The organism is Azospirillum sp. NS33 (assembly GCF_059703765.1).
Genome location: NZ_BAAKJB010000039.1, coordinates 1 through 56,450, shown reverse-complemented (window position 1 = coordinate 56,450; position 56,450 = coordinate 1). Strand labels below are relative to the sequence as shown.

Genomic DNA, 56,450 nt, shown 5'->3' with positions numbered 1-56,450 from the left:
CCACGGTGCCGGAGGCGTCGCGGCTCGGCGTGACGTGGGCGAGCACCCAGTAGTGGTCGCCGTTGCTGGCCATGTTCAGCACATAGGCGAAGATCTCGTCGCCGCCCTGGATCGTGTCCCACAGCAGCTTGAAGATGCAGCGCGGCATGTCGGGGTGGCGGATCGCGCTGTGCGGCGCCCCGATGATCTCGCCGTAGGCAAAGCGCGACACCCGCAGGAAGACATCGTTGGCGTAGGTGATGCGTCCTTTCAGATCGGTCTTGCTGACGATGATCTCGTCGTCGTCGAAGGGACTGGCGGTCCCCGTCGGACGCACCGCGGTTCGAAGCATGCTGCACCCCTGTCCGATCGGCGGCGGCCCCGGCGCCACCCTGATAGCGAGAATAGCTGCACTCTTACGAGTCCAATAATGAAAAAATCTCTAAAACTGCCTCAACAACCCGAGTAAAGGCGAAATATCGGTACGTTCACAACACGACGATCGATCTCGCTCGCGCCACCGTAAGAAAATAAAATGAGGATGGAAACATCGAGCGCGCCGGACGCCCGATTATTTCACGATGCGGACAATGGGGGTGGCCGTTCGTGGGCGTCCGACGAGGGGAGGGCGGACGGCGGGCGGCGGGCGGACGGCGGGCGGACGGCGGGGGGCGCGACGGCGCCGGACTACTCCGCCGCGCGGGGTTCGGTCTGCAGCCCCCACAACCGGGAATAGAGGCCGGCCTTGCCGATGAGGGCCTCGTGGGGGCCGTCCTCGACGATCCGGCCGGCGTCCATGACGACGATCCGCTCGAAGCGGGCCAGGGTCGACAGGCGGTGGGCGATGGCGATGACGGTGCGGCCGCGGAACAGGCGGTCCAGGCTGTCCTGGACCAGCCGCTCGGTCTCGGAATCGAGCGCGCTGGTCGCCTCGTCGAGGATGACGATGGGGGCGTCGCGCAGCACGGCGCGGGCGATGGCGACGCGCTGGCGCTGTCCCCCCGACAGCACCACGCCGCGCTCGCCGGCGATGGTGGCGTAGCCCTCGGGGTAGGCGGTGATGAAGTCGTGGGCGTGGGCGGCCCGGGCGGCGTCCATCACGTCGGCGTCGCTCGCCTCGGGGCGGGCCAGGCGGATGTTGTCCATCAGGGTCATGTTGAAAATGGCCGGTTCCTGGGGGATCACCGCGAAGGCCCGGCGGTAGGCGCGGACGTCGAGGCCGGCGACGTCGTGGCCGTCGACCCGCACGGCGCCGGCGTCGGGCGGGTAGAGGGCCAACAGCAGCTTCAGCAGGGTGGACTTGCCGGCGCCGGAGGGGCCGACCAGGCCCACCGTCTGCCCGGCCGGAATGGCCAGGGTCACCCCGGACACCACGGGATCGCCGCCCGCCTTGTAGGCGAAGCCGACACCGTCGAGCGCGATGGCGCCGTGGCACGGCGTCACCGCGGCGCCGCCCCGCTCGGCGTCGGCGGCGTCGCGGGCCTGGGACAGCAGGTCGGTGAGGCGGCGGAAGCCGGCGTAGGCCTCGACGATGGTGTTGAGCTCGTAGGCCAGCCACTCGAAGCGCATCCAGGCGTTCACCGTGAACATCAGCACCACGGTGAAGGCCTCCAGCGGCATGGCGTCCGTGGTGGCCCGCTCCAGCGCCACCAGGAAGATGACGATCATCCAGAGGCCGGCCGTCAGATTCAGCGCCGTCCAGCGCAGGGCCTGGAGGCGGAACAGCCGCCGCCCCGCGGCGTGGCCGTCCAGCTCGACCCGGCGGGCGCGCTGCAGGATCGGCCCCTCCAGGGTGAAGATCTTGATGGTCGTCACCGAGGACAGGAAGTCGTAGACGTTGGCGAACAGCACCTCCACCGCCGCGTAGAGGCCGTCGTAGCGGCGCCGCAGGCCGGGCAGGGTCGACACCGCCACCGCCACGTAGCTGGCGCCGAACGCCAGGTAGAGGACGTAGAAGATCGCCGGCACGTCGAGCGCCACCACCGCCGCGCCCAGCGAGACGAACAGGCCGACCTGGGCCAGCAACGCCCAGAAGAAGGTGTCGAGGAGAGCCTTCAGGGCGTCGCGCCCCTTGCTGATCTTCTGCGCCTTGGCGCCGCTGGCGACATCCTCGTGCCACGCCGTGTCCATGGCCAGCGTGCGGTCGAGGGCGTAGAGGCCGAGGCTGCGCACCGCCAGATCGACCGCGGCGAACTGCGGGAACATGACGGCGATGGCGGCGAGGTACAGCGCGAACACCGCCAGGTAGGGGGCGGCCGCGGCGAGCGCGTCGGAGAACCCCAGCCCGCCAGCCGCCACCGCGGCGATGAAATAGGAGAAGAAGAGGGGGATCGACGAGGAGACGGTGTGGCGCACGGTCATCACCGCCGCCGTCGCCGAGACCACGCCCAGATAGGGACGCACGGCGAACCACAGCCAGCCCGCCATGCCGGGGCCGCGCGGGGCGCGCGCCGGGTCGAGGCGGCGCAGGCGGCGGTCGTGCGCCGCCGCGGCGTCCGTCCGGGTGGCCGTCCGGGTGGCCGGCGGGGTGGCCGGCGTCGTGGTCTCCATGGCGGTGTCCCTTGCCCCGGGCCCGGCCGCTTGCGCGCCGGGCCGTCACGCTGTATGGCCCCTTTATGGCGATGCCGCGGCGTCCGGAAAAGCCCCGCGGGCGCCGCACCCCCAAGCCCCGCCCCTACCCCACCGCCCGGAGGCCCGCGCCATGGACCGCGCCGACGACACCCGCCTGGTCGAGCTGGAGAGCCGGCTCGCCCACCACGAGCGCATGGCCGAGGAGATGTCGGCGGTGCTGTTCGAGCAGGGCCGCACCATCGACCGTCTGAGCGCCCAGGTGCGGCGCCTCGCCGAGCGCCTGCTGGCCCTGGAGGCCGGCACCGACCGCAGCCCCGGCGCCGAGCCGCCGCCGCCCCATTACTGAGCCTGGCGGCCGGGTTGCGGCAAAAGCGGGCGGCGACACCCACGTCACGCTGGACAGCCGGCGCGGATGCGACTATCACGCTCCGCAGTCCGCCCGGCGCGTGCGCGAGCGCGGATGCGGAAAACTGTTGTTTGACTTTTTTCGCGACCCCTTGTATGGCGCGCAGCCAAGGAGCATCTAGGCCCCGCCGCCACACGTCCATCGAGCACGCCGTTCCGGTCCGCACCACGGAGTTCTTTTAATGCCGCGCACCACGCCCCTGAGCGACATTCGCAATATCGGCATCATCGCCCACGTCGATGCCGGCAAGACGACGACCACCGAGCGCGTCCTGTACTACACGGGCCGCAAGCACACCATCGTCGACATCCACGACACCAAGGACCTGAAGTCGTCGACGACGACCGACTACCTGGAGCAGGAGCAGAAGCGCGGCATCACCATCCAGTCGGCGGCGGTGTCGTGCTTCTGGAAGGACAAGAAGATCAACCTGATCGACACCCCGGGCCACGTCGACTTCACCATCGAGGTGAACCGCTCGCTGCGGGTGCTCGACGGCGCGGTGGTGGTGTTCGACGGCGTGGCCGGCGTGGAGCCGCAGACCGAGACGAACTGGCGCCTCGCGGACAACTACAAGGTCCCGCGCATCTGCTACGTCAACAAGATGGACCGCTCCGGCGCCAACTTCCGCCGCTGCGTGCAGATGATGAAGGACCGCCTGGGCACCAACCCGGTGGTGATCCAGGTGCCGATCGGCTCGGAAGACGACTTCCGCGGCATGGTCGACCTGGTCGAGATGAAGGCGTATCTGTGGTTCTCCGACGAGCGCGACGCGCCGATGGAGACCTGGGACGTCACCGACGACCTCGCCGACAAGCTGAAGTTCACCAACCAGAACGACCGCGACATGCTGGCCGAGGTGGCGGACCTGCGTGCGGCGCTGATCGACTCCGCTCTGGTGGAGGACGACGCGGCCATGGAGGCGTATCTGGAGAGCGGTGAGGACCCGTCGCCGGACGTCCTGCGCAAGTGCCTGCACAAGGGCACGGTCGGCGCCACCCTGGTGCCGGTGCTGTGCGGCTCGTCCTACAAGAACAAGGGCGTGCAGCAGCTCCTCGACGCCGTGGTGTGGTACCTGCCGTCGCCGGAAGAGGTCGAGGCGATCAAGACCGTCGACCCCGACGGCAACCCCAACGGCGAGCGCAAGACCTCCGACGCCGAGCCCTTCTCGGGCCTCGCCTTCAAGGTCATCAACGACCGCTTCGGCTCGCTGACCTTCGTGCGCGTCTACTCCGGCGTGGCGCAGAAGGGCCAGTCGCTGATGAACACCACCCGCGGCAAGCGCGAGCGCGTCGGCCGCATGGTGGAGATGTTCGCCAAGGACACCAACGACCTGGACGAGGTGCGCGCCGGCGACATCGTCGCCTTCGTGTCGCTCCAGGAGACCGACACCGGCGACACGCTGTGCGATCCCGCGGCGCCGGTGGTGCTGGAGCGCATGCGCTTCCCCGACCCTGTCATCAGCGTGTCGGTGGAGCCGAAGAACCGCGTCGACCAGGACAAGTTCTCGGTGTCGCTGGGCAAGATGGTCCGCGCCGATCCGTCGCTGGTGCTGGAGACCGACAAGGACACCGGGCAGACCATCCTGCGCGGCATGGGCGAGCTCCACCTCGAGGTCACCATGGACCGCCTGCGCACCGAGTTCGGTGTGGAGGGCGTGATGGGCCGCCCGCAGGTGGCCTACCGCGAGGCGATCACCCGCACGGTCGAGCACACCTACACCCACAAGAAGCAGACCGGCGGTTCGGGCCAGTTCGCCGAGGTGAAGATCCGCTTCGAGCCGCTCGAGCGCGGCGAGGGCTACAAGTTCGTCGACCAGATCGTCGGTGGCACGGTGCCCCGCGAGTACATCCCGTCGGTGGACAAGGGCATGCAGAACCAGAAGGAAGACGGCGTGATGGCCGGCTACCCGACGGTCGACTTCAAGGCCACCCTGCTGGACGGCAAGTACCACGACGTCGACTCCAACGCGCTGACCTTCGAGATCGCCGCCAAGGCGTGCTTCCGCGAAGGCATGCGGATGGCCGGCCCGGTGCTGCTGGAGCCGGTCATGAAGGTCGAGGTGGTGGTCCCCGAGGACTACCTCGGTGACGTCATCGGCGACATCAACCGCCGCCGCGGCACCATCCTCGGCCAGCTCGAGCGTGGCACCAACATCGCCGTCGAGGCCCATGTGCCGATGTCGGAGATGTTCGGCTACATCGGCGAGCTGCGCGGCATGACCTCGGGCCGCGGCTCCTACAGCATGGAGTTCTCGCACTACGACCCGGTGCCGAAGAACGTCGCCGACGAGATCGTGGCCAAGAGCGGCAAGGCCGCCTGATCCACGGTCCCCGCCGGACCCGCCTGGCAGAGCGCCGGCCCCTTCCCGGGGGCCGGCGCTTTTGCATGGGCGGTCCCCGCCGGAGTGGTTAAGCCGGCTGCCCCGGGAATGCCGGCGCGCCGCCGGCCGTTTGCCTGTCTGACGCGGCAATGAACCGACGGGGGGCGGCATGGACAGGCCGGGCGACCAGTTCCTCATCGATCCCCACGACCTGCCGGGCATCGTCAACGAGTCCGTGCGCAACGTCGCCACCCTGGTCGACCGCCCCGAGGGGGTGCTGCCCCAGGTGCCCGACGGCTTCCAGGTCGGCATCTTCGCCGAGGGGCTGGAGCGCGCCCGGCAGATCGCCGTGGCGCCCAACGGCGACGTGCTGGTCACCCGCGGCGGCCGCGACGACATCGTCGTGCTGCGCGACCGCGACGGCGACGGCACGGCCGACGTGCGGCGCACCCTGGCCGACGGCTTCGACCGGCCGCACGCCATGGAGGTGCGCCCCGACGGCCTCTACGTGGTCGACGTCGACCACGTCTGGCGCGTGCCCTACCAGGCCGGCGACCTGGACGCCCGCGGTCCCGCGGTGCCGCTGACCCCGGCCGGCGCCCTCGGCCCCGAGTCCGGCCACGTCATGCGTTCCCTGGCCGTGAGCGCCGACGGCCAAAGCCTGTTCGTGGGCGTCGGCTCGGAGTCGAACCTGGCCGAGGAGCCGGCGCCGCGCGCCACCATCCTGCGCTTCGACGCCGACGGTGGGGGCGGCGCGGTCTATGCCAGCGGCGTGCGCAACCCCGCGGGGCTGGCCGTGGATCCGGCGACCGGCACGCTGGTCGCCGCGGTGGTCGAGCGCGACGCCATGGGCGACGAACTGGTGCCCGACTTCGTCACCCGCGTCGCCGAGGGCGGATTCTACGGCTGGCCCTACGCCTACATCGGCGCCAACGACCAGCCGGGCTTCCCCGACAACCCGCCGCTGACCGCCGCGACCCTGGTGCCGGACGTGCTGATCCAGGCCCATTCGACGCCCATCGGCCTGACCTTCTACAGCGGCGACCAGTTCCCCGCGGCCTATCAGGGCGACCTGTTCGTGGCGCTGCGCGGCTCCTGGAACGCCGCGGATCCCAGGGGCTTCATGGTCGCCCACGTCGACGTCGCCAACGGCGTGCCGCAGAACGGCTACGAGGCGTTCGCCACCGGATTCTGGTTGGAGGGGGAGACCAACCCCGCGGTCTACGGCCGGCCGACCGCGGTGGCCACCGCCGCCGACGGCTCCCTGCTGATCGGCGACGACACCGGCGGCACCATCTACGCCGTGCGCTGGGCACCCCAGGGCGACGCCGGCCCCAACGCCCTGGCCGGCGGATCCGGCGTCGACACCCTGATGGCCGGCGACGGCGCCGACACGGTGCAGGGCGGGGCCGGGGCCGACCGCCTGTTCGGCAACCGCGGCGCCGACCTGATCCTGGGCGAGGAGGGGGCGGACGTTGTGTTCGGCGGCCAGGGCGGCGACACCCTGTTCGGCGGTCAGGGGGCCGACATCCTGGACGGCAACCGGGGCGACGACTGGCTGTTCGGCAACCGCGGCGGCGACTGGCTGATCGGCGGCCCCGGCGCCGACACCTTCGCGGCGCGCCCCGCCATGGGCCACGACACGGTGGACGACTTCACCGTCGCGGAGGGCGACCGGGTCGAGATCCTCGCCGGCCAGTCCTGGAGCGTCGCCGGCGACGCCGACGGCCACGCGCTGATCACCTTCGGCGGCGGCGACGCGCTGACCTTGCGGGGCGTCGCGCCGGCCGACGTGACCGAGGGCTGGTTCGCGGTGGTGTAGGACGGCGGGCGTGCGGACGCCGGTGTGCAGGGCCCTGCCGCCGCTCGGGGTGACCAGCGGCACCGGCAATGACGCGCTCTATGGCAACCGCGGCGCCGACGCCCTCTCCGGCAACCGGCGCCGCCGTCGCCGTCGCCACCCTGAACGTCCGCACCCTCTCCGCCTCCGACATCCTCGTCAGCGGTCCTGGCGGCTGATCGGCCGGAGGATTGTTGCGACACGCCGGCTCGAAAACAACACTGGCGGGACACGAATCGCGCGCCCGCCGCGGGCATGTATTGCGAATTGCGTATTTCCGCAAGGAGGCTGTTGAAAACCGTCAGAACCGCGCCTTTACTGTAGAGGCCGAGGCTGTGCACAGGACGGCGCGGGTCTCCGGTGGACGGCTGCGGGATCATCCCTTGCGGCGTGCTGTCCGGGAGCGGTGGGGGGTGGAGAATGCTGTTTCAACGGACAATCGCCACGCCCCGCGGACCGGCGGCGGCGATCGTTCGACTGGCCGGGGTGGTGGCGCTGGGCGTCCTGGTCGGCCTGCTGGGGCCGGGCGTGCCGGCGGCGCCCGCGGCCCATGCCGCCGCACCCGCGGATGACAACCCGCGTGCGCTGCTGATCCACTCCTACCATCCCGGCTACCACTGGACCGACGACCAGGACCGGGGAATCCGCGAGGCCCTTGTGGCGGCGCGGCCGGATCTGGAGCCCGACGCCATCTATCTCGACTGGAAGCGCCATCCCGACGGCGCCAACCTCGACGCCGTGGAAACGCTGGTTCAGGCCCGCTTCGCCGGCGACCGGCCCGCCGTGATCGTCACCACCGACGACGCCGCGCTGTCCTTCGGCCTGCGCCTGCGCGCGCGCCTCTTCGGTCCGGTCCCGCTGGTCCATGGCGGCGTTCTGGAGCCGGCGGCGCGGGCGCTGGCCGAGGGCGAGCCGGCGGTCACCGGCCTGTTCGAGCCCAAGGACATCGCCGGCACCATCGCCATGGCGCTGCGCGCCGATCCCGCCTTCCGCCGCATCCATTTCATCGGTGACCGCACCGAGTCGGCCGCGGGGCTGCGGCAGGAGCTGGAGGCGACCCTTGCCGCCATGGGATCCCCCCTCGACCTCCAGGTCCTGCCCGACCTGCCGATCGACGCGCTGGCCGCCCGCCTGGCGGCGCTGCCGCGCGACGGCTTCGCGCTGTTCGGCAGCTATTCCGTGGACGGCGCCGGCCGCTCGCTGGAGCCCGAACGCTTCCTGGAGCGCATGAGCGCGCGCAGCGCCGTGCCGATCTTCGGCTTGCAGGACATGCTGCTGGGTCATGGGGTGGTCGGCGGCAGCCTGCTCGGCGCCACCGAGCACGGCCACGAGGTCGGCACCCTGGCCGCGGCGGTGCTGGCCGGGACGCCGGTCCGGACCATGCCGCCCAGGACGGGCACGTCGATCGTCCGGGCGATGGACCAGGCGGTGGCGGAACGCCACGGGCTGGACGTCGCCCGCGTCCCTGACCTCGACCGCGTCGTGGGGCGGCCCTTCTCCTTCCTGGAGACCTACCGCACCCTGGTGCTGTCGGTCGCCGCGGTGGTCGCGGTGCTGGTGCTGCTGGCGGGCGGGCTGGCCGTGGTGGTGCGCCTGCAGCGGCGCACCCGGACGGCGCTGCAGGCGGCCAACGGCGCGCTGCTGGCGTCGCGCCAGGACCTGCAGGACACCGTCGCCGCCCTCACCCTCAGCCAGGAGCGGCTGGACCGGCTGGCCCACTACGACGCGCTGACCGGCCTGCCCAACCGCGTGAAGCTGGCGGAGCACGTCGACGCGCTGCTGGAGGAGGGGAAGGCGGTAGGGCGCAGCCATTCGCTGGCCCTGCTGTTCCTCGACATGGACAACTTCAAGACCATCAACGACAGCTTCGGCCACAAGGCCGGCGACGGGTTGCTGGTGGCGTTCGGCCGGCGCCTCGCCGCGGTCGCCGGCAATGGCTTCGTGGCCCGCCTGGGCGGTGACGAGTTCGTGGTCGTGGTCCCGGGGGAGGACGCCGCCGCCGTCGCCGCGGCGCTGGCGGCGCTGCAGCACGCGTTCCGCGAGCCGTTCGTGGTCGAGGGGCAGAACTTCATCGTCACCAGCAGCGTCGGCGTGGCCCGCTATCCCTGGGGCGGGCGCTGCTTCGACGAACTGCTGCAGAACGCCGACATGGCCATGTACCGCTCCAAGGAGCGGGGACCCGGGGAGGTGTCCCACTACGAGGCGGGCATGAACCGCGCCGTGCTGGAGCACGTCCACCTTATGAGCCGCTTGCGCACGGCGCTGGCGGACGGGGCCTTCACCGTCGAGTTCCAGCCGCAGGTGGCCATCGCCGACGGCACCGTGCACGGCTTCGAGGCGCTGGTGCGCTGGACCGATCCGGTGCTGGGCGCGGTTCCGCCGTCGCGGTTCATCGCGGCGTGCGAGGACACCGGGGCCATCGTGTCGCTGGGCCAGTGGGTGCTGGAGCGCGCCTGCGCGGCGGCGGTCACCCTGCCGGCGCTGGGCCTGCCCGACGCCCGGGTCAGCGTCAACATCTCCGTGGTGCAGCTCGCCCAGGGCGATTTCGTCGAGCGCGTGCTGGAGACGCTGGACCGTGCCGGCGTGTCGCCGCACCGCCTGGTCCTGGAGGTCACCGAATCCCTGATGATGGGGTCGGTCGGCGCCACCACCGCCAAGCTGGCCGCGCTGGCCGCCGCCGGCGTGGGCATCGCCCTGGACGATTTCGGCACCGGCTATTCCTCGCTGACCCACCTGCGCCGGCTGCCCATCGACACCCTCAAGCTTGACGGCGCCTTCGTCGCGGACGTCGCCCACCTCGCCGACGCGCGCAGCATGGTCACCGCCATCGTCCGCCTCGCCGGCGACCTCGACCACGCGGTGGTGGCCGAAGGCGTCGAAACCCTCGAGCAATGGCACGCCCTGGCGCGGATCGGCTGCGACGCCGCCCAGGGCTTCCTGATCGGCGCACCCCGCCCGCTGGACCAGATTCCAGCGTTCCTGGAGGAGTGGCGCACCCGCCGGGCCGGCCTGTCGCCAGCCGCCGGCGACGCCCAGGTTCTCGGCATTGCGGGCCGGCAGGGGAGGAGTCCCTGAGACGATCCGTGCCATCACGCAGCAATGCGCTGTCACGCCAAAGGATAAGAGACGCCCAGTTGGTGTTTTCCGTGCCTCGATCATGCCACGTGTTGCGAATTCGTCTCTGGGCCAATTGTTCCGTTGAATCCGGTGCCGGTTCGGCTTTCACATGCAAGCCGCTCGCCTGCCAGGAGGACTGGAGGCGAACATACGTATACGGGGGTGTGGCGGCACGAGCGGCACCACATCACCCCACTGTGGTGGAGCTGCGGAATGCGCGCGCGCCTGGCGGTCGGCCCGGTCTTCGGACACCGGGTGCGGCCTTTCGTGACCGCGGCACTGGTCGCGTGTCTTGCCGTCCTGACGGCGCCCGCGGCCACGGCCGCGGTTGAGGCGGCGGACGGGGCGGCGGGCAGCCCGCGGGTGCTGCTGATCCATTCCTATCATCCCGGCTACCACTGGACCGACGAGCAGGATCTCGGCGTCCGCGAGGCTCTGGCCGCGACCCGGCCCGACGTGGAGCCGGACACCGTCCACCTCGACTGGAAACGCCATCCCGGCGCCGCCACCCTCGACGCCGTGGAGGCGATCGTCCACGCCCGCTTCGGCGACGCCCGGCCGGGGGTGATCATCACCACCGACGACGCCGCCCTGGCCTTCGGGCTGCGCCTGCGCAAGCGCCTGTTCGGCCCGGTGCCGCTGGTGTTCGGCGGCGTGCTGGAGACGGTGGCGCGCGCCCGGATCGCGGGCGAGCCGGCGGTCAGCGGCCTGTTCGAGCCCAAGGACATCGCCGGCACCATCGCCATGGCCCTGGAGGCGCTTCCCGGAGCCCGCCGCGTCCACTTCATCGGCGACCGCACCCAGTCGGCGCGCGGCCTGGAGCGCGAGGTGGTCGACACCCTGGCGCGGATGGGGGCGCCGGTCGGCCTCAAGGTGCTGCCCGACCTCCCGGTGGAGGCGCTGGCGCAGCGCCTGGCGGGGCTGCCGCCCGACGGCTTCGCGCTGTTCGGCAGCTACTCCGTCGACGGCACCGGCCTGGCCCGGGCCCCGGAGCGGTTCGCCCGCCGCCTCAGCGAGCGCAGCGCCGTGCCGATCTTCGCGCTCCAGGACATGCTGCTGGGGCACGGGGTGGTCGGCGGCAGCCTGCTCAGCGCCCTCGACCACGGGCGGGAGGTCGGCGCGGTGGCCGCGGCCGTTCTCGCCGGCACCCCGGTCGAGACCATGCCGCCGCGCATGGGCAGCGCGATCGTCCGCGCCCTCGACCAGCGGGTGGCGGAACGCCACGGCCTCGCCATCGACCGGATCTCCGGGCTCGACCGGGTGGTGGGGCGCCCCGTCTCGTTCCTGGAGACCTACCGCACGCTGGCGCTGTCGGTGGGCGGGGTGATCGCGGTGCTGGTGCTGCTGGCGGTCCGGCTGGCCATGGTGGTCCGCCTGCAGCGGCGCACCCGGGCGGCGCTGCAGGCGGCCAACGGCGACCTCCTGGGGTCGCGCCAGCGCCTGCAGGAGAGCATCGCCGCGTTGACCCTCAGCCGCGAGCGGCTGGCCCGGCTGGCCCATTTCGATCCGCTGACCGGCCTGCCCAACCGTCTGCACCTGGCGGATCACGTCGACGGGCTGCTGTCGCACGGCAAGGCCGACGGGCAGACCCGGGCGCTGGCGCTGCTGTTCCTCGACATGGACAACTTCAAGGTCATCAACGATTCGTTCGGCCACAAGGCCGGCGACGCGCTGCTGGTGGCCTTCGGCGAGCGCCTGCGCCGGGTCGTGCCCGACGCCTATGTGTCGCGCCTGGGCGGGGACGAGTTCGTGCTGGTGGTGCACGACGCCCAGGGCACCGCCGTGGCCGACGTCACCGCGGCGCTGCACCGCGCCTTCCAGGATCCGTTCGTCGTGGAGGGGCAGAACGTGGTGATGTCGGGCAGCATCGGCGTGGCCCGCTACCCCTGGGACGGCTGCTGCTTCGACGAGCTGCTGCAGAACGCCGACACGGCGATGTACCGCTCCAAGGAGGACGGACCGGGCCGGGTGTCGCGCTTCGAGCCGGAGATGAACCGGGCCATCGTCGAGCGGGTGCGGCTGATGACCCGCCTGCGCTCGGCCCTCGACGACCGGGCGTTCACCTTGCAGTTCCAGCCCCAGGTGGCGGCCGGGGACGGCGCGGTGCTCGGCTTCGAGGCGCTGGTGCGGTGGACCGACGCCGAGCTGGGGCCGGTGTCGCCGGTCCGGTTCATTCCCGCCTGCGAGGACAGCGGCCTGATCGTTCCGCTCGGCCTGTGGGTGCTGGAGCAGGCCTGCCGGCGCGGCGTCGCGCTGATCGCCGACGGCCACCCGGACGTGACCATGAGCGTCAACGTCTCGGTGGTGCAGCTGGGCCAGCCCGACTTCGTGGAGCGGGTGCTGGAGGTGCTGGAGCGCACCGGCCTGCCGCCCGAAAACCTGGAGCTGGAGATCACCGAATCCCTGCTGATGGGGTGCTTCGACGCCGCCGTCGCCACCTTGAACGCCCTGCGCCGGCCGGGCATCCGCATCGCCCTGGACGATTTCGGCACGGGCTATTCGTCGCTCACCTACCTGCGCCGCCTGCCCATCAACACGGTGAAGCTCGACCGCGCCTTCGTCGCCGACGTCGAGCGCACGCCGGAGGCCCGGGCCATGGTGGCCTCGATCGCCCGGCTGGCCGCCGATCTCGACCTCACCGTCGTCGCCGAGGGGGTGGAGGAGCCGCAGCAATGGGCGGTGCTGGCCCGCATCGGCTGCGACGTCATCCAGGGCTACCTGGTCAGCCGTCCCCTGGACGGCGATGCCCTGCCGGGGTTCCTGGCGGACTGGGCGGCGCGCCGGCCGGCCCCGCTGGCCGATGCCGCCGACCGGGTGGTCGACCTGTCCGACCGCCAGGGGCGGATGCTGCCGCAGGGGTGATGGGCGGCGGCGGAGGGCCGAGAGAAGGGGATCGTATACTTCGCACACCTCAAGCAGGCGATCGACATGGCGCCGGGGGATGCGCACAATGCCATTCCCTGAGCCTCACCTATCAGGAAGTGGGCGCGCTTGCCGACCGTAAACCCGGTCAGGTGGGGGGCGGCGCGCTGAAACCTCATTCCACAGGGCGGTTGCCCGAAGCACTCCAGCGCTTCCTCGTCTTACGGCATGGCAACAGCATCAGGCTCCGGCGTGACCTTCGCACCGCGCCGCAGCTTGTCCGCACAGGCGGCTTCGGCGGTGCGCATCGCGCTCTATAGAAACGCCCCCGCCGGTGTCCCGGCGGGGGCCTGTTTGCGTCGGCCGGTCAGGGCCGCGGGGGTCACCCCGCCTCGGCGAACTCCGGGATCTGGTCGAAGTTCATGTAGCGGTAGATGTCCTTGGCCTTCTGGTTGACCACGCTGACCTGCTCCATGTACTCGGCCACGGTGGGGATGCGACCCATCAGGGCGCACACCGCCGCCAGCTCGGCGGAGCCGAGATAGACCCGTGTGTCGATCCCCAGGCGGTTGGGGAAGTTGCGGGTCGAGGTCGACATGGCGGTCGAGCCCTTGCGGATCTGCGCCTGGTTGCCCATGCACAGCGAACAGCCGGGCATCTCCATGCGCGCCCCGGACTTGCCCAGCACACCGTAGTAGCCCTCCTCGTTGAGGATCATCGCGTCCATCTTGGTGGGCGGGGCGATCCACAGCCGGGTCGGGATGTCGGACTTGCCCTCCAGCACCTTTCCGGCGGCGCGGAAGTGGCCGATGTTGGTCATGCACGAGCCGATGAACACCTCGTCGATGGTGTCGCCGGCGACCTCCGACAGCATCTTCACGTCGTCCGGGTCGTTCGGGCAGGCGACGATCGGCTCCTGGATCTCGGCCAGGTCGATGTCGATCACCGCGGCGTACTCGGCGTCGGCGTCGGGCTGCAGCAGGGCCGGGGCGGCCATCCACTGCTCCATCGCGTCGATGCGCCGCTGCAGGGTGCGGGCATCCTGGTAGCCGTTGGCGATCATCCACTTCATCAGCGCCACGTTGGAGCGCATGTACTCGATGATCGGCGCCTCGTCGAGGCGCACCGTGCAGCCCGCGGCCGAGCGCTCGGCCGAGGCGTCGGACAGCTCGAACGCCTGCTCGACCTTGAGGTCGGGCAGACCCTCGATCTCCAGGATGCGGCCGGAGAAGATGTTCTTCTTGCCCTTCTTCTCCACCGTCAGCAGGCCCTGGCGGATGGCGTAGAGGGGGATGGCGTTGACCAGGTCACGCAGGGTCACGCCCGGCTGCATGGTGCCCTTGAAGCGCACCAGCACGCTCTCCGGCATGTCCAGCGGCATCACGCCGGTGGCCGCGGCGAAGGCGACCAGGCCCGAGCCGGCGGGGAAGGAGATGCCGATGGGGAAGCGGGTGTGGCTGTCGCCGCCGGTGCCCACGGTGTCGGGCAGCAGCAGGCGGTTCAGCCAGGAGTGGATGACGCCGTCGCCCGGCCGCAGGGACACACCACCGCGGGTCGAGATGAAGGCCGGCAGCTCCTTGTGGGTCTTGACGTCCACCAGCTTGGGGTAGGCCGCGGTGTGGCAGAAGCTCTGCATCACCAGGTCGGCCGAGAAGCCCAGGCAGGCCAGATCCTTCAGCTCGTCCCGGGTCATCGGCCCGGTGGTGTCCTGGGAGCCGACCGTGGTCATCTTCGGCTCGCAGTAGGTGCCGGGGCGCACGCCGCTGCCCTCGGGCAGGCCGCAGGCCCGGCCCACCATCTTCTGGGCCAGCGAGAAGCCCTTGCCGCTGTCGGCCGGGGCGGCCGAGGCGCGGAACAGGGTGGAGGCCGGCAGGCCCAGCGCCTCGCGGGCCCGCGCCGTGAGGCCGCGGCCGATGATCAGCGGGATGCGGCCGCCGGCGCGCACCTCGTCGAAGATCACGTCGGACTTCACGGTGAACTCGGCGATCACCTGGCCGTCCTTCAGCGCCTTGCCCTCATAGGGGCGCAGCTCCACCGTGTCGCCCGTCTCCATCTGCGAGACGTCGAGCTCGATGGGCAGGGCGCCGGCGTCCTCCATGGTGTTGTAGAAGATGGGCGCGATCTTGGAGCCCAGGCAGACGCCGCCGAAGCGCTTGTTGGGGACGAAGGGGATGTCCTCGCCGGTCCACCACAGCACCGAGTTGGTGGCCGACTTGCGCGAGGAGCCGGTGCCCACGACGTCGCCGACATAGGCGACGAGATGACCGCGCGCCTTGAAGGCGAGCAGCTGCTGCACCGGACCGCGCACGCCCGCCTCCTCCGGCTCGACGCCGGGGCGCGGGTTCTTCAGCATGGCCAGCGCGTGCAGCGGGATGTCGGGGCGCGACCACGCGTCGGGGGCGGGGGAGAGGTCGTCGGTGTTGGTCTCGCCCGACACCTTGAAGATGGTCAGGGTCAGGCTCTCGGGCACCTCGGGGCGCGCGGTGAACCACTCCGCGTCGGCCCACGACTGCATGACCGCCTTGGCGTGGGCGTTGCCCTGCTCAGCCAGCGCCCGGACGTCGTGGAAGTAGTCGAACATCAGGAGGGTCTTCTTCAGGCCCTCGGCGGCGGCCGCCGCGCACGCGGCGTCCGACAGCAGCTCGATCAGCGGCGTGATGTTGTAGCCGCCGAGCATGGTGCCCAGCAGCTCGGTCGCCCGGACGCGGGAGATCAGCGGGCAGGCCTCGCTGCCCTCGGCCACGGCGGCGAGGTAGGACGCCTTGACCTTGGCGGCGTCGTCGACGCCGGCGGGGACGCGGTGGGTGATGAGGTCCAGGAGGAACGCCTCCTCGCCGGCCGGCGGCGCCTTCAGCAGCTCGATCAGCGCCGCCGTCTGGGCGGCGGAGAGGGGAAGGGGCGGGATGCCGAGAGCGGCGCGCTCGGCTTCATGCTGCCGGTAGGCTTCAAGCACGGTTGGACCTCATGTCTTGGGTTTTGTGGACGCCGCCGCCGCTGGGGACGGCGGCGCTGGCGGACGACGATGCTGCGTTCTCCGGTCGGCGGCCGCTGGAGCGGCTTCTCGTGCCGGTCGTGCCGGTGGGGTGGGAGGCACGGGGCGTCCGCAGGCCGCCGCGGGCCGGAGGCCGGCGGGTCGACGCGTTCGGACATGGCCCCATCCCGGCCCCCTTGCTGGACGGGGTGGCGTCGCGCCGACAGGCGGGCCGACCCCCTCGATCGGGCAGGTTATAGACCCGGACGGTTGCCTCGGCAAGCGGCGGGGTGCACCGCGGCATGGGGTGAGTTGCGGCGTGGTGATCCGGGTTCTCCGTACATTTGCGCATCCGCCGGGACGTGGCCTCTCCAGACGGCTCCCCGTCTCCGGCTTCCCGATCGGGAAGGTTCGGGTTCCCGGCCCGTCAAGGTTGAGCGATTCTTCCCGCTCGGGAAGAGGCCCCCTTGACCCTGGAGAGCAAAGGCCCCATCTTCCCGAGCGGGAAGAAGGGCGCGCCCCATGGACATCCTCGACACGCCGGGCCGCTTCGGTGGCCTCATCCGTTCGCGGCGGCAGGCGCTCGGCATGACCCAGCGCGACCTGGCGCTGGCCGTCAACGTCGGTGAGCGATTCATCGTCGATCTCGAAAGCGGCAAGCCGACCTGCCAGCTCGGCAAGGCGCTCGCCGTCGCCAGGGGAGTCGGCGTCCGGCTCGTCCATGACGCCCCCGTTCCGTCCGCCGACACGCGGCCCGGCCCCGGCGGCGCCTACCCCGACCTTCCCGACCTCGGAGACGGGGCGTGACCACGCTTCCCGTGTTCTACGAGCACCTTGTCATCGGTGAGATCTCCCTCGCCAGAGATGGGCCGTCCTTCGCCTACGACCCCCGCTGGCAATACACGCGGGGGGCGTTCCCGGTGTCGCTGGGAATGCCCTTCGGCGGCGGGCCCTTTGGTCCCGGCGTCCTGATGCCGTGGCTGGCCAACCTGCTGCCCGAGGACGCCAACCTGCTCGCTGTCGGACGGACCCTCGGCGTCGCCCCCCAGGACGTGATCGGCATCCTGGAGCGGATCGGCGGCGACACGGCCGGGGCGCTGACCATCGGGCATCCCCGTGCCGGAGAGGTGCCTGGCCACCGGCCCATCGACGGCGAGGCCGAGCTGGAGCGCATCGTCGAGGAGCTGCCGGCGAAGCCTTTCCTGGCTGGCGAGGACGGCGTGTCGATGTCGCTGGCCGGCGCCCAGGACAAGCTGCCCGTCGCGATCCTGGCGGACGGACGGCTGGCGATTCCGGTCAACGGGGCACCGTCCACCCACATCCTGAAGCCCGACGTCCGCCGCCGCCTGTGGGGCAGCGTGCAGAACGAGGCGCTGTGCATGACGCTCGCCGGCCGCTGCGGCCTGAAGACCGCGGCGGTGACGACGGGCCGGGCGGGGGAGCGGAGCTACCTGCTGGTGACCCGCTACGACCGGGTGCAGCGGGAGGGGCGCTGGCTGCGCATGCACCAGGAGGACTTCTGCCAGGCGCTCGGCAAGCCGCCCGGAGCGAAGTACGAACGCAACCGCTCGGGTGTCCGGGGTCCGCGGCTGGCGGACATGTTCAAGGTGGTGGACGACCACCTGACGGCGGCCGACCGCATGCGGCTGCTCGATGCCGTGGTCTTCAACGTGCTGATCTGCAACACCGACGCCCACGCCAAGAACTACAGCGTCCTGCTGACGGGACGGGGCGCCACGCTGGCTCCGCTCTATGACCTGATGTGCGCGGCGGCCTGGGAGACCGTCACCAAGACCCTGTCGCAGACGATCGCCGGCAAGGACCGCGGCGATCACATCAAGGGCCGCCACTGGCAGCGGATGGCCGACGCGTGCGGCTTCAACCGCACGATGATCCTGCGGCGGATCGAGACGGCTGCGGACCGTGTCCGACGGGAACTGCCGGCGGCGGTCGCGGCGGTCCGGGCGATGCCCGCCGGCGACCATCCGCTGCTGCGCGAGTTCGCCGCGGCGATCGAGGCCCGCTGCCGGACCGTCGTGCAGAACCTCGCGCATGTCGGGGCGGACGCCGGGGCGGACGCCGGGGCGGACGCCGGGGACGAGGAGCCGGGGGACACCGAGCCACTCCCGCATCAAGGGCCCTCGTCAGCGGCCTGAGGGCAATGTTCAGGCCCGGCCCTCCGACCGACCTACCCCCGGGCCATTCCCTGGACGTACTGGATGCCCATCAGCAGGCTGCGGGCGATGTTGTGGGCGCGGTCGAGGAAGAAGCGGGCGGCCTCGGGGGTGCAGACCTCGGTGGTGGTCTCGGCGAACAGCTCCAGCCAGCGCTCGAACTCGGCGGGGCCGACGTCGAGGCGGGCGTGCACCGGCATGGGGCGGCCGTCGTAGCGCCGGGTCAGCAGGGCCACCGACGACCAGAAATCCATCATCTTGCGCAGGTGCGGCTCCCAGTCCGCGATCTCCGCGGCGAAGATCGGCCCCAGCACCGCGTCGTCGCGGATCTTGCCGTAGAAGGTGCGCACCAGGCGCTCGATCATCGCCTCGTCGATGCCGGTGGCGGCGACCCGCTCGGCGACGGTGACGTCGCGCAGGCTGGGGGAGGAGGCGGGGGTGGTCATGGGCGGGGCGGCTCCTCGGTCGGTGCGGTCTGGTCCTGCACCATGTGGGGTCCCGCCTTCAACTGGGAAACGCCTCTTCCAGATCGGCGACCTGCCGTGCGTCCAGCGGGACGGTGGGCCGGCCGGCCAGCAGGAAGCCCAGCCGGGCGGTCTCCTCCAGCTCCTCGGCCGTGAAGACGGCGTCGGCCAGGGTGGTGCCGGCCACCACCGGGCCGTGGTTGGCCAGCAACAGGGCGTGGTGGTCGCAGGCCAGCCGGCCCACCGCGTCGGCCAGGGCGCGGTCGCCCGGGCGGAAATAGGGCACCAGCGGCAGCCGGCCCACCCGCATCACGTGGTAGGCGGTCAGCGGCGGCAGCACGTTGGCGGGGTCGGCGTGGCACTGGCACGACACCGCCACCGCGTGGGTGCAGTGGAGATGGACGATGGCCCGGGCCTGCGGGCGGGCGCGGTACATCGCCAGGTGCAGGAACGCCTCCTTGGACGGCGGGTCGCCGGCCACGCGGCCGCCGGCCGCGTCGAGCCGGGCGATCCGCTCCGGCTCCAGCAGGCCGAGGCAGGAGTTGGTCGGCGTGACCAGCAGCCCGTCGTCCAGGCGCACGCTGATGTTGCCGGTGCTGCCGTGGGCGTAGCCGCGGCGGTAGAGCAGGTCGCCGAAGCGGGCGATGGCGTCCCGCAGCGCCGTCTCGTCGGCGGTGTGCCCGATCATGGCAGCCGCTCCCAGGCGGTGAGGAAGAGGTCCGGGGCGCCGAAATTGCCGGACTTGAGCGCCAGGCGCAGGGGCGGGCCGTCGGCCACCGCCATCCACGGCACGCCCGGCGCGATCTCCGGCCCGACCCGCAGGGCGCGCACGCCCAGCGCCGCCACCACCGCGCCGGAGGTCTCACCGCCGGCGACGATCAGCCGGGTCGCCCCCGCCGCCGCCAGCCGCACCGCCAGATCGGCGAACAGCCCCTCCACCAGGGCCGCCGCACCGTCGCGGCCGTGCTGGGCCTGGGCCGCCGCCACCGCCGCGGGGTCGGCGCTGGAGTGGACCAGGACCGGCGCGTCGGCGGGCTGGGCGGCCACCCAGGCCGCGGCCCGCGCCGGATCGTCGCCGGGACCCACCGCCAGCGCCGGCAGGCCGGCTGCCACGAAGCGGGCGACCTGGCCGCGGGTGGCGGCCGAGCAGCTTCCCGCCAGCACCACGGCGCGCCCCGCCGGCCCGTCCATGGACGCCACGCCGCCGCCGCCGGCCAGCCGCCCGGCGCGGCGGAAGGCGTCGGGCAGGCCCAGCGCCATGCCCGACGCCCCGGTCACCAGGGGCGCGTCGGCCACCGCAGCGCCCAGCGTGCGCAGGTGCGCCTCGGTCACGGCGTCGGCGATGGCGATGGCCACCCCCGCGGCGCGCAGCGCGGCCAGGGCCTCCGCCACCGCCGCCGGCCCGGCCTCGACGGCGGCCAGCGGCAGGCTGCCCACCGCCAGCCCGGTCTGGCGGCCCAGCACCCGCACCAGGTCGGGGTCGCGCATGGGGGTGAGGGGGTGGTCGCGCATGGCGCTGTCCGACAGCAGGCTGCGGCCGACGAACAGGTGGCCCTGGTAGACGGTGCGGCCGGTGGCCGGGAAGGCCGGGCAGGCCAGGGCGATGGCCGCACCGGTGCGGGCCATCAGCGCCTCGATCACCGGGCCGATGTTGCCGGCGTCGGTGGAATCGAAGGTCGAGCAGTACTTGAAGAACAGCTGGCGGGCGCCGGCCGCCCGCAGGGCGTCGGCGCTGGCCAGGCTCTGGCGCACCGCCTCCGCCGCCGGGACGGTGCGGGTCTTCAACGCCACCACCACGGCGTCGGTTTCGGCGTCGGCCAGGGCGGCCGCCCCGGCGTCGGGCACGCCGATCACCTGGATCGTGCGCATGCCCCCGCGCACCAGGGTCAGCGCCAGATCGGTGGCGCCGGTGACGTCGTCGGCAATGCAGCCCAGCAGCATGGCGGGTCCCCCTTCACGTCCGCGGCGCGGCCGGTCACAGCCGGGCCGTCACGGCCGCCGCCACGCGTTCGGCCGTGATGCCGAAATGGGCGTAGAGCTCGGGCACCGGGCCCGAGGCGCCGAAGCCGGCCATGCCGACGAAGCCGCCGGCGTCGCCGATCCAGCGCTCCCAGCCCTGGACCACCGCGGCCTCCACCGCCACCCGCACGGTGGCGGGGTCGATGACGGCGGCGCGGGCGGCGGCGCCCTGGGCCGCGAACAGCTCCCACGACGGCATGGAGACCACGGCGGTGGGGATGCCGTCGGCCTGCAGCAGCCGGCGCGCCGCCACCGCCACCGCCACCTCCGACCCGGTGGCCAGCAGGGTCGCCCGGCGCGGCCCGCCCTCGGCCTCCTCCAGCACATAGGCGCCGCCGGCGCACCGGTTGGTGTCGGTGTGGGCGGTGCGCACCGCCGCCACCGGCTGGCGGGAGAACACCAGCGCGGTCGGGCCGCTGCGGTGGGTCAGGGCGATCTCCCAGCACTCCGCCGCCTCCACCGCGTCGGCCGGGCGCAGCACCAGCAGGTTGGGGATGGCGCGCAGGCTGGCCAGCACCTCCACCGGCTGGTGGGTCGGCCCGTTGGTGCCGACGCCGATGCTGTCGTGGGAGAAGACGAAGGTCACGGGCAGGCCCATCAGCGCGGCCATGCGGATCGCCGGGCGCTCGTAGTCGCAGAACGCCAGATAGGTGATGCCGGTGGCCACCACGCCGCCGTGGGCGGCCATGCCGTTCAGCATGGAGCCCATGGCGTGCTCGCGCACCCCGTAGTGGAGGTAGCGCCCGGAGCGGTCGTCGGCGGTGAAGGCGGACAGGCCGCGCTTGTGCAGGGTGGCGCCTTCCAGGTCGGGGGCGCCCGACACCATCTCCGGGATCGCCGCGGCCAGCCGGTCGACGAGGTCGCCGGAGATCTTGTAGCCATGGTCGGCGTGGCCGGTCGCCGCGGCGTGCCGCTTGTAGGCGTGCAGCGCGTCGGCCCAGCCCGCGGGCAGCCGCCCCTCGCGCAGCCGGTCCAGGGTGCGCCGGCGCGCCGGGTCCAGGGCGGCCACCCGGTCCAGCCAGGCGGCGCGCGCGCCGTCGCCGCGCCGGCCGGCGGCACGCCACGCGGCGCGCACGTCGTCGGGCACTTCGAAGGGCCCGTGCGGCCAGTCCAGGGCGGCGCGGGCCGCCGCGGTGTCCTCGGCGAAGACGCGGCCGCCATGGGCGGCGCGCTGGCCCTCGACGCGGGGGATGCCGCGGCCGATGCGGGTGGTGCAGGCGATCATCGACGGGCGCGGGTCGGCCTTGGCCGCCTCCAGCGCCGCCGCCACCGCATCGGCGTCGTGGCCGTCCACCGCCTGGACGTGCCAGTGGCTGGCCTGGAAGCGCAGGGCCATGTCGTCGGACAGGGCCCAGGCGATGTCGCCGTCGTCGGTGATGCGGTTGTCGTCCCACAGGACGGTCAGCTTGCCCAGGCGCAGGTGGCCGGCCAGCGAGATCACCTCCTGCCCCACGCCCTCCTGCAGGCAGCCGTCGCCGACCAGGGCGTAGGTGCGGTGGTCGACCAGGTCGGCGCCCAGCAGGCGGTTCAGCAGCGCCTCGGCCACCGCCATGCCCGCGGCGTTGGCGATGCCCTGGCCGAGCAGACCGGTGGTCACCTCGATGCCCAGGCGCTGGTCGATCTCGGGGTGGCCGGCGCAGTGGGAGCCCAGCACCCGGAAGCGCTTCAGCTCGTCGATCCCCATGCCGGCGTAGCCGCACAGGTGCAGCAGCGAGTAGATCAGCATGGAGCCGTGGCCGTTGGACTGCACGACGCGGTCGCGGTCGAACCATTGGGGGTCGGCGGCGGTGAACTTCAGGTGCCGGGTGAACAGCGCGGTGGCGGTGTCGGCCGCCCCCAGCGGCGTGCCGGGGTGGCCCTCGCCGGCGCGCTCGATGGCGTCCATGGAGAGGAAGCGGATGGCGTCGGCCATCCGGCGGGGATCGGCGCCGGTCATGGCGGTGGGTTCCGTCTGGTGGGGTGGGGGGAGGGGGCCGGGGAAGGAGGCCGCGGGCGCCGTCAGCCGACCACGTTGCGCGGCGTGCCGGCGGCGAACGCCTCGATGCAGGCGGTCACCTGGTCGGCCACCGCCTGGCGCGCCTCGCGGCTGGCCCAGCCGACGTGCGGGGTGAGGATGAAGTCGGGGCGCGCGGCCAGGGCCATGAAGGGGTGGTCGGGCGGCGGCGGCTCGGCCGACACGGCGTCGACCGCCACACCGGCGATGCGGCCACCCTCCAGGGCGCGGACCAGGGCGGCCTCGTCGATCAGCCCGCCGCGGGCGGTGTTGACCACCAGCGGCCGCCGCGCCATGCGGGCGAACTCCGCGTCGCCCAGTAGGTCGCGGGTGCCGGCGGTGAGCGGGCAGTGCAGGGTGAGGACGTCGGCCTCCTCCAGCACCGTCTCGAAGGGGGTGTAGAGCGGCCCCATGCCGGTGCTGCCCTTGTGGGCGGCGAACAGCACGCGCATGCCGAAGGCGCGGCCCAGCGCCGCCACCGCCTGGCCGATCGCCCCCTCGCCGACCACCCCCAGGGTGGAGCCGGCGAGGTCGCGGATGGGGTGGGTGGTCAGGCTGAACTGGCCGCTCGCCTGCCACTCCCCGCGGGCCACGGAATCGCGGTAGGCGAACAGGGAGCGGCGCAGCGCCAGGATCAGGGCGAAGGTGTGCTCCGGCACGGTGTGCACGGCGTAGGCGCGCACGTTGCACACGGTGACGCCGCGCCGCCGGCAGGCGGCGACGTCCACGGTGTCGGTGCCGGTCGCGGCCACCGCGATCAGCCGCAGCGCGGGGAGCTGCTCCAGTTCCGCCTCGCCGATCCGCACCTTGTTGACGACGAGCACGGTGGCCCCGCGGGCCCGCTCCACCACCTGGTTGGGGGCGGTCAGGCCGTGCACGGTCCAGGAGTGGGGCAGGCCGGGGCGGCGCATCGCCACCTCCGGGCCGAGGGTGTCGTGGTCGAGGAAGACGATGGTGTCGGGCATGGGATGGCCTTCCGATCGGGCGGTCCGCGTCACGCGGGACGCGGCGTGCCGTTCATGGCGTGGTAGGTGCGGATCACCTGGCTGTCGTCGGCGCCGCCCTCGCCGCGTCCCGACGTCGCCAGGAACAGCTGGTGGGCCAGCGCCGCCAGGGGCAGGGCGGCCTTGGCGTCGCGCCCGGCCTCCAGCACGATGCCCAGGTCCTTGACGAAGATGTCGACGGCGCTGGTCACCTCCGGCTCGCCCTGCAGCATGCGGGGGCCGCGGTCCGTCAGCATCCAGCTCGCCGCCGCCGAGCCGCCCATGATCTCCAGCAGCACGCCGAGGTCGACGCCCACCTTGGCGGCCAGGGCGAAGGCCTCGGCCACCACGGCGATGTGGACGCCGCACAAAAGCTGGTTGACGGTCTTGACGGTGGCGCCCTGGCCGGGGCGTTCGCCGACGTGGAACACCTTGTCGCCCATGGCGGCCAGCACCGGCCGGGCGTCGGCGAAGACGGCGGTCGGGGCGGCGGCCATGATCGACAGGGTGCCGGCCACCGCGCCGACCACCCCGCCCGAGACGGGTGCGTCGACGAAGCGGCGGCCCGCCGCCTCGACCCGCGCCGCCAGGGCAGCGACCGCATCGGGCGGGCAGGTCGCCATGAGGACGACGAGGCCGCCGGCGGGCAGCGCCTTCAGGGCGCCGCCCTCGAACAGGGCGGCCTCGGCCTGGGCGGCGTTGACCACCATCAGCACCAGCGCGTCGGCCCCCCGTGCCGCCTCGGCGGCGGTGGCGGCGGTGTGGCCGCCGGCCGCCGCCAGCGCGTCGAGGGAGGCCGTCTTGAGGTCGAAGCCGCGCACCGCGAAATCCCGGGCCAGCAGGTTGCGCGCCATGGGCAGGCCCATGGAGCCGAGGCCGATGAAACCGACGGTGGTCATGGTCGTGGTCTCCGGTGGAGCGGGTCAGTAGAGGGTGAAGGCGGGGACGTAGGACACCAGCCCCAGCACCGTCAGCGCGACCAGGTAGAAGGGCCACAGCTCGCGCACGATGGCACCGATCGGCTCACGCGAGATCGCCGCGGAGATGAACAGGGTGGTGCCGATGGGCGGGGTGAACAGGCCGATCGACAGGTTCACCGCCATCATGATGCCGAGCTGGATGAGGTCGAGGCCGATGGCCGCCCCCACCGCCACGAAGGTCGGCCCCAGCAGCAGGATCGCCGCCGGCAGGTCGAGGAACATGCCGACCAGCAGCATGATGACGTTCATGGCCAGGATGATCAGCCACGGCTCCTGCAGCACGTTCTGGGCGTAGGCGGCGACGGCGTTGGGGATCGCCTCGATGATCAGCACGTAGCCGACCAGGTTGGAGGCGGCGATCACCAGCATGACCACGCCGGTGGTGACCACGGTGCCGACCAGGGCCGCCCAGACCCGGGCGACCGTCAGGTCGCGGTAGATCACGGCGCTGACCAGCAGGGCGTAGGCGACGGCGACGACGCTCACCTCGGTCGGGGTGGCGATGCCGAAGCGCAGCAGCACCAGGATGAACACCGGCATCAGCAGCGCCGGCAGGGCGGTGACGGTGGCGTGGGCGATCGCCCGCGGGTCGGCCCTGTCGGCCAGCAGCGGGAAGCGGCGGATGCGGCCGCTGAGGTAGCAGACCATCATCATGCCCGCGGCCAGCAGCACGCCGGGCAGGATGCCGGCCAGGAACAGCGAGGCGATCGAGGCGTTCGACACCGCGGCGTAGAGGATCAGCGGGATCGACGGCGGGATCAGCCCGGCGATCACCGAGGACGACGCGGTGGTCGCGGCACCGAAGGCGGCGGGGTAGCCCTCGCGCTTCTGCCAGGGGATCAGCATGGTGCCCAGCGCCGACGCCTCGGCCACGGCGGAGCCGGAGACGCCGCCGAAGATGGTCGAGCCGACCACCGTCACCTGGGTCAGGCCGCCGGGAAAGTGGCCGACCAGGGTCGCGGCGAAGCGCACCAGCTTCTGGCCCAGGGTGCCGCTCATCATCAAGGCGCCGGACAGGATGAAGAAGGGGATGGCCAGCAGCGGGAAGCTCTGGGTCGGCTGGAACAGCTTGACCACGGCGATCACCGTGGGCACCGAGCCCAGGGTCATCACCGCCGCGCCGGAGCTGATGACCAGCGCGTAGCCGACGGGAAAGGACAGCAGCAGCAGGGCCGCGAAGACCCCGACCATGAGCAGCGTCATAGCTCGTCCTCCGGGTGTTGGGCGCGGACCGATGCGGGGTCCTCGGCGACCAGGACGCGGGCGAAGGTGGTCAGCGCGGTCAGCCCGACGCCGGCGAAGCCGGCGATCAGCGCCAGGTAGGCCCAGCGGGCGGAGATCCCGGTGACCGGGTAGACCTCGGTTCCGGTGATCGCGATGACGGCCAGGCCGATGTAGGCGAGATAGAAGAAGGTGGCGGCGACCACCGCCTGCATGGCCAGGAGGAGGACCCGGGCCAGGCCGCGGCCCGCCAGGTCCAGGGTGACGGTGACGGCGATGTGGGCGCCGCGCTGGGCGGCCAGCACGATGCCGCCCATGACCAGCCAGGGGAACAGGATGTTCGGCATCTCCGACGGCCATCCCAGGCCCTGGGTGGTCAGGTAGCGGACGACGACCTCGGCCCCGAGCGAGAGGAACAGGCTCACCAGGGCCGCGACCGCGACGGCCGTGGCGGCGACGGCGATGACCGTGTCCGCCACGCGGATGAGGGAGGCGGGCACGCCCGCCCCCGACACCGCCCGCTCGCGCGAGGCCTCCATCATCACTTCTTGGCCGCGGCGGCGGCTTCCTCGCGCACCAGCTTCACCAGCTCGGGGAACTGGGCCTGCCACTTGTCGTAGACCGACTGGGTCTTGGCGACGAAGGGGGCGGCGTCGACCGCGTTGAACCGGACGCCGGCGGCCTCCATCTTGCCGCGCAGCTCGTCGTCGGCCTTCTGCGACATGGCGCGGTTGAGCTCGCCGGCCTCGGCCGCCGCCTCCCGCACCGCCGCCCGGTCGGCCTCGGACAGGCTGTCGAACACCATCTTGCTGGCGAGAACCGGGGTCGATTCGTACTTGTGGCCGGTCAGCGAGATGTACTTCTGCACCTCGAACAGCTTGGAGGAATAGATGTTCATCAGCGGGTTCTCCTGGCCGTCGACCACGCCCTGCTGGAGCGCGATGTAGAGCTCGGAGAAGGCCATCGGCGTGGGGTTGGCGCCCAGCGCCTTGAAGATGTCGACGGTGATCGGGTCCGGCGGGGTGCGCAGCTTGACGCCCTCGAGGTCCTCGGGCTTGGTGATCGGGCGCACGTTGTTGGAGACCTGGCGGATGCCGTTGTCCCAGAAGGCCAGGACCACCATCCCCTTCTCCTCGGCCAGGTCGCCGAGGCGCTCGCCCACCGGGCCGTCCATCACCGCCCAGGCCTGGGGCAGGCTCTGGAACAGGAAGGGCAGGCCCAGCACCGCGAACTGCGGCACGACACCGGAGGTCGAGCCCTGGGAGTTGGCGCTGAACGCCAGGGTGCCCAGGCGCATGCTGGTCAGCGCCTCCACGTCGTCGCCGTACTGGGCGTTGCCGCCGACCTCGACCTTGATGCGGCCGCCGGTCTTCTCGGCGACCAGCTCGGCGAACTTCAGCGACGCCTCGGCCTTGGGGTTGCCGGGGGCGGCGTTGTGGGCGAGGCGAAGCACCTGCTGGGCCCAGGCGGGGGACGCCAGGAGCGTGGTGCCCAGGGCCAGGGTGAGAAGCATCCTCTTCATCGATTTCCTCCGGTTGGTGTTGTTCGCGTCATGGTCGCGGGTGGGATGACGGCCGTTCCCCGGCCCTTCTTCTTCCGGCCGGCTCAGGCCAGCCAGCCCTTGATGCTCCGGCACATCGCCTCGGTGGAGATGCCGTAGCGGTCGTGGAGCGTCGGCAGGGCGCCGGCCGCCAGGAACTGGTCGGGCAGGCCGATGTGGCGGAACACCGGGGTGACGCCGGCGCGCAGCAGCAGGCCGGCCACCGCCTCGCCCAGGCCGCCGACCACGCTGTGGTTCTCGGCCACCACCACCATGCGGCCGGTGCGCCCGGCCTCGCGCAGGATGGTCTCGGCGTCCAGCGGCTTGATGGTGGGGACGTGCAGAACCGCCACGTCGACCTTGTCGGCCGCCAGGGCCTGGGCCACCTCCAGCGCGCGCATGGTCATCAGCCCCGACGAGACGATCAGCACGTCGGCGCCGTCGCGCAGCACCTTCGCCTTGCCCAGCTCGAAGCGGTAGCCGTACTCGTCCAGCACCAGGGGCACGTTGCCGCGCAGCAGGCGCATGTAGACCGGGCCGCGGTGGGCGGCGATGGCCGGCACCGCCTGCTCGATCTCCAGGGCGTCGCAGGGGTCGACGATGGTCAGGTTCGGCATGGCGCGCATCAGCGCCAGGTCCTCGGTCGCCTGGTGGCTGGGGCCGTAGCCGGACGTGAGGCCGGGCAGGGCGCAGACGATCTTCACGTCGAGGTCCTCCTCGGCGATCGTCTGGTGCACGAAGTCGTAGGCCCGGCGCGTGGCGAACACGGCGTAGGTGGTGACGAAGGGCACCGCACCCTCGTGGGCCAGCCCGGCGGCGGCGCCCATCAGCAGCTGCTCGGCCATGCCCATCTGGTAGTAGCGCTCGGGGAACGCCTTGGCGAAGATGTGCAGGTCGGTGTACTTGCCGAGGTCGGCGGTCATGCCGACGATCTCCGGCCGCTGCCCGGCCAGTTCGACCAGGGCGTGGCCGAACGGGGCGGATTTCGTGCGCTGGCCCTCGCCGGCGATCGAGGCGATCATCGCCGAGGTCTTGAGGCGCGGCTTGGCCGCCGCGGGGCTGGTGGTCTGGCTCATGCGGTCCTCCCCGCGTCGAGCGCGGCCAGGGCGAGCTGCCACTCGTGCGCCTCGACGCGGATGAAGTGGTTCTTCTCGCGGGCTTCCAGGAACGGCACCCCGCAGCCCATCCTGGTGTCGCAGACGATCATCCGCGGCTTGGGTTCGTGGAGGGTGCGGGCGGTGTCGAAGGCCGCGGTGACGGCGGCCAGGTCGTTGCCGTCGACTCGCTGGGCGTGCCAGCCGAACGCCTCCAGCTTCGGCACCAGCGGCTCGAAGCCCATCATCTGGGTCGACGGGCCGTCGGCCTGCTGGTTGTTGACGTCGACCACCGCGATCATGTTGTCGAGCTTCCAGTGGGCGGCCGACAGGATCGCCTCCCACACCGAGCCCTCGTCCAGCTCACCGTCGGAGAACAGCGTGTAGACGAAGGCGGGGGAGCCCTTGCGCTTCAGCCCCAGCGCCTTGCCCACGGCGATCGACAGGCCGAGGCCGAGCGAGCCGCCGGACATCTCCATGCCCGGCGTGTAGCTGGCCATGCCCGACATCGGCAGCCGGCTGTCGTCGCTGCCGTAGGTCTCCAGTTCCTCGTCGGGGATGAAGCCGGCCTCGATCAGCGCGGAATAGAGGGCGATGGCGTAGTGGCCGTTGGACAGCAGGAAGCGGTCGCGCCCCTCCCAGTGCGGGTCGTCGGCCCGGTAGGTCATGGCGTGGAAGTAGGCGACGGCCAGCACGTCGGCGATGTCGAGGGCCTGGGCGATGTAGCCCTGGCCCTGCACTTCGCCCATCCGCAGCGCGTTGCGGCGGATGCGGTAGGCCCGTTCGGCCAGATCCACGTTGTGTCCGATGGGGGTGGTGTCCACGTCTTTCTCCAGGGGTCGTGCGCGCCTGTGTGCGCGGCGGCGGCGGACGCCGGATCCGTCAGTGGATCAGCATGCCGCCGTTGACGTCGATGGTGGCGCCGGTGACGTAGGAGGACAGTTCCGACGCCAGGAACAGGCAGGCGCGGGCGACGTCGTCGGCCTCGCCCAGGCGGTTCAGCGGGATGCCCTTGAGGATCTCGGCCTTGAGGTCCGGGGTCAGCTTGCCGCCGGTGATGTCGGTCTGGATCAGGCCGGGGGTGATCGCGTTCACCCGGATGTTGTCGGGGCCCAGCTCGCGCGCCATCGCCTTGGCCAGCCCCAGCACGCCGGCCTTGGCGGCGCTGTAATGGGGGCCGCCGAAGATGCCGCCGCCGCGCTGCGCCGACACCGAGGACATGCAGACGATGGATCCGGCGCGGCGCTCGCGCATGTGCGGGATGGCGGCCTGGCTCATGTAGAGGGTGCCGCGCAGGCTGACGTCGGTGACCGCGTCGTAGTTCTCCGGGCCGATGTCCATCAGGCGCAGCGGCTGGGTGATGCCGGCGTTGTTGACCAGGACGTCGACCCGGCCGAACTCGCCGATCACCCGCTCCATGGCGGCCTGGCAGGAAGCCTTGTCGGTCACGTCGCAGGGGTAGCCACGATGGGCTTCGCCCAGTTCCGCCGCGGTGCCGGCGGCCGCCGCGCCGTCGAGGTCGACGATGATCGCCCGCCCCCCGTGCAGCGCGAACAGCTGGGCGGTGGCGCGGCCAATGCCGCGGCGCGACGCCGCCCCCGTGATCACGCACACCTTGTTGGAAAGCAGCATGTCCTGTCCTTTGCAAAACCTCCCCGTGGCGGCGGAAGACGCGCCGCGGAGCGGATCGTTGTTTGTCGGTGTTTGCGGAGCCGGCCATTTGCTGTTGCGGCCAACCACTTCGTCGACTGTATGGGGTTGAGGTGAGCCGAACAAATGAATAAGATCGGCTTCGCATGAGCTGAATTCACCGAAATGGTGCGATGCGCAAACGGGTCTCGATCAAGGCGGTTCAGGCGTTCGAGGCGGCGGCGCGGCTGGGCTCCTTCGCGCTTGCGGCAGAGGAACTGGCGGTCACGCCGTCGGCGATCAGCCATCAGGTGCGCATCCTGGAGGACCAGCTTGGCGTGCGGTTGTTCCGCCGGGTGCACCGGGCCGTGGTGCTGACGGACGTCGGCGCCGCCTATTCGGCGGAGGTGACGGCGGCCTTCACCCGCATCGAGGCGGCGACCCAGAACGTCGAGGCGGCGGGCGGCAACGCGATTCTCACCGTCCACTCCACGCCCAGCTTCGCCACCCAGTGGCTGATGCCGCGCCTGGGCGCCTTCAAGGAGCTGCAGCCGGGCATCGACATCCGCCTCCACGCCTCGGTGGGCGCCGCCGACCTGGCGGAGGGGCTGGCGGACGTGGACATCCGCTACCGCCCCGGCCCGGCCTTCGACGGCGCCGTGCTGGTGCCGTTCCCCGAGGACATCATCGTGCCGATGTGCTCTCCCGGGCTGGCCGCCGGGCTCAACCCGATCCGCCGCGCCGCCGACCTCGCCAAGCACACCCTGATCCACTCCGAGGTCAACATCCTGAGCTGGCGCGACTGGGCCCGCCACCACCGGGCCAGCCGCCTCGACCTGGAGCGCGGCCTGCGCTTCGACCGCTCCTTCATGGCCATCAGCGCCGCGGTCGACGGCATGGGCGTGTGCCTGGACAGCCTGCTGCTGGCGGAGCGGGAGCTGCTGTCCGGCCGCCTGGTGGTGCCCTTCGCCACCCAGGGCATGCGGGTGCGCGGCCACGCCTTCGTCACTTTGAAGGCCAAGGCCGACCAGGCGAAGATCCGCACCTTCCGGGAATGGATGTTCGCGGAGATGAGGACCGGCCGGCAGGCCGCTGAACAGCTCCTCGCCGCGCCACGCTGAGGGCCGGGCGCCGCGGCGCTGGCGTCCCCGCACCCCGCACGTTATGATATAACATAACGACAACGGGCGGAGGCGGTCACGAATGACGGACGACCAGTGGGGCGGGGACCTGCCGGACGACCTGCCGGACGACCTGCCGGACGACCTGCCGGACGACCTGCCGGACGACCTGGGCCCGGCGCTGGACCTCGTGCGCGGGGTCTGGGGCGAGGCGCGGACCGGCCGGGTCACGCGCCAGGCGCTGGCCTGGGCCATGATGATCGAATCGGTGGGGCACCTGGCCGCCACCCAGGGCGCGGCGGCCACCGCCGGCCTGCTCGACCGGCTGGGCGATGCCGTGCGCACCGCGCCGCGGCACGAGCCCGGACCGCTGCAATGACCGGCGCCCGGAACACCCGCATCGTCGACGCGCTGTCGTGGCGCGAGGCCCGGCCGGTGCTGCGGCATCCCAAGTTCTTCGAGGGGTTCCACGACTTCCTGCGCGGGCGGCCGTTCGACTACCGGGCGCTCGACGGCTGGGCGACGCTGGACCAGCACCGCTACGAGAACGGCCGGGAACTGGCGGCGGAGTGCCGCGCCGGCGGGGTGGTCGTCCGCTGGACCGACCGCAGCCGCGTTCCCCGGTCCCTGAAGGCGGTGGTGATGGCCCGCGCCCGCGCCCGCCGCGCCGCGCCGTGACGGTCGCACCCCTTGCGGCGCACCGGAGCGTTGCGGCACACTTCGGCCGCTTTGCCGTTCCAGCCCCGGGTGCCATGATCCCGCCCACCCCCCGGCCCGCCGCGCTCGCGGCCCTTCTCGGCTGCCTGGCCCTGTCGGGGACGGCCGCGGCCCACCCCCATGTCTGGATCGACGCCACCGCGGTCTTCCACTTCGATTCGCGCCAGCGGTTGGCCGCCGTCGAGACCCGCTGGCTGTTCGACGACGTCTTCAGCGTGTACGAGGTGGAGGGTCGCGACGCCGACGGCGACGGCCGTTTCGCCTCCGACGAACTGCAGCCGCTGGCCGACGAGACCGCGGAGCGCCTCGCCGGGTGGGGCTATTTCAGCCTGCTCAAGCACGGCGACCGGCGGCTGGAGCTGGGGCCGGCCACGGTGGCGCGCATGCGCTTCGAGGGCGGCCGGCTGGAATTCAGCCTGACCCTGCCGCTGGCCGCACCGCTGGTGGCCGACGGCCCCCCGCTGCGCTTCGCCATGTTCGACCCGTCCTTCTACATCGACATCGCGCCGCCGGTGGAATCGCCGGTCCGTCTCGCCGGGACCGTGCCCGCGTCGTGCCGGGCGACGCTGGACCGCGTCGCCGACCGGGAGCAGGGCTTCGTGCCGGACGAGGTGGCGCTCGACGCCGACCCCGACCCGGCGCAGCCGGAGGACAGCCTGGGTGCGGCCTTCGCCGACTGGATCGTGCTGTCCTGCGGGGACCGCCCGTGACCGGCCGGGGGCGGGCCGTCGCCGTCGGTCTGGGTCTCGTCCTGCTGCTGGGTGCCGCCGTCGCCGCCCTGGAGCCGGGCGCCGTCTGGGCGCAGGCGGCGGCCTGGCTGCGCCACTGGCAGGGCGATCTGCACCGCGCCCTGGTTGCCGCGCTGCGCGCCGTCCGCGACGAGGGGATGGTGGCCGCGGGCGGGCTGGCCGCCGCGTCCTTCGCCTACGGCGTGGTCCACGCCGCCGGGCCGGGCCACGGCAAGGCGGTGATCGCCGCCTATGTCCTGGCCGACGGGCGGCGGCTGCGGCGCGGCCTGGCGCTGGCCTGGGCGGCGTCGCTGGCGCAGGCCGCCACCGCGGTGGTCGTGGTCGGCATGGTGGTCTTCGTCCTGGGCGCCGCGGGACGCGAGGCGCGGCCGGTGGCGGAGATCCTGGAACGGCTCGGCTACGGCCTCACCGCGGCGCTCGGCGCGGCGATGGTCTGGTCGGCCCTGCGGCGCCCGCGCCACGGCGCCCTCGGCCACGTCTGCGGCCACAGCCACCATGATCACGACCATCACCACGACCATTCCGGTGGCCCGGGCTGCGGTCACGCCGTGGCGCCGCCGGCCGGGGCCGGACAGGGGTGGCGGCGTGCCGCGGCGGTGGTGGTTTCGGTGGGGGTGCGCCCGTGCAGCGGCGCCCTGGTGGTCCTGGCCTTCGCCCAGGCCATCGGGTTCTTCGCCGCCGGTGTGGCGGCGACCCTGGCCATGGCGGTGGGGACGGCGATCACCGTGTCGGCGCTGGCGGTGCTGGCGGTCGGCTCGCGCCGCCTCGCCCTGGCCGCCACGGCCGGCGACGCGCGCTGGGTCGGGCGCGTCGAAACGGGCATGACGCTGCTGGCGGGGACCGCCCTGCTGGCGATCGGCGCCCTCCTGCTGGCCGCGTCGCTGACGGCCCAGCCCGCGCCCTTCCGCTGACCACGGCGTTTGTGGTTTTGACGGCGCGACAATCTGTCGTATGCTGCCGGCCGTGAGGGTTTCCCGCAAGGGAACCAGAGGGAATCCGGTGCGGCAGGACCGCGGCGCGTCGACGCGCCGTCCCTGTCAATGCCGGGGCTGCCCCCGCAACTGTAAGCGGCGAGTCCGAGGCCATCCATGCCACTGGGAAACCGGGAAGGCGGGCCGCGGGCGCCCGAGCCGCGAGCCAGGAAACCTGCCCTCACCGGCCGTGGCCCGTCGGCGCCGCGACCGTTTCCGCCTGGACGCCGGGGTGAGCGTTGTGGGCTGTGGCTCGACGCGCCCCTTCGTGCGCCGGGCCGCCGCCGGTTCCCCTTTTGCGTCTCCCGCACCGGTCCCGCCGCCTTGCCGGCGGGCCACCGCATCGTCTTGGGAGATCGACCCGTGACCCGCCTGTTCCTTGCCGTTTCCGCCGCCGCCGCCGTCCTGGCCGGTGGCAGCGCCGCGCACGCGCATTTCCAGCTCATCTACACGCCCGACGTCCACCTGGCCCGGCCCGGCGACGTGCCGCTCAAGCTCATCTTCTGGCACCCCTTCGAGAACGGCCACGTCATGGACATGGGTGTGCCGGACTCCTTCGTCCTGGTCCACAAGGGCGAACGGACCGACCTGATGGACCGCCTCAAGCCGATCACCTTCACGGGCGCCGGGAACGCCGCCAAGGCCTACGACGCCACGGTGCCGGTCAAGCTGAACGGTGACTACGTGCTGGCGCTGGTCCCCGCGCCCTACTACGAGCCGAGCGAGGACATCTACATCCAGCAGATCACCAAGTCGTTCCTCAACAAGGGCGGGATTCCCACGGACTGGCAGGAGCCGGTGGGGCTGGCCACCGAGATCGTGCCGATGATCAAGCCGACCAACGTCATCGCCGGGTCGACCTTCACCGGGCGGGTGCTCGCCGACGGCAAGCCGGTGGCCGGCGCCGAGATCGAGATCGAATACATGGCGGCCGAGCCCGACATGGCGACCAACGCGCCGACCGCGCCGAAGGCCGCGCCGATGCCCGGCGGCGCGGTGGTCGTCGTCACCGGCGCGGACGGCGTGTTCACCTTCGGCATCCCCAGGGCCGGCTTCTGGGGCTTCGCCGCGCTGGGCGTCGGCCCGGCGACGGAACACGCCGGCAAGGAGCTGTCCCAGGACGCCGTCCTGTGGGTGCGCGCCTTCGACCTGAACTGAGCCCCCGGACGGAGCACGGCCATGCACATCGTGGACGGAGCGCTGTCGGCGCAGGTGGTGATCGGCGGCGCCGCGCTGGCGGTGGCGGGCGTCGGCTACGGCCTGCGCTCCCTGCCGATGGAGAAGATCCCGGCGGCCGGGGTGCTGAGCGCCACTTTCTTCGTGGCCTCCCTGGTGCACGTGCCGCTGGGGCCGTCCAGCGTGCACCTGATCATGAACGGCCTGGCCGGGCTGGTGCTCGGCTGGGCCGCCTTCCCGGCCCTGTTCGTGGGGTTGCTTCTGCAGGCGGTGTTCTTCGGATTCGGCGGGCTGACGGTGCTCGGCGTCAATGCCGTGAACATCGCCCTGCCGGCGGTCATCGTCCACGTCACGTGCCGCAGGGGGGTGGCCGCCGCCTCCCCGGCCGGCGCGGCGGTGTGGGGCGCGGTCGGCGGCGGCCTCTCCATCGCCCTGACCGCCGCCTTCGTCGCCCTCTCGCTGGCCCTGTCGGGCGACGCCTTCGTGGCCGCCGCCAAGCTGGTGTTCTTTGCGCACATTCCCGTCATGATCATCGAGTCGCTTCTGACCGCGGCCGCGGTGCTGCTGGCGCGCAAGGTGAAGCCGGAGCTGTTCGACGCCCTGGCGTCGCGCCCCGCATGGGAGGACCGTCATGTCTAGGCTGCTTGCCACGCTGGCCCTTGCCGCCGCCGTGCTGGGGGCGCCGGCGCCGGCCGCGGCCCACAAGGTGGTCGCCGCGGTCTACGCGGGAACCACGGTGATCGAGGGCGAGGTGGGCTTCTCCAACGGTGACACCGCCGCCGATGCCCTGGTCGAGGTCTTCGACGGGACCGGCGCCAAGCTGGGCGAGACCCGGACGGACGCCGACGGCTTCTTCACCTTCACCCCCGTCGGGCGCGTCACCCACGTCTTTCGCGCCGACCTCGGCGCCGGCCACGTCGTCGAGATCCACATGGACGCCGCGGAGCTGCCGGGCGCCGCGGCGGGTGCCGCCCCGGCTGCTGCCACCGCACCCGCGACCGCGCCTGGCGCGGCCGCCGCTGCGCCGCTGGGCGAGGAGCAGCGGGCGGCGATCGCCGAGGCGGTGCGGCGGGAGATCGTGCCGCTGCGCCGCGAGCTGGCCGCCTACAAGGAGAAGACCGACCTGCAATCGGTGCTGGGCGGGCTCGGCTACATCGCCGGCCTGTTCGGGGTCGGGTTCTATCTGGCGGCGCGCCGCCGTCTGGGGAGGACCTGAGGTGGGCCACGTCGTCTCGTCCGAGCGGCCGGAGTGGCGCGGCCTCGACCCGGTGGCCGCGGACGGCGTCGTCCGCCGCATCGACCCGCGGGTGCGCATTCTCGCCGCCACCGCGTTCGCCGTGGCGGTGGTCGCCTGCTCCGCCCTGCCGGTGCTGGCGCTCGCCCTCGGGCTGGCGCTGGCGGCGATGCTGCTGGCCCGGCTGCCGGCGGCGGCGACGCTGCGGCGCATGGCGGCGATGGACGCCTTCATCGTCTTCATCCTGCTGATGCTGCCCTTCACGGTGCCGGGCGACCCCATCCTCACCGTGTGGGGGGTGAGCGCGTCGTGGCAGGGGCTGGTCCGCGGCGTGGAGATCGCGCTGAAGGCCAACGCCGTGGTGCTGGCGCTGATGGCCCTGGTCGGCTCCATGTCGCCGGTCACGCTGGGCCACGCGCTGCACCGGCTGCGGGTGCCGGTCAACCTGGTGCACCTGCTGCTGTTCACGGTGCGCTACATCGACGTTCTGCACCAGGAGTACCGGCGCCTGCGCACGGCCATGCGCACCCGCGGCTTCCGCCCCGCCAACTCGCTCCACACCTTGCGCAGCTTCGGCTATCTGGTGGGCATGATGCTGGTGCGCGCCCTGGAACGCTCCGAGCGCATCCTCGCGGCCATGAAATGCCGCGGCTTTTCCGGGACCATCCCGCTCCTCGACGACCTCCACCTGGGGCGGCGCGACGCCGTGTTCGCCGGCCTGGTGGCGCTCGCCTGCCTCGCCCTGCTCACCCTGGATGGTCTCCATGGCGCCGTTTCTTGACCTCTCGGGCCTGCGCTTCGGCTATCCCGGCCAGCCGGTGGTGCTCGATGGGGTCGACCTGACCCTGGCCGCGGGCGAGCGGCTGTGCATCGTCGGCCCCAACGGGGCGGGCAAGAGCACCCTGCTGCACCTGGTGGTCGGGCTGCTGCGCCCGGCGGCCGGGCGCATCGTCGCCTTCGGCGCCGAGCGGCGCGGCGAGGCCGATTTCCATGAGGTGCGTTGTCGCGCCGGCCTGGTGTTCCAGGACCCCGACGACCAGCTGTTCTGCCCGACGGTGCTGGAGGACGTCGCCTTCGGGCCGCTCAACATGGGCCGGTCCCGGGCCGAGGCGGCGGCGATCGTCGAGGCGGTGCTGGACCGCCTGGGCCTGGCCCGGCTGCGCGACCGCGTCACCCACAAGCTGTCGGGCGGCGAGAAGCGCCTGGTGACCCTGGCCGCCGTGCTGGCCATGGAGCCCGACGTGCTGCTACTGGACGAGCCGACCAACGCCCTGGACGAGGCGACGACCGAACGGGTGGTGGCGATCCTGAACGCGCTGCCCCAGGCGATGATCGTGGTCTCCCACGACGCCGCCTTCCGCGACCGCGTCGCCACCCGCACCCTCCACCTGCGCGACGGCCGGCTGGTCGCGGCGGGGTAGGATCAGCGCCGGACGGATGCTCCAGGCACCTCGGTCGTCTGGTGCCCGTCCATCGCGACGCCGAACTGCTTTCGATAGGCGCCGGGCGGCAGGCCGGTCAGCTTCTGGAACAGCTTGCGGAACGCGGCCGGGTCCGAATAGCCGACATCCCAGGCGATGCGGTCGACCGGCGTCAGTGTCCGTTCCAGCGCCTGGCGTGCCTTGGCGACGCGGACCTGCTGAAGATACTCGACCGGCGTAAAGCCGGTTGCCGCGCGGAACCGGCGAAGGAAGGTGCGTGCCGTCATCCCCGCGGCCATCGCCAGATCGGCCACGCCGTGCACGCTCGCGGCATGGGCATGGATGTGATGCTGGCTTTGCCGGATCGCGTCGTCCCGGTGGTCGAGGCGGGCCACGAACTGGGCAAAGGGGCGCTGGCTGTGACGCGGCGGCTCGACCAGCAGGAAACGCGCGGTCGCCAGCATGGTCGCAGGGCCGAGCAGGCGGCCCACCAGGGTCAGGCCCAGATCGGCCCAGGCGAGGATGCCCCCGGCGGTCATGATGTCGCCGTCGTCCAGAACCATGTGATCCTCGGCCAGATGCACCTTCGGAAAGCGTTGCGCCAACTGCCTGGCAAAGGCCCAGTGGGTCGTGACGCGGCGCCCGTCGATCAGCCCGGTTTCCGCCAGGACGAAGGCCCCTGCGCAGACGGAACAGAGTGTCGTGCCAGCCGCATGCTGGTCGCGCAGCCAGCGTGCCGCGGCCGGCGTGGCGGCCATGTGTTCGGGCATGACGATGCTGGGCGGGGCGATCGCATGGGTCAGCCGGTGAGGCGCGCCGGGATGGCTGTCCCAGATGCACGTGACACCGTCATCCGTCGCCTCCCAGTGCGAGACGCGGATGGTGCGCGGCTCGTCGCCCGCCCACTCACCGGCAATACGGAAGAGGTCGGTGAGCCCGTAGACCGCCGCCAGCTGGCAGTCCGGGTAGCGAAGCAGGCCGATTTCGGCCACCACCCCAGGATTCTGCGACATTGTCCGTTTTGCCCCGATGATTAGCATTTTCGCCACGCGCATTCCTGCACCCCGAGGCGTAACGTGTCCACACTGGAAGCGGCACCGATGACGGGAAACCGGGCCGGACGCACACGCGTCGCGATCGGAGCCCCGTCGCTGGCCTTCCCATCCTGCACCGCGCGACAACCGCACAAACCGAAGGAGACATCACCATGGCGGCGATCAAGACCCAGGACGGCACCAGCATCTTCTACAAGGACTGGGGCCCGCGCGACGCACAGCCCGTCGTTTTCCACCACGGCTGGCCGCTGTCCGGCGACGACTGGGACAACCAGATGCTCTGCTTCCTCGCGCAAGGCTACCGCGTCATCGCCCATGACCGGCGCGGCCATGGCCGTTCGGACCAGACCGACACCGGCAACGACATGGACACCTACGCCAGCGACGTGATCGAGCTGGCCCGGGCGCTGGACCTCACGAACGCGGTCCATATCGGCCATTCCACCGGTGGCGGCGAGGTGGCCCATTACGCCGCCCGGGCCGAAGCCGGCCGCATCGCCAAGGCCGTGCTGATCGGCGCGGTCCCCCCGGTCATGGTGAAGTCGGCCGCCAACCCCGACGGCATCCCGCTGGAGGTCTTCGACGGCTTCCGCGCTGCGCTGGTCGGCAACCGGGCGCAGTTCTTCCGCGATGTCCCCTCGGGGCCGTTCTACGGCTTCAACCGGGAGGGGGCGACCGTCAGCCAGGGTCTGATCGACAACTGGTGGCGTCAGGGCATGGCGGGCGGCGCCAAGGCGCAGTACGACTGCATCAAGGCGTTCTCGGAAACCGACTTCACCGAGGACTTGACGGCGCTGACCATCCCGGTCCTGCTCGTCCACGGCGGCGACGACCAGATCGTGCCGATCGCGAACTCGGCGCACAAGGCGATCAAGCTGCTGTCGAACGGCACGCTGAAGGTCTATCCGGGTCTGTCGCATGGGCTGTTCGCGACCCATCCCGAGGTGATCAACCCCGACCTCCTGGCCTTCGCCAAAGCCTGATCGCCGTGCGGACGAATCCCGGTTGCCGACCACCGGAGGGCGGGAAGGGCGCCGGGATCCGGCCCCTTGGGCGGCGCGATGGACCAGAGGTCAGTCCGCTTGCAGCGTCGCCCTGGCGATGAGATGGACGAAGGAGCCGCACACGGAGCCGCGCCGGCCACCGACCGGGCCGAGGCCGGCGCCGTCGGCGGCGGCGGCGGCGAACAGGGCGGGGTCGCCGCCGGGATCGACGACGCTGGCGTAGTGGAACTCGTGCCCGGTGAAGGCGGCGCCGGCCGGCCCCAGCGGCCCGCCGGCGCACAGCACGGCGCGGCGGTAGCCGAGGTGGAGGCGGCGCCGGGCGAAGGAGGTGCGCACGCCGAGCAGCCCGGCCATGGCGTGGACGGTGCCGCCGGCGTCCTCCAGGCTCTCCCCCAGCGCCATGAAACCGCCGCACTCCCCGTACACCGGGTGGCCGGCGGCGGCGGCGCGGTGCAGCCCGTCGCGGAAGGCGGCGGCGGCGGCGAGCCGGCCGGCGTGCAGCTCGGGATAGCCTCCGGGCAGGTACACGGCGTCGCAGCCGGCGGGCGGTGGCTCGTCGGCCAGCGGCGAGAAGGGGTGCAGCGACGCCCCGGCGCGCCGCCAGCCATCGAGCACATGGGGGTAGGCGAAGGCGAAGGCGTCGTCGCGGGCCACCGCCACCCGCTGGCCCGGCGGCGGCAGGAGGGCGGCGGCCCCGCCGTCGCCATCGCCCGGCCGGCCCGGCCCGGCCAGCGCCACCACCGCGGCCACGTCCACATGGGCCTCCACGGCCTGGCCGAGCGCCCGCAGCCGCGCCGCGAGGTCGGCGGTCTCCCGCGCCTGGACCAGGCCGAGGTGGCGCTCCGGCAGGGCAAGGCCGGAGTCGCGGGGCAGGGCGCCGAGCACCGCCACGCCGACGCCGGCGATGGCGCGCTCGACCATGGCGCGGTGGCGCGGGCTGCCGACGTTGTTGAGCACCACCCCGGCGATCCGCACGCCCGGCCGGTGCAGGACGAAACCGCGGACCAGGGCCGCCGCCGACTGCGACTGGCCGCGCAGGTTGAGCACCAGCAGCACCGGCCAGCCGGTCCGAGCGGCGATGTCGGCGGTCGATCCGTCGCCGGCGAGCCCCGGCTCCGGCGCCCCGTCGAACAGCCCCATCACCCCCTCGCACACCACCAGCTCCGCCCCCGCCCCGGCGCCGGCCGCCAGGGAGTCGAGCAGGACCGGTGCCATCGCCCAGCTGTCCAGGTTCACCCCGGGCCGGCCGGTGGCGGCGGCGTGGAAAGCGGGGTCGATGTAGTCGGGGCCAACCTTGGCCGCGGCGACGGACACGCCGCGGGCCCGCAGCGCCGCCAGCAGGCCCAGGGTCAGCGTCGTCTTGCCCGAGCCCGAGGCGGGGGCGGCGACGATCAGGCCGCGCGGCGTCTTCCCAACGGCGCCGGGGTGCCGTAGACCTTCGGTCGCGAGCGACGGAGCGGTGGTCATGACGGAAGCCTCAGATCCGACCGGCGGCATGCGGCCGCTGCGCCATGGCTGGACGACGGGCGCCTGCGCCAGCGCGGCGGCGGGCGCGGCGGCGCGCGCCCTGTTCACCGGCGCCTTCCCGGACGCGGTCACGGTGACCCTGCCGGGCGGCCAGACGCCGTCCTTCGCCCTGTCGTGGAGCGCGCGGGGCGACGGCTGGGCGGCGGCCGGCGTGGTCAAGGACGCCGGCGACGACCCCGACGTGACCCACGGTGCCGAGATCCGCGCCCGGGTCCGCCCCGGCCCGCCGGGAAGCGGCGTCGCCTTCCGCGCCGGTGAAGGCGTGGGCACGGTGACCCGGCCGGGGCTGCCGCTGGCGGTGGGGGAACCGGCCATCAACCCGGTGCCGCGGGCGATGATCCGCCAGGCCGTGGCGGCCGAGGCGGCGCTGGCCGGCCGCCCCGCCGACCTCGAGGTCGAGGTCTCCATCCCCGGCGGCGAGGTTCTGGCCAAGCGGACCATGAACGCCCGCCTCGGCATCCTCGGCGGCCTGTCGATCCTGGGCACCACGGGGATCGTCGTGCCCTATTCGTGCAGCGCCTGGATCGCCTCCATCCACCGCGGGGTGGACGTGGCCCGCGCCGCCGGGCTGGGCCACGTCGCCGCCTGCACCGGGGCGACGTCGGAGGCCGCGGCGGTGCGCCGCCACGGGCTGCCGGACACCGCGCTGATCGACATGGGCGATTTCGCCGGCGGCACGCTGAAGTACCTGCGCCGCCACCCCGTGGCACGGCTGACCCTGGCCGGCGGCTTCGCCAAGCTGGGCAAGCTGGCCCAGGGGCACCTCGACCTCCATTCCAAGCGCAGCGCGGTCGATCTCGGCTGGCTGGCCGGGCGGCTGGCGGAGCTCGGCGCCGGGGCGGCGCTGGTCGCCGCGGCGCGCGAGGCCAACACCGCCGCCCAGGTGCTGGGTCTGGCCGGCGACGCCGGCCTGCCCCTGGGCGACCGGGTGGCGGCGCTGGCCCAGGGGGTGGCGCTGGACGTGCTGGACGGCGCGCCGGTGGCGGTGGAGGTGGTGGCGGTCGACCGCGCCGGCGCGGTCGCCGGGGTGGCCGGCTGGCGCGGCCCCGCTCACGACCCCATCCCGCGGTAGCGCCGGGCGTGCGCCCCGTCGTAGAGGGCGCTGCACCGGAAATCCTCCGTCCCCAGCACCCGGCCGACCAGGATCAGCGCGGTGCGCTCCATGGGCGCCGCGGCGACCCGCTCGGCGATGGACGCCAGGGTGCCGGTGACCGCCCGCTCGTCGGGCCAGGACGCGCGATAGACCACGGCGGCCGGACAGTCCGCGCCGTAGAACGGGGTCAGGCGCGTGACCACCCGGTCCAGGACGTGGACCGACAGGTGGATGGCCAGGGTGGCCCCGGACGCGCCGAACGCCTCCAGCGTCTCGTTGGCCGGCATGGCCGAGGCGCGGCCCGCGGTGCGGGTCAGCACCAGGCTCTGCCCCACCTCCGGCAGGGTCAGCTCGCGCCCCAGCGCCGCGGCCGCCGCGGCGAAGGCCGGCACGCCGGGGGTCAGGGTGTAGGGGATGCCCAGGTCGCGCAGGCGCCGGGTCTGCTCGCCGATGGCGCTGTAGACCGAGAGGTCGCCGGAGTGGAGGCGGGCGACGTCCTGGCCGGCGTCCTCGGCGCGCACGAACTCGGCGACGATCCCGTCCAGGGTCATCGGCGCGGTGTCGATCACCCGCGCCCCGGGCGGGGCGTGGGCCAGCACCTCGCGCGGCACCAGGGAGCCGGCGTAGAGGCAGACCGGGCAGGCGGCGATGAGGTCGCGGCCACGGATGGTCAGCAGGTCGGGCGCGCCGGGGCCGGCGCCGATGAAGTGGACGGTCATGTCGGGGTCTCCGGCTGGGCCAGCGCGCAGGTGGCGCGGGCCGAGGCGATGCGGGGCAGCAGCAGGCGGGCGCCGGGGCCGGCCCCGGCCAGGGCCGCGGTCTCCGCCACCGAGGGCAGGCCGACGGCGGCGGCGACGCGGGGCGAACGGGTGAGGGCGCGGTCGGCGACGGCGGCGAGGGCGGCGTGGGGCAGCGGGCGCAGCGGCAGGCCGAGGCGCTCCGCCGCCTCCACCAGGCCGGGCTCACCGGCCCGGGTGTCCAGGGTGACGAGGACGGCGTCGCGCCGCTGGCCGGCGTCGAGCCCGGCGGCGGCGAAGGCACGCTCCACCAGCGCCACGACATCGGCGGCCGCGACGCCGCTGCGGCAGCCCACCCCGGCGGCGATCATGGCTTGTCGGCCCGCCACAGGGTGACCGGCGACAGCGGCCGCCAGCCGAGGAAGCCGCCCAGCGGCTCGGCCCGGCTGAGGGCGGCACGGGTCAGGCTGCCGCCGACCCGGCGGGTCCAGCCGGCCAGCACCGCCTCGCCCTCCACCGTCACCGCGTTGGCGCACAGCCGGCCGCCGGACGGCAGGGCGTCCCAGCAGCGCTCCACCACCCCGGGCACGGTGAGCCCGCCGCCGATGAACACGGCGTCGGGCGGCGCCAGCCCGTCGAGCGCCGCCGGGGCGGGGCCGCTCACCACGTCGAGCCCCGGCACGCCGAAGGCGGCGGCGTTGCCGGCGATGCGGCCGGCGCGGTCGGCCCGCGCCTCCACGGCGACCGCCCGGTTGGCCGGGTCGGCCAGCAGCCATTCCACGGCGACCGAGCCGGAGCCGGAGCCGACGTCCCACAGCCGCTCGCCGCGGCGCGGCGCCAGCAGGGACAGGGTCAGCGCCCGCACCTCCCGCTTGGTGATCTGCCCGTCGTGGTCGAACCAGTCGTCGGGCAGGCCGGGGCTGCGCGGCAGCACGCGGGCGCCGGGGTCGGCGACGCAGGCGATGGCCAGCGTGTTGAGGTCGGCCGTGCGGTCCTCGGTCCAGGCGTCGGCGCGGCCCTCGACCACCCGCTCGGGCGTGCCGCCAAGATGCTCCAGCGCCACCAGGCGGGAGGCGCCGAAGCCCCGCCGGCACAGCAGCGCCGCCACCCGTGCCGGGCTGGTGCCGTCCCAGCTCAGCGCCAGCAGTCGGGCGCCCGGCTGGAGGTGGGGGATCACCAGCTCGGCCGGCCGGCCGTGCACCGACAGGCACACCGTGTCCTGGAGCGGCCAGCCCAGCCGGGCGGCGGCGAGGCTGAAGGCCGAGGCCCCCGGCACCACCCGCATCTCGCCCCCCGGCACCACCCGGGCGAGGGTGGCGGCGACGCCGAACCAGGACGGATCCCCGCTGGCCAGCACGCAGACCGGCCGGCCGCGCCGGGCCAGCAGGGCGGGGATCGCCTCGGCCAGCGGCGACGGCCAGGCCAGCCGCTCCTGCCCCGGCGGCGGGGGCGGCGCCAGCGCCAGGTGGCGCCGGCCGCCGACCACCAGCTCCGCCCCCGCGACCAGGGCGCGGGCGGCGGGGGCCAGGCCGTCCCAGCCGTCCTCGCCGATGCCGACGACGGACAGCCAGCGCTGCGCGGCGGCGGCGGATGTGCTAGTCATGGCGCCCCCCGACGAGCCCCAGCGGTCCAGCCATGAAGGTCCTCATCCTCGGCGGCACCACCGAGGCCACGGCGCTGGCCCGCGCGCTGGTGGGCCACCCCGTCCTCGCCGCCACCGTGTCCCTGGCCGGGCGCACCGCCCGGCCGGTGCTGCCGCCCCTGCCGACCCGCATCGGCGGCTTCGGCGGCAGCGACGGCCTCGCCGCGCATCTCGCGGGCGCCGCGGTCGGCGCGGTGGTCGACGCCACCCATCCCTTCGCCGCGCGCATCTCCGCCAACGCCGAGGCGGCGTGCGCCCGGGCCGGGGTGCCGCTGCTGGTGCTGCGGCGCCCGGCCTGGACGGCGGGGCCGGGCGACCGCTGGCTGGGCGTTGCCGACATGGCCGCCGCCGCCGCCGCCCTGGGGCCGCTGGGCGAGCGGGTGTTCCTGACCATCGGCCGGCAGGAGCTGGCCCCCTTCGCCGCGGCGCCGGAGAAGGCCTATCTGGTCCGCGCCGTCGACCCGCCGGATCCCCCGCCGCCCCTGCCGCGCTGCACCGTCGTGCTGGCCCGCGGTCCCTTCGACGTGGCCGGCGAGGCCGCCCTGATGGACGCCCACGCCATCGACGTGGTGGTCAGCAAGAACAGCGGCGGCGGCGCCACCGCGGCCAAGCTGGAGGCGGCGCGCCGGCGCGGCATCCCGGTGGTCATGGTGGAACGGCCGCCGGCCGGCACCGCCCCGGAGGTCCACACGGCGGACGCGGCGCTGGCCTGGCTGGAGGAGCGGGCGGCGGCGCACGGTCACGCCCCGGCGCGGTAGCTGCGCGGCGTGTAGACCCAGGGCGGCGCGCCGTCGCGCGCCACCACGCGGGTGTGCGAGGCGCCGACGATCACCACCGTGCGCATGTCGGCGTCCGCCGCGTCCACGGTGGCCAGGGTGGCGATGGCCAGCCGCTCGTCGGGCCGCCCGACCGCCCGGCCGAGGATCACCGGCGTGTCCGGCGCGCGCACCGCGCGCAGCGCGTCGAAGGCGGCGGCGAGCTGCCAGGGCCGGGCCCGCGACACCGGGTTGTAGAGGGCGATGACGAAGTCGGCCTCGGCGGCCAGGCGCAGGCGGCGCACCACCACCTCCCACGGCTTCAGGTTGTCCGACAGGGAGATCGCGCAGAAATCATGGCCGAGCGGCGCGCCGGCCCGCGCCGCCGCCGCCTGCATGGCCGAGACGCCGGGGCACACCCGCACGTCCACCGCCCGCCACGCGGGCTCGACGGCACCGCCACCACCGCCGTCGAGCGCCTCGAACACCGCGGCGGCCATGGCGAACACGCCGGGATCCCCGCCCGACACCACCGCCACGCGCCTGCCCGCGGCGGCGAGGTCGAGGGCGAGGCGGGCGCGCGCCAGCTCCTCCCGGTTGTCGGAGCCGTGGCGCAGCTGGGGTCCCGGCCCGACCCGGTCCAGGTAGGGGCCGTAGCCGACCAGATCGGTCGCCGCATCCAGCTCCCGCCGGGCCTCCGGCGTCAGCCAGTCCACGGGGCCCGGCCCCAGCCCGACGACGGCCAGCCAGCCGGCCGGCGCGCCGCCGCTCACCGCCGCTCCCCGCGGCCGGGGACCAGCACCATCGAGAAGTAGGGGGCGCCGTCCTCCGGCGCCTCGGCCAGCCGCACCACCCGCTGCTCGCTCATGGTGCCGCGCTCCACGTACCAGGCGCGCTCCGCCAGCCCGGCCGCGGCCACGGCGCGGCGCACCTTGGGCAGGTTGTGGCCCAGCTTCATCACCACCGCGGCGTCGGCGGCGCGCAGCGCCGTCTCCAGCGCCGCCTCGTCGAGCGTGCCGGGGATGATCGACAGCACGTCGTCGCGCATGGTCAGCGGCGACGGCAGCAGCGCCGCGCAGCCGGCCATGGAGGTGACGCCGGGCACCACCTCCACCGGGAAGCGCGGGGCCAGACGCAGGAACAGGTGCATGAACGAGCCGTAGAAGAACGGATCGCCCTCGTTCAGCGCCACCACCGAGCGGCCGGCCGCGAGATGGCCGGCGATCGCCTCGGCGGAGCGGTCGAAGAACGCCTCGATCTGCCGGCCGTAGTCGGGATGGTCGATCGGCAGCTCGGTGGTCACCGGGTAGACCAGCGGCAGCTCCACATGCTCGGCCGTCAGGACGTCCCCGGCGATGCGCCGGGCGTGGCCGCGGCCGCCGCGCTTGCAGAAATAGGCGACGACGGGGCAGGCGCGCAGCAGGCGCACGGCCTTCAGGGTCATCAGCTCGGGATCGCCCGGCCCGGTGCCGATGCCGTAGAAGGTGCCGGGGGGTGGGGTGATGCTCATTCCGCCTCGCTCGCCAACGCGTTGACCGCGGCGGCCGCCATGGCGCTGCCGCCGCGCCGGCCGCGCACGGCCAGATAGGGTATGGTGGCGCCGTGGCTGGCCAGCGCCTCCTTGCTCTCCGCCGCACCGACGAAGCCGACGGGGAAGCCGAGGATGGCGGCCGGTCGCGGCGCCCCCTCGTCCAGCATCTCCAGCAGCCGGAACAGCGCGGTCGGCGCGTTGCCCACCGCCACCACCGCCCCCGCCAGGTGCGGCCGCCACAGCTCCAGCGCGGCGGCGGAGCGGGTGTTGCCGATCTCTTGCGCCAGCCCCGGCACCGCCGGGTCCCGCAGGGTGCAGAGCACCGGGTTGTCAGCGGGCAGGCGGGCGCGGGTGACCCCGTGGGCCACCATCGCGCTGTCGCACAGCACCGGCGCGCCGGCCGCCAGCGCGGCCCGCGCCGCGGCGGCGACATCGGCGGAGAACATCAGGTCGCCCGCCACCTCGACCATGCCGCAGGCGTGGATGATGCGCACCGCGACCGGCTTCAGGTCGTCGGGCAGGGCGGACAGGTCGGCCTCGGCGCGGATGATGGCGAAGGACCGGCGGTAGATGGCCGCCCCGTCCCGGATGTAGTCGTAGGGCGGCTCAGGCAACGGGACGGTCCTCCGCGGTCAGCAGGCGGTCGAGGTCGGGGGCGAGGCGGGCCAGGGTGGCCGCCAGGGGTTCCGCGCCGTGGCGGCGGGCGAGGCAGAGGCGCTCCAGCGCCGCCACCACCGCCACCGCCCCGGCCGGGGACAGGCCGGGGCGCAGCGGCGTGGCGCCCGGCGCCGCCTGCACGGCGACGTCGTAGAGCCCGTCGCGGGCGGTCAGGGTCAGCGGGGCGGCGGCGGGGTGGGCGCAGCCCTTGGCGCAGCCGGAGACGTGGATCGCCGCGCCGGCGCCCACCAGGGCCGGGGCGGCGGCGCACAGCGCCAGGGCGTCGGCGTGGGTGTCGGTGGTGCCGACGTCGCAGCCGCCGGCGCCGCTGCACGCGGTGAGCGCCAGGCGCGGGTCGGCGGGGTCGATGATGCCCCCGGCGGTCCGCGCGGCGGCCGCGGCCTCCGCCCCGGCGCCGGCCAGCAGCAGGGCCCGCCAGGGGGTGAGGCGCAGCTCTCCGGCGCCGGCGGCGTCGGCCAGCCGGGCCAGCGCGTCGAGAGCGGCGGCGTCGAGTCGGCCGAACGGAAAGGCGACGCCCAGCCAGCCGGGCTGCACGCCCAGCACCGCCCGCGGCCCGCGCGGCGGCGGGGCGGTGGCGGCCAACGGCTCGAGGCCGGGCACCCGGGCGCGCAGCGCGGCGGCGCCGACCGCCGCGACCAGCCCGGCCATGCGCCGCGGCGGCTCGGCCAGGGTGGCGCGCAGCTCCAGGAAGGCGAGGGCGGCGCCGGCGCCGACCGCTGCCACCGCGGCGGGCGTGCACAGGCCCAGTGCCGCGGCGTCGCCCAGGGCGCCGCCGGCGGCGACCCGCAGGCGCGGCCCCTGGGGCGTCGCGACGGCGTCGAAGCGCAGATCGGTGCGGGCGTCGGCGAGATGGCCGCGGCCGCCGCCGTCCACCACGAAGCCGAACTTGGGCGGCAGGCGGTGCAGGGCCGGGTCGGAGGCCAGCCGCGCGTCGAGGGCGAGCGCGCAGGGCCGCACATCCAGCACCGCGTCGCCGTCCAGCCCGGCGGTCGGGCTGGCCAGGACGTTGCGCACCGCCTCGCTGGCGGTGTCGGCGGCGACGTAGCCGAGCCCGGCGAGCGCCGCCGTCAGCGCCGGCATGGCGGCGGGCGGCACGCCGCGGATCTGCAGGTTGCCGCGGTGGCTGAGATCGATGCGGCCGTTGCCGTGGCTGTCGGCCAGCGCGGCGATGCCACGGGCCGCCCCGGCCGGCAGCACGCCGGCCGGCACCCGCACCCGCACCAGCAGGCCGTCGGCCACCGCCATCGGCGCCAGCACGCCGGGGCAGGCGCCGCGCCGGCGCGGCGGGTTGGCGCGGACCGGGGCGCCAGGGACCGGGGTGGCGCTCATGACAGGGATTCCTTGCGCTGGCGCAGCTCCACCGGGGTGGCGTTGCGCCGGGGGTGCCAGAGGCCGCGCGCCAGCGCCTCCTCCAGGCGGTCGAGGATGTGGGCCGCGGCCGCGGGGTTGGCCTCGCTGAGGAAGCCCCACACCGCCGCATCCTCCACATAGGCGCCGTGCAGGGCGTCGAAATGATGGTCGCCCACCGCCCGGGTCGTCGCGGCGAAGGCCAGCAGGGTGTCGGCCGTCACCGCCATTTCCGCGGCGCCCCGGTGGCCATGGCGCATCATGCCGGCGATCCAGCGCGGGTTGACGGCCCGGCCGCGCAGGGTGCGGGCGATCTCCTCGCCCAGGGTGCGGACGGTGACCCGCTCCGGCTCGGCGCTGTCGAGGTGGTAGAGGGCGGGGTCGGCGTCGTCCAGCGACGCGGCGGCCGAGAAGCCGCCCTCGAACTGGTAGTAGTCGTCCTGGGACAGCACGTCGGACTCGCGCTGGTCCTGGTGGTGGACCAGCGCGTCGGCGGAGCCGACGCGGCGCCGGAACCGGGCCGGCAGGGCCACCCCGTCCAGCCCGGCACCGTAGGCGTGGCAGCCGCCGTCCAGGTAGGCGGTGCCGAACGACGCCCGGTCGCGCCAGTCGCCGCGCGCCACCATGTCGGACAGCGCGGTGCCGTAGCCACCCGGCGCCGCGCCGAAGACGCGGGCGCCGGCGTCGCGCCGCGCCGCCGCGGCGTCCTGGCCACCGGCCGCCAGCTCGGCCGTTTCCTGCCGCACCGCGGCGGCCAGCGGGTTGACGTCGTCCCCCTCGTCGAGCGCGGCGACGGCGCGGGCGGCCTGGTCGAACAGCGCGATCTGCTGGGGAAAGACGTCGCGGAACAGGCCGGAGATGCGCAGGGTGACGTCGACCCGCGGGCGCCCCAGCACCGCGGCCGGCATGATCTCGATCCCGGTGACGCGGCCCGAGCCGCCCTCCCACACCGGGCGCACGCCCAGCAGCGCCAGGGCCTGGGCCAGTTCGTCGCCGCCGGTGCGCATGGCCGGCGTGCCCCAGGCGTCGACCACCAGACGGCGCGGCCACTCGCCGTGGTCCTGCAGGTGGCGGGCCAGCAGGGCGTCGGCCGCACGCCAGCCCAGCGTCCACGCGGCCGGCGTCGGCACGGCGCGGGGATCCAGGGCGAACAGGTTGCGCCCCGTCGGCAGGGCGTCGGCGCGCCCGCGCGCCGGGGAGCCGCCGGGGCCGGGGGCGACGAAGCGGCCGTCCAGCCCGGCCAGCAGGGCCGCCGTCTCCGCCGCCGCGCAGCCGTCGACCGCCGGGCCCAGCTCCGCCGCCACGGCGGCGAGGACGGCGGCGGTGGCGGCCCACGCCGGCGGGCACGGGCGGGTGCCCGCCACCAGCTCCACCGCCAGGGCGTCGAGGGCGGCGCGCACGTCGCCGACGGTGCGGCAGCGGGCGTCGGGCAGGGCCGGGCCGTCCCAGCGCGCGCCGGGGTCGGCGGTGAACAGGGTGCCGGTGGGCAGCCCGAGATCCTCGGCCAGGGCCCGCGGCAGGGCGGCGTCGGCGCCCGCGCCGCGGCGCCGCGGAAAGCGGGCGACCGCCGCCAGCAGCCGGGCCCGCGCCTCGGCCGCGGGGGCCGCGCCGAAGACGTGGAGCCCGTCGCGGATCTGCATCTCCTTGATGTCGCAGAGATGGGCGTCGAGGCGGGTCAGCACGGTGTCGTCGTCGTCGTCGGGCCGCAGGGCGCAGTCCGCCGCCACCCCGGAGCGCCAGGCGAGGTCGAGGATGGTGTCGCGCAGCACGCCCATCCGGCGCGGGTCGAGCCCGTCGGCCAGAGCGTACTCGTCGATCGCCTGCTCCAGCTCCTCCAGCGGCCCGTGCAGCCCGGCCTGGGCCGGCGGCGGGGTGAGATGGCCGACCAGCACCGCGCCGAGGCGGCGGCGCGCCTGCACCCCCTCGCCCGGGTTGTTGACGATGAACGGATAGAGGCAGGGCAGGGGCCCGCCGACGATCTCCGGCCAGCACCCCGCCGACAGCGCCACCGCCTTGCCCGGCAGCCACTCCAGGGTGCCGTGGGCGCCGACCTGGACGACGGCGTGGACGCCCAGGGCGTGCCGCAGCCAGAGATAGAAGGCGAGGTAGGAATGGCTGGGCGGGGTGGCCGGGTCGTGGTGCTGGGCGGTGGTGAGGGGGCCGTGGCCGCGGCTGGGCTGCACCGCCACCGCGACGTGGCCGCAGGGGACGGTGCGGAAGCGGAAGGCGCCGCCGGCGGCCAGCGGGTCGGCCGCCTCGTCCCCCCAGACGGCGGCGATGCGCGCCCGCGCGTCGCGGGGGGCGAGGCGGCGGTAGTCGGCAAGGCTCAGCGCCGCCGTCGCCGGTCCCCCGGTCAGGCAGCCCATCAGCGTGGCGCCATCGGCCGGCGGGGAGGTGACGGTGTAGCCCGCCCCGGCCAGGGTTTCCAGGATGCCCAGCACGCTGGCCGGGGTGTCGAGCCCCACCGCGCGGCCGACGCCGCCGCCGCCGGGATAGTCGGAGAGAACCAGGGCGAGGCGGCGGTCGGCGCGCGGTGTGCGCGCCAGCCGCACCCAGGCGGCCGCGCGGTCGGCGGCGGCGGCGACGCGGTCGGCGATCGGCCGGCTGGCGATCTCGGCGTATTCGAGGGCCGGATCGACGTCCAGCGGGGCCTTGAAGGCGACCGCCCCGGCGAGGATGCGCCCGTCCATCTCCGGCAGCACCACGTTCATGGCGAGGTCGGCGGGGCCGAGCCCGCGGACGGAATCGCGCCACGCCTCCTCCCGCCCGGTCGACAGCACCACTTGCAGCACCGGGACTCCGGCGGCGTCGAGGGGCGAGGCCCCGCCGTCCCCCGGGCGGGCCGAGAAGCCGGTGGCGTTGACCACCACCGCCGGCCGCAGCGCCCGCAGGGTGCGGGCCATCCAGGCGGCGGCGTCCGGCTCCTTCAGGGAGGAGACGTGGTAGAGGCGGGGGGCCAGGCCGCGCTGGGCCATCGCATCGGCCAGGGCGTGGACCGGGGCGAGGTCGCCGGCCTGAAGGTAGGCGCGGTAGAACACCAGCGCCGCCGCCGGCGCATCGGCGCCGGGGACGCCGGCTTCGGCTTCGGCTTTGGGGACGGGGGCGGAGGCGGGGGCGGCGGGGCGCCAGCCGTCGTGGACGCCGAAGCGCGGCACCGGCGCCGGCTGGGCGAAGGGCAGCGGCCGGCCGGCCAGGGTGGCGGCGCAGGCCAGCAGGTTCGCCATGTTGGCCGGCCCGCCCTCGGAGAAGTAGCGGTGCAGGCGCCGGGCCTCGGGGCCGGGCAGGGTGCCGTAGCCCTCCAGCCCCGGATCCGCGCGGGCGTCGCCGGGCAGCACCGCGAGGGGCAGGCCCGCCTCGCGGCACGCCGCCGCCACCGTCTCCAGCCCGTAGCGCCAGTACCCCGCACCGCCCATCAGGCGCAGCACCACCAGGCGGGCGTGGCGGACCACCCGCTCGACGTAGAGGTCGACGGACAGGGGGTGGCCGAGGGCGCCGAGGTTGGCGAGGCGCAGGGTGGGCAGGCGGTCGCGGCCGGCCGCCCACGCCGCGGCCAGGGCGCCGAGATCGCTGTCGGAGAAGGAGAGGACGACCAGGTCCGCCGGGCTGTGGGCGAGGTCCACCGCCTGCGGCCCGGCGTCCAGGTCGTCCTGGCGTGCGGCGAGCAGGTGCATCGGTCAGCCGGCGAGTGCCGCCTCCACCGCCGCCCGGTCGATGCCGGTCTCGGCGATCACCACCAGCCGGCCGTCGCGCGGCTCGCCGGCCCGCCACAGGCGGTCGAACCGCACCTCCAGGCGGGCACCGACGCCCTGCACCAGCAGCCGCATGGGCTTGCCCGGGACCTCCACGAACCCCTTGAGGCGCAGCACCCCGTGGGCGGCGGCGACGCCGCGCAGGCGCAAGGCCAGGGCCTCCGCGTCCGGCTGGGGCGCCAGGGCGACGACGAAGCTGGTGAAGTCGTCGTGGTCGTGGCCGTCCTCGGCGTCGTGGTGGCTGGGGCGGCCGTCCAGATCGTCCTCGGCCGCCGCGCCGAGGCCCAGCAGCACCCGCGGGTCGGCCCGCCCGCCGCCGGCGTGGACCAGCTTGGCCGGGCGGGGCAGCGCGGCGCGGATCAGCGCCTCCACCCGGCCCAGGGCGTCGGCGTCCACCAGGTCGGTCTTGGTGACGACGATGAGGTCGGCGCACAGGAGCTGGTCCTCGAACACCTCCTCGATCGGGGTCTCGTGGTCGACGGTGCCGGTGGCCGCGCGCTGGGCGGCGAGCGCGGCGGGGTCGGGGGCGAACCGCCCCTGCGCCGCGGCGGCGGCGTCGACCACCGTGACCACCCCGTCGACGGTGACCCGGGTGCGGATCGCCGGCCACTGGAAGGCCTTGACCAGGGGCTTGGGCAGGGCGAGGCCGGAGGTCTCGATGATGATGTGCTCGGGCGGGTCGGCGCGGCCCAGCAGGGCCTCGATGGCCGGCACGAAGTCGTCGGCCACGGTGCAGCACAGGCAGCCGTTGGCCAGCTCGATCACGTCGTCGTCGCGGCAGCCTTCGATGCCGCAGGCGCGCAGGATCTCGCCGTCGACCCCGACGTCGCCGAACTCGTTGACGATCAGCGCCAGGCGGCGGCCGCCGGCCTGCTCCAGCAGGCTGCGGATCAGGGTCGTCTTGCCGGCGCCGAGGAAGCCGGTGACGATGGTGGCGGGGACCTTGGATCGAATGGCCGGCGGGGCGACGGCCGGCGGAAAGGCGGCGTTCGACATGGACGGGCTCCTGCTCTCCGCCACACCCGGCGGGATGGATGGATTGGCGATGGCAGGTTTCCTGGCTCGCGGGTCGTCGCCCGCCCTCCGGCCTTCCCGGCCCGAGCGGGCCAGTGGCGTTGTGGAGAGAGAGGGGCTCGCCGCACACAGTTGCGGGGGCAGCCGCGGCCTCGGTCGGACGACCTCACCGCGTTCCCTGTTCCCCCGGACCACCCGGCCCGGAGGCACCATCGGCGCCCACTATGCAGCCCCCGCCGCGAATTGCAAGCACGCCACGGACGCGCGGCACCGCGGACGGTTTGTCCTCGATCCGGCCGGCGCCACCGGGGAGAGTGTCCGGCAGCGCGGAGGCGGCCGCGCCCGACGCCGGCGCCGGGTCGGACGGGGACGGCGGCGGACCGGCCGGATGCCGCGGCGGGCGGCGCCCCCGACCTGAGCATGGATCGCCCGGAATGGATCCGCTGAGCGACGCGATCGCGCTGCTCCGGCCAAGCACGGCCAATTCGCCCGGGCCAACGGCGTGGCCGTGCCCGCCCCGATCACCAAGCCGTCGGGCGGCGTCCGGCCCGGCGCAACCTGCGGACCCGATGGTTTTGCGTGGTGTCCGAGCCCGCCCATGGGGGGGCGGAGCTCGGGAACCCTGCTCAGGACCGCCCCGGCCCGGGCGGAGCGGCCGCGCGCAGCACGCAGCCCAGCGGGGGCGACGGACCGACGCCTTCCCGCCCGTGGCGGATCGACGTGGCGCCGTCCGGCGACCGCTCGAGGACGAGGTCGCGATAGTCCACGATCGCGGGATGGGTGAGCGCGATCGGCCGATGGTGGGTCGCGGTGACCACCAGCACCATCGCCCCGGCGCGTTCGGCGGCGGCGATCCCGGCCGCCGAATCCTCCAGCACGAGGCATCGGTCCGCGGTCGTGCCGAGCCGTTCGGCGGCGCGCTGGAAGCCGTCGGGAAACGGCTTCCCGCGCGCCACGTCCTCGGCCGTGACCAGGAGCGGCGGGGCGGGCAGACCGGCCGCCGCGATCCGGCGCACGGCGAGCTCCCGGGGCGCCGAGGTGACGATCCCCCACCGCCCCGGCGGCAGGGCGTGGAGGAACGCGGCCGCCCCGGCGATCGCCTCGACCCCGTCGGCGTCGTCGATCTCCGCCTTCGTGATCGCGGCGGCCTCGGAGTCCGGATCGACGCCGGGCAGCCCCAGCCTTCGGATCGTTTCGACCGCCTGGACGCCGTGGATCGTCGGCAGCAGGGCCTCGCCGTCGACGCCATGCCGCTCCGCCCAGGCCCGCCAGATGCGCTCGGCCGAGGCGATCGAATTCAGGATCGTCCCGTCCATGTCGAGGAGGACGGCGTCGATCGGACGCATCGGCAACGTCGGCCCCATCCCGTCCACATCCCTTTCCGCCGGCCGCCGGCCGCGCGCCAACACCCGCGCCCGCACCCGATTGGCGCGGACGCTCCGACACCAGCGTACCCGCACCGGCCCGCGCTGGGCAGTTGGAAAACAAATCCGGACGCCCGGCTATCGATCGTCCGGTCCTCGGGACTGTCAACGGGCCATCCCCACCGGCCGGCTTCCTTTTCCGGGCGGCGCGGACGCCGTCGCGCTCCATCGCTCCCTGTTCGGCTGAGCCGTCGAAACAGGACGAGAAACGTCGTATCACACCGCACGTTCGAACCCTTGCGTTCGGTGAGCCGCCAGCCAGGAGCGCATAAGGTTCATCCCTGTTCTGTTTTCATTAAGCCGCCCCGGCTTGCTTCGACTGCCGGCGGCATGCAGGAAAGCCGACCATCTTTTTCTCGTCTTCGTCCCACAATGCGCAGGTCGTTGCCTTGAGCCCGCTGAGCAGCGTCAATGTCGGCGCGGTGCGGAGCAAGGGACTCTTGTTGTGGCACTCCTCCAGGCGGTAGTTGGGCACGCGGGGACTGAGGTGGTGGACATGATGGAAGCCGATGTTTCCGGTGAACCATTGAAGAGGCTTTGGCAACTTCAGGTACGACGTGCCCCGGAGGGAGGCGTCCATGAAACGCCAATCCGCCTGCCTGGCCCAAAGCGTGTGCTCGAAGCGATGCTGAAGCGAAAAGAGCCAGACACCGATGATCGAGGCGATCACCATGATCGGCAGGTGGACCATCAGAACGTTTCGGAAACCCAGGGCAAGGCCGAGGATCACCACCACACCGACCAGTGCCAGATTGGTCATGTGCACGCCCAGCCGCTCCCGACGCCAGGAGCGGGGCGCGTCGAACGGAAACCGGTAGAGCACCAGGAAGACAAGAGGCGGGATGACAATGAAGGAGACCATCGGGTGCCGGGTCAGGCGGTACGCCAGTCGCCTTGCCCGAGGCAGGCGTTCGTACTCGCGGACCGTGAGGCAGCTGGAGTAGATGTCCAGCCCGCTGAGCCGGTGATCGAGGTTGTTCCAATTGGCATGATGACCGGCATGCTGGCGGCGCCAACTGAAGTAAGGCGTCAGGGTGATCAGGCTGCTTGCCAGACCGAGAATGGTGTTCGCGCGGTGAGAGTGAAAGAACGACCCGTGACCGCAATCGTGCTGGATGATGAAGATCCGCACCACGAACGCCGCCGCTGGCACCGCCAGGGCAAGGGTGATCCAGTACGACAGGGCTAGAGCATTTTCCGGTCGGCCGGAATCGAAGGGGGATTCCCACCGAGGCTGAAATCTGATTCAAGATGTGGGCTGGTGAAGGAGGCCAGCCCGCATGACAGCACCTCTTTCCCTGGATTTGCGTGAGCGGTTGATCGCGGCGGTGGACGGCGG

48 protein-coding genes and 2 riboswitches (1 of these 50 running past the window's edge) are annotated in these 56,450 nt (G+C 73.6%); of the genes, 20 read left to right on the top strand and 28 right to left on the bottom strand.

Annotated elements, in window-relative coordinates; translation table 11 throughout:
* Positions 1-331 carry the 5' portion of a PAS domain-containing protein gene (locus AC6H2I_RS25785; RefSeq protein WP_497503634.1) on the bottom strand. It extends 194 nt beyond the left edge of the window, so 331 of the gene's 525 nt are visible here — the first part of the coding sequence; it begins with the start codon at positions 329-331; the stop codon falls past the left edge of the window.
* Between the two features lie 335 nt (positions 332-666).
* Positions 667-2,529 (bottom strand): ABC transporter ATP-binding protein, encoded by a 1,863-nt coding sequence (locus tag AC6H2I_RS25780; RefSeq protein WP_497503633.1) that lies wholly within the window; start codon positions 2,527-2,529, stop codon positions 667-669.
* Positions 2,530-2,680: 151 nt separating this feature from the next.
* Here AC6H2I_RS25780 and AC6H2I_RS25775 point away from each other — a divergent pair, with 151 nt between their 5' ends.
* The 5 genes from AC6H2I_RS25775 to AC6H2I_RS25755 all read left to right on the top strand — a co-directional run bounded on the left by AC6H2I_RS25775 (position 2,681) and on the right by AC6H2I_RS25755 (position 13,098).
* Entirely contained in the window at positions 2,681-2,896 is a 216-nt protein-coding gene (locus AC6H2I_RS25775) for a SlyX family protein (protein WP_497503632.1), read from the top strand.
* A gap of 241 nt (positions 2,897-3,137) precedes the next feature.
* The gene (fusA, locus tag AC6H2I_RS25770) at positions 3,138-5,279 is read left to right on the top strand and encodes an elongation factor G (protein WP_497503631.1); all 2,142 of its coding nucleotides are present in this window, start codon (positions 3,138-3,140) and stop codon (positions 5,277-5,279) included.
* 169 nt (positions 5,280-5,448) lie between these two features.
* Positions 5,449-7,101, top strand: coding sequence for a PQQ-dependent sugar dehydrogenase (locus AC6H2I_RS25765; protein ID WP_497503630.1), 1,653 nt, complete (start codon positions 5,449-5,451; stop codon positions 7,099-7,101).
* 438 nt (positions 7,102-7,539) lie between these two features.
* The gene (locus AC6H2I_RS25760; RefSeq protein ID WP_497503629.1) at positions 7,540-10,194 is read left to right on the top strand and encodes a putative bifunctional diguanylate cyclase/phosphodiesterase; all 2,655 of its coding nucleotides are present in this window, start codon (positions 7,540-7,542) and stop codon (positions 10,192-10,194) included.
* Between the two features lie 255 nt (positions 10,195-10,449).
* The gene (locus AC6H2I_RS25755; RefSeq protein WP_497503628.1) at positions 10,450-13,098 is read left to right on the top strand and encodes a putative bifunctional diguanylate cyclase/phosphodiesterase; all 2,649 of its coding nucleotides are present in this window, start codon (positions 10,450-10,452) and stop codon (positions 13,096-13,098) included.
* Positions 13,099-13,480: 382 nt separating this feature from the next.
* On the opposite strand, the gene acnB is transcribed toward AC6H2I_RS25755, so the two are convergent.
* Positions 13,481-16,051: a bifunctional aconitate hydratase 2/2-methylisocitrate dehydratase gene (gene acnB, locus AC6H2I_RS25750; RefSeq protein WP_497503627.1), complete on the bottom strand. Its 2,571-nt coding sequence runs from the start codon at positions 16,049-16,051 to the stop codon at positions 13,481-13,483.
* Positions 16,052-16,591: 540 nt separating this feature from the next.
* Between acnB and AC6H2I_RS25745 the strand changes: the two genes are divergently transcribed.
* Entirely contained in the window at positions 16,592-16,876 is a 285-nt protein-coding gene (locus tag AC6H2I_RS25745; protein WP_497503626.1) for a helix-turn-helix domain-containing protein, read from the top strand.
* Positions 16,873-18,225: a type II toxin-antitoxin system HipA family toxin gene (locus AC6H2I_RS25740; RefSeq protein ID WP_497503625.1), complete on the top strand. Its 1,353-nt coding sequence runs from the start codon at positions 16,873-16,875 to the stop codon at positions 18,223-18,225. The genes AC6H2I_RS25745 and AC6H2I_RS25740 overlap by 4 nt, the downstream gene beginning before the upstream one ends.
* 32 nt (positions 18,226-18,257) lie before the next feature.
* Here AC6H2I_RS25740 and AC6H2I_RS25735 read toward each other — a convergent pair whose 3' ends face one another.
* From AC6H2I_RS25735 to AC6H2I_RS25680, 12 genes are all read right to left on the bottom strand, one after another.
* Positions 18,258-18,689, bottom strand: a complete 432-nt coding sequence (locus AC6H2I_RS25735) for a group III truncated hemoglobin (protein WP_497503624.1) — start codon at positions 18,687-18,689, stop codon at positions 18,258-18,260.
* 58 nt (positions 18,690-18,747) lie between these two features.
* The gene (otnC, locus tag AC6H2I_RS25730; RefSeq protein WP_497503623.1) at positions 18,748-19,395 is read right to left on the bottom strand and encodes a 3-oxo-tetronate 4-phosphate decarboxylase; all 648 of its coding nucleotides are present in this window, start codon (positions 19,393-19,395) and stop codon (positions 18,748-18,750) included.
* Positions 19,392-20,648: a 3-oxo-tetronate kinase gene (gene otnK / locus AC6H2I_RS25725; RefSeq protein ID WP_497503622.1), complete on the bottom strand. Its 1,257-nt coding sequence runs from the start codon at positions 20,646-20,648 to the stop codon at positions 19,392-19,394. The genes otnC and otnK overlap by 4 nt, the downstream gene beginning before the upstream one ends.
* Positions 20,649-20,682: 34 nt before the next feature.
* Positions 20,683-22,662 carry a transketolase family protein gene (locus tag AC6H2I_RS25720; protein ID WP_497503621.1) on the bottom strand — a complete coding sequence of 660 codons (1,980 nt, stop codon included), beginning with the start codon at positions 22,660-22,662 and terminating at the stop codon, positions 20,683-20,685.
* A 62-nt stretch (positions 22,663-22,724) separates the two neighbouring features.
* Positions 22,725-23,684, bottom strand: a complete 960-nt coding sequence (locus AC6H2I_RS25715; protein WP_497503620.1) for a D-2-hydroxyacid dehydrogenase — start codon at positions 23,682-23,684, stop codon at positions 22,725-22,727.
* A 29-nt stretch (positions 23,685-23,713) separates the two neighbouring features.
* A complete protein-coding gene (locus AC6H2I_RS25710) occupies positions 23,714-24,601 on the bottom strand; it encodes an NAD(P)-dependent oxidoreductase (protein ID WP_497503619.1) in 888 nt (295 codons plus the stop codon).
* A gap of 24 nt (positions 24,602-24,625) precedes the next feature.
* The gene (locus tag AC6H2I_RS25705; protein WP_497503618.1) at positions 24,626-25,885 is read right to left on the bottom strand and encodes a TRAP transporter large permease; all 1,260 of its coding nucleotides are present in this window, start codon (positions 25,883-25,885) and stop codon (positions 24,626-24,628) included.
* Complete coding sequence (locus AC6H2I_RS25700; RefSeq protein ID WP_497503617.1) at positions 25,882-26,442, bottom strand: TRAP transporter small permease; 561 nt, start codon at positions 26,440-26,442, stop codon at positions 25,882-25,884. The genes AC6H2I_RS25705 and AC6H2I_RS25700 overlap by 4 nt, the downstream gene beginning before the upstream one ends.
* Positions 26,443-26,444: 2 nt before the next feature.
* Complete coding sequence (locus AC6H2I_RS25695; protein WP_497503616.1) at positions 26,445-27,425, bottom strand: TRAP transporter substrate-binding protein; 981 nt, start codon at positions 27,423-27,425, stop codon at positions 26,445-26,447.
* Between the two features lie 83 nt (positions 27,426-27,508).
* Positions 27,509-28,519: a transketolase family protein gene (locus tag AC6H2I_RS25690; RefSeq protein WP_497503615.1), complete on the bottom strand. Its 1,011-nt coding sequence runs from the start codon at positions 28,517-28,519 to the stop codon at positions 27,509-27,511.
* The gene (locus AC6H2I_RS25685; RefSeq protein WP_497503614.1) at positions 28,516-29,361 is read right to left on the bottom strand and encodes a transketolase; all 846 of its coding nucleotides are present in this window, start codon (positions 29,359-29,361) and stop codon (positions 28,516-28,518) included. Before AC6H2I_RS25685 ends, AC6H2I_RS25690 begins: the two co-directional genes overlap by 4 nt.
* 58 nt (positions 29,362-29,419) lie before the next feature.
* Positions 29,420-30,169: an SDR family NAD(P)-dependent oxidoreductase gene (locus AC6H2I_RS25680; RefSeq protein WP_497503613.1), complete on the bottom strand. Its 750-nt coding sequence runs from the start codon at positions 30,167-30,169 to the stop codon at positions 29,420-29,422.
* Positions 30,170-30,360: 191 nt separating this feature from the next.
* Between AC6H2I_RS25680 and gcvA the strand changes: the two genes are divergently transcribed.
* The 10 genes from gcvA (at position 30,361) to AC6H2I_RS25630 (ending at position 37,555) form a co-directional block, all read left to right on the top strand.
* The gene (gene gcvA, locus AC6H2I_RS25675) at positions 30,361-31,287 is read left to right on the top strand and encodes a transcriptional regulator GcvA (protein WP_497503612.1); all 927 of its coding nucleotides are present in this window, start codon (positions 30,361-30,363) and stop codon (positions 31,285-31,287) included.
* An 82-nt stretch (positions 31,288-31,369) separates the two neighbouring features.
* Positions 31,370-31,666 carry a hypothetical protein gene (locus AC6H2I_RS25670; RefSeq protein ID WP_497503611.1) on the top strand — a complete coding sequence of 99 codons (297 nt, stop codon included), beginning with the start codon at positions 31,370-31,372 and terminating at the stop codon, positions 31,664-31,666.
* The gene (locus tag AC6H2I_RS25665; RefSeq protein ID WP_497503610.1) at positions 31,663-31,965 is read left to right on the top strand and encodes a hypothetical protein; all 303 of its coding nucleotides are present in this window, start codon (positions 31,663-31,665) and stop codon (positions 31,963-31,965) included. The genes AC6H2I_RS25670 and AC6H2I_RS25665 overlap by 4 nt, the downstream gene beginning before the upstream one ends.
* A gap of 74 nt (positions 31,966-32,039) precedes the next feature.
* The gene (locus AC6H2I_RS25660) at positions 32,040-32,714 is read left to right on the top strand and encodes a DUF1007 family protein (protein WP_497503609.1); all 675 of its coding nucleotides are present in this window, start codon (positions 32,040-32,042) and stop codon (positions 32,712-32,714) included.
* Complete coding sequence (locus AC6H2I_RS25655; RefSeq protein ID WP_497503608.1) at positions 32,711-33,664, top strand: nickel/cobalt transporter; 954 nt, start codon at positions 32,711-32,713, stop codon at positions 33,662-33,664. The genes AC6H2I_RS25660 and AC6H2I_RS25655 overlap by 4 nt, the downstream gene beginning before the upstream one ends.
* Positions 33,665-33,703: 39 nt before the next feature.
* Positions 33,704-33,921, top strand: a riboswitch (cobalamin riboswitch).
* A gap of 166 nt (positions 33,922-34,087) precedes the next feature.
* Positions 34,088-34,882 (top strand): DUF4198 domain-containing protein, encoded by a 795-nt coding sequence (locus AC6H2I_RS25650; protein ID WP_497503607.1) that lies wholly within the window; start codon positions 34,088-34,090, stop codon positions 34,880-34,882.
* Between the two features lie 21 nt (positions 34,883-34,903).
* Positions 34,904-35,539: a cobalt transporter CbiM gene (cbiM, locus tag AC6H2I_RS25645; RefSeq protein WP_497503606.1), complete on the top strand. Its 636-nt coding sequence runs from the start codon at positions 34,904-34,906 to the stop codon at positions 35,537-35,539.
* Positions 35,532-36,116 carry a NikL family nickel/cobalt ECF transporter subunit gene (locus tag AC6H2I_RS25640; RefSeq protein ID WP_497503605.1) on the top strand — a complete coding sequence of 195 codons (585 nt, stop codon included), beginning with the start codon at positions 35,532-35,534 and terminating at the stop codon, positions 36,114-36,116. The genes cbiM and AC6H2I_RS25640 overlap by 8 nt, the downstream gene beginning before the upstream one ends.
* A gap of 1 nt (position 36,117) precedes the next feature.
* Positions 36,118-36,915, top strand: a complete 798-nt coding sequence (gene cbiQ, locus AC6H2I_RS25635) for a cobalt ECF transporter T component CbiQ (protein ID WP_497503604.1) — start codon at positions 36,118-36,120, stop codon at positions 36,913-36,915.
* Positions 36,899-37,555: an energy-coupling factor ABC transporter ATP-binding protein gene (locus AC6H2I_RS25630; RefSeq protein WP_497503603.1), complete on the top strand. Its 657-nt coding sequence runs from the start codon at positions 36,899-36,901 to the stop codon at positions 37,553-37,555. Before cbiQ ends, AC6H2I_RS25630 begins: the two co-directional genes overlap by 17 nt.
* Positions 37,556-37,557: 2 nt before the next feature.
* Here AC6H2I_RS25630 and AC6H2I_RS25625 read toward each other — a convergent pair whose 3' ends face one another.
* Positions 37,558-38,610: a GlxA family transcriptional regulator gene (locus AC6H2I_RS25625; protein WP_497503602.1), complete on the bottom strand. Its 1,053-nt coding sequence runs from the start codon at positions 38,608-38,610 to the stop codon at positions 37,558-37,560.
* A gap of 152 nt (positions 38,611-38,762) precedes the next feature.
* On the opposite strand from AC6H2I_RS25625, the gene AC6H2I_RS25620 reads away from it, so the two are divergent.
* On the top strand, positions 38,763-39,593 hold the full coding sequence (locus AC6H2I_RS25620) for an alpha/beta fold hydrolase (RefSeq protein WP_497503601.1): 831 nt from the start codon (positions 38,763-38,765) through the stop codon (positions 39,591-39,593).
* 90 nt (positions 39,594-39,683) lie between these two features.
* On the opposite strand, the gene AC6H2I_RS25615 is transcribed toward AC6H2I_RS25620, so the two are convergent.
* Entirely contained in the window at positions 39,684-41,081 is a 1,398-nt protein-coding gene (locus tag AC6H2I_RS25615; RefSeq protein WP_497503600.1) for a cobyrinic acid a,c-diamide synthase CobB, read from the bottom strand.
* Here AC6H2I_RS25615 and AC6H2I_RS25610 point away from each other — a divergent pair.
* Positions 41,080-42,213 (top strand): cobalt-precorrin-5B (C(1))-methyltransferase, encoded by a 1,134-nt coding sequence (locus tag AC6H2I_RS25610; protein ID WP_497503599.1) that lies wholly within the window; start codon positions 41,080-41,082, stop codon positions 42,211-42,213. The two genes, AC6H2I_RS25615 and AC6H2I_RS25610, sit on opposite strands and share 2 nt — an antisense overlap.
* On the opposite strand, the gene cobM is transcribed toward AC6H2I_RS25610, so the two are convergent.
* Genes cobM through cbiE form a run of 3 tightly spaced genes read right to left on the bottom strand, consistent with a single transcriptional unit; the run spans position 42,192 to position 44,574 of the window.
* The gene (gene cobM / locus AC6H2I_RS25605; protein ID WP_497503598.1) at positions 42,192-42,953 is read right to left on the bottom strand and encodes a precorrin-4 C(11)-methyltransferase; all 762 of its coding nucleotides are present in this window, start codon (positions 42,951-42,953) and stop codon (positions 42,192-42,194) included. The genes AC6H2I_RS25610 and cobM overlap by 22 nt on opposite strands.
* Positions 42,950-43,342: a cobalamin biosynthesis protein gene (locus tag AC6H2I_RS25600; protein ID WP_497503597.1), complete on the bottom strand. Its 393-nt coding sequence runs from the start codon at positions 43,340-43,342 to the stop codon at positions 42,950-42,952. The genes cobM and AC6H2I_RS25600 overlap by 4 nt, the downstream gene beginning before the upstream one ends.
* Complete coding sequence (gene cbiE, locus AC6H2I_RS25595) at positions 43,339-44,574, bottom strand: precorrin-6y C5,15-methyltransferase (decarboxylating) subunit CbiE (protein ID WP_497503596.1); 1,236 nt, start codon at positions 44,572-44,574, stop codon at positions 43,339-43,341. Before cbiE ends, AC6H2I_RS25600 begins: the two co-directional genes overlap by 4 nt.
* 32 nt (positions 44,575-44,606) lie before the next feature.
* Between cbiE and AC6H2I_RS25590 the strand changes: the two genes are divergently transcribed.
* Positions 44,607-45,371, top strand: a complete 765-nt coding sequence (locus AC6H2I_RS25590) for a cobalt-precorrin-6A reductase (protein ID WP_497503594.1) — start codon at positions 44,607-44,609, stop codon at positions 45,369-45,371.
* Here the strand turns inward: AC6H2I_RS25590 and cobJ are convergent.
* The 8 genes from cobJ to AC6H2I_RS25550 form a co-directional block, all read right to left on the bottom strand.
* Complete coding sequence (cobJ, locus tag AC6H2I_RS25585) at positions 45,353-46,141, bottom strand: precorrin-3B C(17)-methyltransferase (protein WP_497503593.1); 789 nt, start codon at positions 46,139-46,141, stop codon at positions 45,353-45,355. The genes AC6H2I_RS25590 and cobJ overlap by 19 nt on opposite strands.
* Positions 46,138-46,878 carry a precorrin-2 C(20)-methyltransferase gene (locus AC6H2I_RS25580; protein WP_497503592.1) on the bottom strand — a complete coding sequence of 247 codons (741 nt, stop codon included), beginning with the start codon at positions 46,876-46,878 and terminating at the stop codon, positions 46,138-46,140. The genes cobJ and AC6H2I_RS25580 overlap by 4 nt, the downstream gene beginning before the upstream one ends.
* A complete protein-coding gene (locus tag AC6H2I_RS25575) occupies positions 46,875-47,513 on the bottom strand; it encodes a precorrin-8X methylmutase (protein WP_497503591.1) in 639 nt (212 codons plus the stop codon). The genes AC6H2I_RS25580 and AC6H2I_RS25575 overlap by 4 nt, the downstream gene beginning before the upstream one ends.
* On the bottom strand, positions 47,506-48,906 hold the full coding sequence (gene cobG / locus AC6H2I_RS25570; protein WP_497503590.1) for a precorrin-3B synthase: 1,401 nt from the start codon (positions 48,904-48,906) through the stop codon (positions 47,506-47,508). Before cobG ends, AC6H2I_RS25575 begins: the two co-directional genes overlap by 8 nt.
* The gene (gene cobN / locus AC6H2I_RS25565; RefSeq protein ID WP_497503589.1) at positions 48,903-52,595 is read right to left on the bottom strand and encodes a cobaltochelatase subunit CobN; all 3,693 of its coding nucleotides are present in this window, start codon (positions 52,593-52,595) and stop codon (positions 48,903-48,905) included. Before cobN ends, cobG begins: the two co-directional genes overlap by 4 nt.
* A 3-nt stretch (positions 52,596-52,598) precedes the next feature.
* The gene (gene cobW / locus AC6H2I_RS25560) at positions 52,599-53,669 is read right to left on the bottom strand and encodes a cobalamin biosynthesis protein CobW (protein WP_497503588.1); all 1,071 of its coding nucleotides are present in this window, start codon (positions 53,667-53,669) and stop codon (positions 52,599-52,601) included.
* Positions 53,670-53,703: 34 nt separating this feature from the next.
* A riboswitch (cobalamin riboswitch) is annotated at positions 53,704-53,916 on the bottom strand.
* A gap of 397 nt (positions 53,917-54,313) precedes the next feature.
* Entirely contained in the window at positions 54,314-55,051 is a 738-nt protein-coding gene (locus AC6H2I_RS25555; protein WP_497503587.1) for an HAD-IA family hydrolase, read from the bottom strand.
* Positions 55,052-55,406: 355 nt separating this feature from the next.
* Positions 55,407-56,282 (bottom strand): fatty acid desaturase, encoded by an 876-nt coding sequence (locus AC6H2I_RS25550; protein WP_497503639.1) that lies wholly within the window; start codon positions 56,280-56,282, stop codon positions 55,407-55,409.
* Positions 56,283-56,450: the final 168 nt, after the last annotated feature.

Bases quoted from the DNA above. Each gene is read 5' to 3' on its own strand.
- AC6H2I_RS25780 (WP_497503633.1), bottom strand. From the start codon at position 2,529: ATGGAGACCACGACGCCGGCCACCCCGCCGGCCACCCGGACGGCCACC.
- AC6H2I_RS25775 (WP_497503632.1), top strand. From the start codon at position 2,681: ATGGACCGCGCCGACGACACCCGCCTGGTCGAGCTGGAGAGCCGGCTC.
- fusA (WP_497503631.1), top strand. From the start codon at position 3,138: ATGCCGCGCACCACGCCCCTGAGCGACATTCGCAATATCGGCATCATC.
- AC6H2I_RS25765 (WP_497503630.1), top strand. From the start codon at position 5,449: ATGGACAGGCCGGGCGACCAGTTCCTCATCGATCCCCACGACCTGCCG.
- AC6H2I_RS25760 (WP_497503629.1), top strand. From the start codon at position 7,540: ATGCTGTTTCAACGGACAATCGCCACGCCCCGCGGACCGGCGGCGGCG.
- AC6H2I_RS25755 (WP_497503628.1), top strand. From the start codon at position 10,450: ATGCGCGCGCGCCTGGCGGTCGGCCCGGTCTTCGGACACCGGGTGCGG.
- AC6H2I_RS25745 (WP_497503626.1), top strand. From the start codon at position 16,592: ATGGACATCCTCGACACGCCGGGCCGCTTCGGTGGCCTCATCCGTTCG.
- AC6H2I_RS25735 (WP_497503624.1), bottom strand. From the start codon at position 18,689: ATGACCACCCCCGCCTCCTCCCCCAGCCTGCGCGACGTCACCGTCGCC.
- otnC (WP_497503623.1), bottom strand. From the start codon at position 19,395: ATGATCGGGCACACCGCCGACGAGACGGCGCTGCGGGACGCCATCGCC.
- otnK (WP_497503622.1), bottom strand. From the start codon at position 20,648: ATGCTGCTGGGCTGCATTGCCGACGACGTCACCGGCGCCACCGATCTG.
- AC6H2I_RS25720 (WP_497503621.1), bottom strand. From the start codon at position 22,662: ATGACCGGCGCCGATCCCCGCCGGATGGCCGACGCCATCCGCTTCCTC.
- AC6H2I_RS25715 (WP_497503620.1), bottom strand. From the start codon at position 23,684: ATGCCCGACACCATCGTCTTCCTCGACCACGACACCCTCGGCCCGGAG.
- AC6H2I_RS25710 (WP_497503619.1), bottom strand. From the start codon at position 24,601: ATGACCACCGTCGGTTTCATCGGCCTCGGCTCCATGGGCCTGCCCATG.
- AC6H2I_RS25705 (WP_497503618.1), bottom strand. From the start codon at position 25,885: ATGACGCTGCTCATGGTCGGGGTCTTCGCGGCCCTGCTGCTGCTGTCC.
- AC6H2I_RS25700 (WP_497503617.1), bottom strand. From the start codon at position 26,442: ATGGAGGCCTCGCGCGAGCGGGCGGTGTCGGGGGCGGGCGTGCCCGCC.
- AC6H2I_RS25695 (WP_497503616.1), bottom strand. From the start codon at position 27,425: ATGAAGAGGATGCTTCTCACCCTGGCCCTGGGCACCACGCTCCTGGCG.
- AC6H2I_RS25690 (WP_497503615.1), bottom strand. From the start codon at position 28,519: ATGAGCCAGACCACCAGCCCCGCGGCGGCCAAGCCGCGCCTCAAGACC.
- AC6H2I_RS25680 (WP_497503613.1), bottom strand. From the start codon at position 30,169: ATGCTGCTTTCCAACAAGGTGTGCGTGATCACGGGGGCGGCGTCGCGC.
- gcvA (WP_497503612.1), top strand. From the start codon at position 30,361: ATGCGCAAACGGGTCTCGATCAAGGCGGTTCAGGCGTTCGAGGCGGCG.
- AC6H2I_RS25670 (WP_497503611.1), top strand. From the start codon at position 31,370: ATGACGGACGACCAGTGGGGCGGGGACCTGCCGGACGACCTGCCGGAC.
- AC6H2I_RS25665 (WP_497503610.1), top strand. From the start codon at position 31,663: ATGACCGGCGCCCGGAACACCCGCATCGTCGACGCGCTGTCGTGGCGC.
- AC6H2I_RS25660 (WP_497503609.1), top strand. From the start codon at position 32,040: ATGATCCCGCCCACCCCCCGGCCCGCCGCGCTCGCGGCCCTTCTCGGC.
- cbiM (WP_497503606.1), top strand. From the start codon at position 34,904: ATGCACATCGTGGACGGAGCGCTGTCGGCGCAGGTGGTGATCGGCGGC.
- AC6H2I_RS25640 (WP_497503605.1), top strand. From the start codon at position 35,532: ATGTCTAGGCTGCTTGCCACGCTGGCCCTTGCCGCCGCCGTGCTGGGG.
- AC6H2I_RS25630 (WP_497503603.1), top strand. From the start codon at position 36,899: ATGGCGCCGTTTCTTGACCTCTCGGGCCTGCGCTTCGGCTATCCCGGC.
- AC6H2I_RS25625 (WP_497503602.1), bottom strand. From the start codon at position 38,610: ATGCGCGTGGCGAAAATGCTAATCATCGGGGCAAAACGGACAATGTCG.
- AC6H2I_RS25620 (WP_497503601.1), top strand. From the start codon at position 38,763: ATGGCGGCGATCAAGACCCAGGACGGCACCAGCATCTTCTACAAGGAC.
- AC6H2I_RS25610 (WP_497503599.1), top strand. From the start codon at position 41,080: ATGACGGAAGCCTCAGATCCGACCGGCGGCATGCGGCCGCTGCGCCAT.
- AC6H2I_RS25615 (WP_497503600.1), bottom strand. From the start codon at position 41,081: ATGACCACCGCTCCGTCGCTCGCGACCGAAGGTCTACGGCACCCCGGC.
- cobM (WP_497503598.1), bottom strand. From the start codon at position 42,953: ATGACCGTCCACTTCATCGGCGCCGGCCCCGGCGCGCCCGACCTGCTG.
- AC6H2I_RS25600 (WP_497503597.1), bottom strand. From the start codon at position 43,342: ATGATCGCCGCCGGGGTGGGCTGCCGCAGCGGCGTCGCGGCCGCCGAT.
- cbiE (WP_497503596.1), bottom strand. From the start codon at position 44,574: ATGACTAGCACATCCGCCGCCGCCGCGCAGCGCTGGCTGTCCGTCGTC.
- AC6H2I_RS25590 (WP_497503594.1), top strand. From the start codon at position 44,607: ATGAAGGTCCTCATCCTCGGCGGCACCACCGAGGCCACGGCGCTGGCC.
- AC6H2I_RS25580 (WP_497503592.1), bottom strand. From the start codon at position 46,878: ATGAGCATCACCCCACCCCCCGGCACCTTCTACGGCATCGGCACCGGG.
- cobG (WP_497503590.1), bottom strand. From the start codon at position 48,906: ATGAGCGCCACCCCGGTCCCTGGCGCCCCGGTCCGCGCCAACCCGCCG.
- cobN (WP_497503589.1), bottom strand. From the start codon at position 52,595: ATGCACCTGCTCGCCGCACGCCAGGACGACCTGGACGCCGGGCCGCAG.
- cobW (WP_497503588.1), bottom strand. From the start codon at position 53,669: ATGTCGAACGCCGCCTTTCCGCCGGCCGTCGCCCCGCCGGCCATTCGA.
- AC6H2I_RS25555 (WP_497503587.1), bottom strand. From the start codon at position 55,051: ATGGGGCCGACGTTGCCGATGCGTCCGATCGACGCCGTCCTCCTCGAC.